At 58.7% G+C, this 41,077-nt stretch carries 33 protein-coding genes and 2 pseudogenes; 9 read left to right on the plus strand and 26 right to left on the minus strand.

Annotated features, from left to right (window positions below; all coding sequences use genetic code 11):
- Positions 1-139: 139 nt before the first annotated feature.
- From PMI30_RS26035 to PMI30_RS25985, 11 genes are all read right to left on the minus strand, one after another.
- Positions 140-3,187 carry an autotransporter serine protease gene (locus PMI30_RS26035; RefSeq protein WP_008006032.1) on the minus strand — a complete coding sequence of 1,016 codons (3,048 nt, stop codon included), beginning with the start codon at positions 3,185-3,187 and terminating at the stop codon, positions 140-142.
- A gap of 183 nt (positions 3,188-3,370) precedes the next feature.
- Entirely contained in the window at positions 3,371-6,328 is a 2,958-nt protein-coding gene (gene eprS, locus PMI30_RS26030; RefSeq protein ID WP_032834819.1) for an autotransporter serine peptidase EprS, read from the minus strand.
- Between the two features lie 235 nt (positions 6,329-6,563).
- Positions 6,564-7,934 carry a TolC family outer membrane protein gene (locus PMI30_RS26025; protein ID WP_008006034.1) on the minus strand — a complete coding sequence of 457 codons (1,371 nt, stop codon included), beginning with the start codon at positions 7,932-7,934 and terminating at the stop codon, positions 6,564-6,566.
- 2 nt (positions 7,935-7,936) lie between these two features.
- The gene (locus PMI30_RS26020) at positions 7,937-9,286 is read right to left on the minus strand and encodes an HlyD family type I secretion periplasmic adaptor subunit (protein WP_008006035.1); all 1,350 of its coding nucleotides are present in this window, start codon (positions 9,284-9,286) and stop codon (positions 7,937-7,939) included.
- On the minus strand, positions 9,283-11,058 hold the full coding sequence (locus PMI30_RS26015; protein ID WP_008006036.1) for a type I secretion system permease/ATPase: 1,776 nt from the start codon (positions 11,056-11,058) through the stop codon (positions 9,283-9,285). The genes PMI30_RS26020 and PMI30_RS26015 overlap by 4 nt, the downstream gene beginning before the upstream one ends.
- 207 nt (positions 11,059-11,265) lie before the next feature.
- Positions 11,266-11,691 (minus strand): AprI/Inh family metalloprotease inhibitor, encoded by a 426-nt coding sequence (locus PMI30_RS26010; RefSeq protein ID WP_032834815.1) that lies wholly within the window; start codon positions 11,689-11,691, stop codon positions 11,266-11,268.
- A 96-nt stretch (positions 11,692-11,787) separates the two neighbouring features.
- Positions 11,788-13,245 carry a serralysin family metalloprotease gene (locus PMI30_RS26005; protein ID WP_008006038.1) on the minus strand — a complete coding sequence of 486 codons (1,458 nt, stop codon included), beginning with the start codon at positions 13,243-13,245 and terminating at the stop codon, positions 11,788-11,790.
- A gap of 401 nt (positions 13,246-13,646) precedes the next feature.
- Entirely contained in the window at positions 13,647-14,732 is a 1,086-nt protein-coding gene (locus PMI30_RS26000; protein ID WP_008006039.1) for a polyamine ABC transporter substrate-binding protein, read from the minus strand.
- Positions 14,733-14,776: 44 nt separating this feature from the next.
- A complete protein-coding gene (locus tag PMI30_RS25995; protein ID WP_008006040.1) occupies positions 14,777-15,118 on the minus strand; it encodes a cupin domain-containing protein in 342 nt (113 codons plus the stop codon).
- A 31-nt stretch (positions 15,119-15,149) separates the two neighbouring features.
- The gene (locus tag PMI30_RS25990; protein ID WP_008006042.1) at positions 15,150-16,556 is read right to left on the minus strand and encodes an NAD(P)/FAD-dependent oxidoreductase; all 1,407 of its coding nucleotides are present in this window, start codon (positions 16,554-16,556) and stop codon (positions 15,150-15,152) included.
- Between the two features lie 51 nt (positions 16,557-16,607).
- Positions 16,608-17,423: an AraC family transcriptional regulator gene (locus PMI30_RS25985; protein ID WP_008006044.1), complete on the minus strand. Its 816-nt coding sequence runs from the start codon at positions 17,421-17,423 to the stop codon at positions 16,608-16,610.
- Positions 17,424-17,701: 278 nt separating this feature from the next.
- On the opposite strand from PMI30_RS25985, the gene PMI30_RS25980 reads away from it, so the two are divergent.
- Complete coding sequence (locus tag PMI30_RS25980) at positions 17,702-17,977, plus strand: DUF1652 domain-containing protein (RefSeq protein WP_008006046.1); 276 nt, start codon at positions 17,702-17,704, stop codon at positions 17,975-17,977.
- 242 nt (positions 17,978-18,219) lie between these two features.
- On the opposite strand, the gene PMI30_RS25975 is transcribed toward PMI30_RS25980, so the two are convergent.
- From PMI30_RS25975 to PMI30_RS25965, 3 genes are all read right to left on the minus strand, one after another.
- Positions 18,220-19,401 carry a cystathionine gamma-synthase gene (locus tag PMI30_RS25975; protein WP_008006048.1) on the minus strand — a complete coding sequence of 394 codons (1,182 nt, stop codon included), beginning with the start codon at positions 19,399-19,401 and terminating at the stop codon, positions 18,220-18,222.
- Entirely contained in the window at positions 19,398-20,774 is a 1,377-nt protein-coding gene (locus PMI30_RS25970; protein WP_008006050.1) for a pyridoxal-phosphate dependent enzyme, read from the minus strand. Before PMI30_RS25970 ends, PMI30_RS25975 begins: the two co-directional genes overlap by 4 nt.
- Before the next feature lie 302 nt (positions 20,775-21,076).
- Positions 21,077-23,551 carry a UvrD-helicase domain-containing protein gene (locus PMI30_RS25965; protein WP_008006052.1) on the minus strand — a complete coding sequence of 825 codons (2,475 nt, stop codon included), beginning with the start codon at positions 23,549-23,551 and terminating at the stop codon, positions 21,077-21,079.
- 279 nt (positions 23,552-23,830) lie between these two features.
- Between PMI30_RS25965 and PMI30_RS25960 the strand changes: the two genes are divergently transcribed.
- The gene (locus tag PMI30_RS25960) at positions 23,831-24,526 is read left to right on the plus strand and encodes a pirin family protein (RefSeq protein WP_008006054.1); all 696 of its coding nucleotides are present in this window, start codon (positions 23,831-23,833) and stop codon (positions 24,524-24,526) included.
- Positions 24,527-24,713: 187 nt separating this feature from the next.
- Here PMI30_RS25960 and pgm read toward each other — a convergent pair whose 3' ends face one another.
- The 4 genes from pgm to PMI30_RS25940 all read right to left on the minus strand — a co-directional run bounded on the left by pgm (position 24,714) and on the right by PMI30_RS25940 (position 31,017).
- Positions 24,714-26,360, minus strand: a complete 1,647-nt coding sequence (gene pgm / locus PMI30_RS25955) for a phosphoglucomutase (alpha-D-glucose-1,6-bisphosphate-dependent) (RefSeq protein WP_008006056.1) — start codon at positions 26,358-26,360, stop codon at positions 24,714-24,716.
- 110 nt (positions 26,361-26,470) lie between these two features.
- Positions 26,471-27,871: an aminotransferase-like domain-containing protein gene (locus PMI30_RS25950; protein WP_008006057.1), complete on the minus strand. Its 1,401-nt coding sequence runs from the start codon at positions 27,869-27,871 to the stop codon at positions 26,471-26,473.
- Between the two features lie 67 nt (positions 27,872-27,938).
- On the minus strand, positions 27,939-29,429 hold the full coding sequence (locus PMI30_RS25945; protein ID WP_032834816.1) for a hypothetical protein: 1,491 nt from the start codon (positions 29,427-29,429) through the stop codon (positions 27,939-27,941).
- A 565-nt stretch (positions 29,430-29,994) separates the two neighbouring features.
- The gene (locus PMI30_RS25940; RefSeq protein WP_008006061.1) at positions 29,995-31,017 is read right to left on the minus strand and encodes a zinc-dependent alcohol dehydrogenase family protein; all 1,023 of its coding nucleotides are present in this window, start codon (positions 31,015-31,017) and stop codon (positions 29,995-29,997) included.
- A 268-nt stretch (positions 31,018-31,285) separates the two neighbouring features.
- On the opposite strand from PMI30_RS25940, the gene PMI30_RS25935 reads away from it, so the two are divergent.
- Positions 31,286-32,200, plus strand: coding sequence for a LysR family transcriptional regulator (locus tag PMI30_RS25935; protein WP_007896187.1), 915 nt, complete (start codon positions 31,286-31,288; stop codon positions 32,198-32,200).
- A 40-nt stretch (positions 32,201-32,240) separates the two neighbouring features.
- Here PMI30_RS25935 and PMI30_RS31885 read toward each other — a convergent pair whose 3' ends face one another.
- The 6 genes from PMI30_RS31885 to PMI30_RS25915 all read right to left on the minus strand — a co-directional run bounded on the left by PMI30_RS31885 (position 32,241) and on the right by PMI30_RS25915 (position 35,347).
- Positions 32,241-32,369 carry a hypothetical protein gene (locus PMI30_RS31885; RefSeq protein ID WP_274517722.1) on the minus strand — a complete coding sequence of 43 codons (129 nt, stop codon included), beginning with the start codon at positions 32,367-32,369 and terminating at the stop codon, positions 32,241-32,243.
- Between the two features lie 31 nt (positions 32,370-32,400).
- On the minus strand, positions 32,401-32,586 hold the full coding sequence (locus tag PMI30_RS0129400; protein WP_238541969.1) for a hypothetical protein: 186 nt from the start codon (positions 32,584-32,586) through the stop codon (positions 32,401-32,403).
- A gap of 62 nt (positions 32,587-32,648) precedes the next feature.
- Complete coding sequence (locus PMI30_RS25930; protein WP_008006064.1) at positions 32,649-33,545, minus strand: alpha/beta hydrolase; 897 nt, start codon at positions 33,543-33,545, stop codon at positions 32,649-32,651.
- A gap of 383 nt (positions 33,546-33,928) precedes the next feature.
- A complete protein-coding gene (locus PMI30_RS25925) occupies positions 33,929-34,342 on the minus strand; it encodes a tautomerase family protein (RefSeq protein ID WP_008006066.1) in 414 nt (137 codons plus the stop codon).
- A gap of 87 nt (positions 34,343-34,429) precedes the next feature.
- Entirely contained in the window at positions 34,430-34,897 is a 468-nt protein-coding gene (locus PMI30_RS25920; RefSeq protein ID WP_008006069.1) for a nuclear transport factor 2 family protein, read from the minus strand.
- A 54-nt stretch (positions 34,898-34,951) separates the two neighbouring features.
- A complete protein-coding gene (locus PMI30_RS25915; protein WP_008006072.1) occupies positions 34,952-35,347 on the minus strand; it encodes a nuclear transport factor 2 family protein in 396 nt (131 codons plus the stop codon).
- A gap of 306 nt (positions 35,348-35,653) precedes the next feature.
- Between PMI30_RS25915 and PMI30_RS25910 the strand changes: the two genes are divergently transcribed.
- Both PMI30_RS25910 and PMI30_RS31215 read left to right on the plus strand, forming a co-directional pair.
- On the plus strand, positions 35,654-36,139 hold the full coding sequence (locus tag PMI30_RS25910) for a winged helix-turn-helix transcriptional regulator (RefSeq protein ID WP_008006074.1): 486 nt from the start codon (positions 35,654-35,656) through the stop codon (positions 36,137-36,139).
- A 183-nt stretch (positions 36,140-36,322) separates the two neighbouring features.
- A pseudogene (locus tag PMI30_RS31215) lies at positions 36,323-36,511 on the plus strand (IS5/IS1182 family transposase); the annotation flags it as partial.
- A gap of 466 nt (positions 36,512-36,977) precedes the next feature.
- Here the strand turns inward: PMI30_RS31215 and PMI30_RS25900 are convergent.
- Entirely contained in the window at positions 36,978-38,003 is a 1,026-nt protein-coding gene (locus PMI30_RS25900; RefSeq protein ID WP_008006076.1) for a GlxA family transcriptional regulator, read from the minus strand.
- A gap of 243 nt (positions 38,004-38,246) precedes the next feature.
- Here PMI30_RS25900 and PMI30_RS25895 point away from each other — a divergent pair, with 243 nt between their 5' ends.
- The 4 genes from PMI30_RS25895 to PMI30_RS25880 all read left to right on the plus strand — a co-directional run bounded on the left by PMI30_RS25895 (position 38,247) and on the right by PMI30_RS25880 (position 40,795).
- Positions 38,247-38,951 (plus strand): alpha/beta fold hydrolase, encoded by a 705-nt coding sequence (locus tag PMI30_RS25895; RefSeq protein WP_008006079.1) that lies wholly within the window; start codon positions 38,247-38,249, stop codon positions 38,949-38,951.
- Between the two features lie 58 nt (positions 38,952-39,009).
- A complete protein-coding gene (locus PMI30_RS25890; RefSeq protein WP_008006081.1) occupies positions 39,010-39,642 on the plus strand; it encodes an FMN-dependent NADH-azoreductase in 633 nt (210 codons plus the stop codon).
- A 24-nt stretch (positions 39,643-39,666) separates the two neighbouring features.
- Entirely contained in the window at positions 39,667-39,975 is a 309-nt protein-coding gene (locus tag PMI30_RS25885) for a YciI family protein (protein ID WP_008006083.1), read from the plus strand.
- A gap of 187 nt (positions 39,976-40,162) precedes the next feature.
- Positions 40,163-40,795 (plus strand): LysE family translocator, encoded by a 633-nt coding sequence (locus tag PMI30_RS25880; protein ID WP_008006085.1) that lies wholly within the window; start codon positions 40,163-40,165, stop codon positions 40,793-40,795.
- 62 nt (positions 40,796-40,857) lie between these two features.
- Here the strand turns inward: PMI30_RS25880 and PMI30_RS31590 are convergent.
- Positions 40,858-41,077, minus strand: a pseudogene (locus tag PMI30_RS31590) (LysR substrate-binding domain-containing protein); the annotation flags it as partial.

A 41,077-nucleotide genomic window follows, 5' to 3' on the forward strand; every position in this document is an offset into this window, starting at 1 on the left:
GTGGCCGGCAGTGGCTGGCCGGTGGGCGTGTACGCGTAGAGCGTCAGCGCGATCGCGTCGGAGTACAACGCCTTGCCGGCCTCACTGCCGGCATTTTTGTAATCAAACAGTCCCATCTTCTTGCTTCCTTAGCGTCAAGTCAGAACTGCCAGTCCAGGGTCAGGCCCACACCGTGGTCTTTTTCCCGGGAGCCGAGCAGCCCGTTGTAATCCAGGTTCAAACGGGTATCGCGGCCCAGCGCCAATCCGGCACGGGCACCGACCACCGCGGCATCGCGGTCCATGGACACGCTTTGCACGTTGAACGCGGTGTTGCCGTTGACGAAGGCCAAGTGGTCTTCGGAACGGGTGTTGCTCAGGTTGTGTTGCCAGCCGAGCGTGCCGGACAGTTCCAGCTGTTGCTGGTCGGACAACGCAATGGCTTTGCTCGCCCGCAGGCCAAGGGTCGAAAGCACCACGTCGCGGTTGTTTTCACCGCCCTTGAGTGCGGCGGCGTCACCTTTTTCGCTGAAGCTTTCAGTGTTCAAGTGCACGTAAGCCAAGTTAACGAATGGCTCCAGAGCGATCGGTTGCAGGTCCAGGCGATACGCCGCTTCGGTGAACAGTTGCGCGGAGGTCGCATCGCGTTTGGATTTCTGCTTGCCGCTGACGCCGTTAAATTGCAGGTCACGTTTGACGTCGATGCGATGCCAGCTGTAAGCGCCACCGACGCTCAGGCGCAGCGCGTCGATTTCATGGCCCAGGTACGCACCCAAGTGGTAGCTGTCGACCGAGGCCGACGAATGTGTGCCATCGCCCATGCTCAATGAACTGTCGCTATAACCGGTGACGAAACCCAGTCGCGTATCTTCAGTGATCAAGCCATCGACACCGGCCAGCAGCCCGCCGATGGAGCTGTTGGAACTGGCGTTGTCATGCCCGCCATCGCTCTTGCCCCAGGCGCCGAGCACTTTGAGCCAGGCGTTGCTGCGGTCATCGGTCGGTGCCCCGGCGTCGAACAGATCGTGTTCGCGCAGACGCTCGCCGACTGCATCACGCAGGTAACGGCTGTCGTTGATCAGCAGTGTGCCGATTGCCGGATGAATCTCGCCGGACAGTTGCTGGAACGCTTGTTGCGCCACGGCGGCGGTCGGCGACAGCAGCAGGGTTTCGTAGAGTGGATTGCCTGCGCCCAATTGCTCGGCGGCAGCGGCCACGGCGCGTTGGTTTGGAGTCCGCCCGGCGCTGGTGAAGGATGTCGCGTTGCGCTCCACAGCCAGTTGAATGCCGCCAGCCGAGTAGTCAAGGGTGCCGCCGAGGAACAGGTAGTCCGGCACCACCGCACCGAAGCGCCCTTCGATTCCGCCGGCTGCTTGCAGGATGTTGTACTGATTGCCGAGCAGGGTTTTCGCTTCACCGGTGGTCAGCAATGTCGGGCTGTTTTCCAGCGACAGGCTGACCGTTGCGCCCTCGATGATCGCCTTGCCGCTGGCGATGATCTGGTCGCTGCTGGTGGGCGACAATTCTACGGCGTAGGTCGAGCCAGGCTCGAAAGTCACGTCGCCCGCCACCTGCAAGGTGCCGATGGAGTTGCCAGGGGCCACGGTACCGCCGCTTTTCGCGATCAGCGCCGCGATGCTGCCGTTACCGCCGAGGATGCCGCTGTCATTGACGGTGACGGCCGACAGCAGCGAACCGTTGATGGCCAATCGGCCCTGATTGACCAGGGTCGGGCCGGCGTAGGTATTGGCGCCGGTCAGCACCAGTGTGCCGATGCCCTGCTTGGTCAAGCCGCCATGGCCGGAAATGTCGTTGCGCCAGACGTCGAGTCCGCAATGCACGTCATTGCACACGCGCTCGGTGGGTTTGCCAGCGTCGATGATCGCGCCGATACCCGGCAAGTCCGCGACAAACTGGCTGGAGCCGTAGGCGCCTTCGATGCGGAATTCCTCGGGAATGTCCTGCTCGGTGACGAACATGGCCGGGCCATCGATGCCTTTGCGCAGGTTGATCATGCCCCAGCCATATAGCGAGTCGACGCCGGGTGCGCCGAGGTCGGTAGCGGTGGTGCGCAGTACGCTGGCGACTTGCGCGCCGGTCATGTACGGGAAGCGTTCCATCAATACCGCCACCGCGCCTGCCACGTGCGGCGCCGCCATGGAGGTGCCATTGTAATTGGCGTAGCCGGTGGTCAGGTCACCGGCATTGGTGCCGCTGATGATCGAACTGTAGATGCGGCTACCCGGTGCCGACACGCAGAAGCTCGCGGTGTAGCCGCAACGCGACGAGAAGGTGCTGATGTTGTAAGGGTCGGGGCTGCTGGTGTCCGGGTTCCTCTGCAACGCGGCGACGGTCATCCAGTTCGGCGCGATCTCCGGGACGAAGTAACCGAGACCGGCGATGGCGTCCGGGTTGTTGAGGTTGTAGTCGTTGCCGGCGGCGAAGATCGTCACGATGCCGCTGCGGGCCGCCGCGATGGCGCCGTCGTAGGCTCCGCCGGGTTTGGTCCCGAGCAAGGTCTGGATCTCGTTGAACTGCAGTTGCGCGTCCTGCACGGTGAAGTGCGGATACGCCGGGTCCCGGCCACCGAGGTCGAAGCGGTCAGTGATGCCGATGCCCCAGCTGTTGTTGATGATCCGCGCGCCGCTGGCGATCAGGGCATCCCAACCGGCCTTGTACACCGCGCCGTCGTTGCCGCGAATGATCCCGTCTTCCGGGCCCGGGTCGCCGTTGTCGGCGCTGATGATCTGCGCACCAAAGGCGACGCCGTGCATCGGCCCTCCATCGCGACTGCCCGCGGCGATCCCGCCAACGTGAGTGCCGTGGGCACCGAGTTTGCCGTTGGAGCCCACCGAGGGCGAACCGTCATACAGAAAGGCATCCCCGGCTTTGACCGGAATGTACGGGTCGGTGTATTCGCGGATGCCACTGGTGACCAGCGTGATCACCTTGTTGGCCCCGGAAAACTCCGGGTGCAAGGCGTAAACCGGTTGGTCGAAGATCCCCAGCTTCACGCCTTTGCCGGTGTAACCAGCGGCATAGGCCTCCTGAGCGTTGATCGCCCCCAGACCCCAATCGGCATTGAACTCCGTGCTGCGCCAGCTATCGGGATCGCCTGTCCTGCCGTTTTCCACGTAGGGCGCCGCGTGTGCGGTGCCCAGGGTGGCCAATGCGCAGAGCAAGGCAAGGTTGTTGTACTTGTTATTCATCGAGCTACCGTCCTTAGTTGTGTTGCCAAAATCCTTGTGGCCAGGGGCCTGCCTCAATTCCTGTAGGAGCGAGGCTTGCCCGCGAAAGGGCCGTGACATTCAGCATTGACGTTGACTGACACACCGCCTTCGCGGGCAAGCCTCGCTCCTACAGGGGGGGCGGTGTTCCAGCCCTTTACCGCGTTAAAACTGCCAATTGAGACTCAGCCCGACTCCATGGCTCTTCTCGCGGCTGGCCAGTTGGCCGGTGTAATCGAGGTTCAACCGAACATCCCGGCTCAAGGCCAGGCTGGCATGGGCGCCCACCAGCGCCGCATCGCGAACCAGTGGCGAGCTTTGCACCACGAACGGCGTGCCACCGCTGGCGAACGCCAGGTGTTCCTCGGAATCGGGGTTGCTCAGGTTGTGCTGCCAACCGAGGCTGCCGCTCAGGTCCAGCTGTTGTTGGCCGGACAGCGTCAGCGTTTTCAGCGCGCGTACGCCCAGGGTACTGAGCACCGCTTCACGCCGATCGCCGCGGCTTTTGAGCGCCGCTGCGTCACCTTTTTCGGTTAAGCCCTCAGTGTCGAGGTGCACGTAAGCCAGGCTGGCGAATGGCTCCAAGGCCAGTGCTTGCAGGTTCAAGCGATAAGCCGCTTCGCCGAACACCTGGGTGGTTCCGGCGTCGACTTTGGCTTTCTGTTTGGCGCTGACGTCGCCGTATTGCAGGTCACGTTTGACGTCGCCCCGATGCCAGCTGTAGGCACCGCCGGCACTCAGGCGCCAGGCGCCCATTTCGTGGCCGGCATAGGCGCCCAGGTGATAGCTATCGACTTGGGCTGAGGAATGAGCTCCGGAGCCCATGCTGACCGAGCTGTCGCTATAACCGGCGACCAGGCCGACACGGGTTTCGTCATCCACTGCGCCATCGACACCGGCCAACAAACCGCCAATCGACGTGGTGTAGCCGGCGGTGTCGTGGCTGTCATCGGTCTTGCCCCAGGCGCCCAGTGCTTTGATCCAGCCGTTGCTTCGGGAACCGTTGGCTTCGTTGAGACGCTCACCAACCGCATCGCGCAGATAACGGCTGTCACTGATCAACACCGAGCCCAGCGCCGGGTAGATTTCCCCCGACAACTGCTGGAAGGCTTGTTGCGCTGAACTGGCGGTCGGCGACAGCAGCAGGCTTTCGTAGACTGCGTTACCCGCGCCAAGCCCTTCCACAGCGGCCGCGACATTACGCTGATTCGGCGTTTGCCCGACGCTGGCGAAGGTCGTGGCGTTACGCTCAACGCTCAGTTGAATGCCGGTCGCGGCGTAATCGAGGCTGCCGCCGATGAACACGTAGTTGGGCAGCACCTCGCCGAACTGGCCTTGAATGCCGCCCGCCGCTTGCAGGATGTTGTACTGATGGCCCAGCAGGCTTTGTACTTGTTGGGTGCTGAGCAAGGTCGGGCTGTTTTCCAGGGACAGGCTCACGGTCGCGCCGCTGATCGTGGCCGTACCGCCGGCAATAATCTGATCGCTGCTGGTGGGTGACAGTTCGACGGCATAAGTCGAACCCGGTGCAAACGTCACATCGCCGCTGACTTGCAACGTACCGATGGAATTACCGGGCGCCACGGTGCCGCCAGCATTGGCGCTCAACGCAGCGATCCGTCCGTTACCGCCGAGGGTGCCGCTGTCATTGACGGTCACCGCCGACGTCAGCGAGCCGTTCACCGCCAGTAAGCCGCCGTTGACCGTGGTCGGGCCGCGATACGTGTTGTCGCCCGTGAGCATCAACCGTCCGGCACCGGACTTGATCAGGCTGCCTTCATAGACTCGGTTGGCGGCGGCGGAATCACGAGCCATGCCCACCGCATAATCGGTTTGATCCTGCTGACTGGCGCCGGCCGCAATGCCGTTCTCCCAGCCCTTGTCCTTCAACGTCTGTTGCCAGGCGCTGCGTTCGGCGGTGTCTTCGGACTGACGCTGAATCAACGCCTTGTCGGTAATGCCGTTGCTCCAGACATCGCTTTGCCCTGCCCCCAGATTGGCGTCAAACGCCCCAAGCAATTGCCCCGGCCCGTGCATCGCCCGTTCGAGGTTGGCCACGCCCCAACCGATGCGCGTACTCGGCGCGTCGGTGATCGAGCCGTCGAGCTGGGTCGCGGTGGTCAGCAATACCTCCAGCGCCTGCTGATTGTTCATGTACGGATAGCGTTCCATCACCAGCGCCAGTGCCCCGGTGGCATGCGGCGCGGCCATGGAGGTGCCGGACTTGATCGCGTAACCACCGCCGGGAATGGTGCTGTCGATCTTCGCGCCCGGGGTGGTGATGCACCAGTACTTGGCGATCCCGCACTGGTTGTATTTCTGCTGATTGCTTTGATCCAGCCCCGACACTGCCAGCCAGTGGCCTTCCAGGTCCGGCTGAAAATACGGCAAGGCTGAACGCACGCTGGCATTCGGGTAACCACTGTTGCCGGCGCTGAACACGTTGATCACGCCGCGCCGCGAAACGTCGGCGGCGGCATCGAGCCAGGTGCCTTTGTTCCAGTGCTGGGCGTAGGCAGCGTGCAGGTCCTCGAGGGTTCGATAGTTGACGTCCGGTGGCTGGCTGCCCCAGCTGTTGTTGATCGCGCGGACACCGGCATCCGCCAGGGCGTTATAGACCGCGGTGAAGTAGCGCGGGTCGGGGGTGGGGCCGAACAGGAAACTGTCATTCTTGTTGGTATTGCCGACGTAGATTTGCGCGTTGTACGCCACGCCGTGCATGCCGTTGCCATCCCGGGAAGCGCCCATGGTGCCGGTGACGTGGGTACCGTGGGAGTCGTTGTTGGTGTTGAGCGTGCCGTCGACATTGAACGCTGAGCCGTCGACATAGCTGCCGCTGGCCGTCACCGCGTGATAACGGTCTGCGGCAAATTCGGGATGGCTGGAATCGAAGCCGGAATCCAGTGCGCCGATTTTCACGCCTTTGCCGGTGATGCCGGCGGCATAAGCTTGATCGGCCTGCATGCGCGCCAGTCCCCAATCGCGCTGGAACTCTGCCGAGCGCCAACTGGCGGGGTCGCCGAGGGTACCGGTTTCCAGATAAAGCGCCTGGGCCGAGCCTGGCGCTGATGAAATCACGAGCAATAGCGTGCCGACCGTCATCGGCTTGATCTGTACGTCCATGTGCATGACATCTCGCTTTCTTGGCGTTTTTTGAGTTGTAGTTTCCCGGTTCAGGGAGATATCGCGTTGCTAACTCAAGTCCTGTGTCCCCAGTGCTCTGTGGCGAGGGGGCTTGCCCCCGTTCGGCTGCGAAGCAGTCGCAAGTCCGGCAAATGCGACATGTCTGTTGAATCACCGATTCCGGTTTTGGGACGGCTTCGCCGTCCAACGGGGGCAAGCCCCCTCGCCACAGGGGTTACTGGGTCTTTGTTGCTCGGCCCTGGCCGAAGGCCTCATCCACCTTGGCCAGGTCCTGCTCGCTCAAGGTGCCGGCGTAGTAGTGCAATTTGGTCCAGGCCATCAAATAGTCGTAGCGCGCCTGGGCCAGATCCCGGCGGGTGGTAAACAGTTGCTGTTCGGCATTCAGCGCATCGAGGTTGACCCGTTCGCCGCCCAAAATGCTTTGTCTGGTCGAGATCACCAGCGCTTCCGCCGACGTCAACGCCTTCTGATAAGCCCGCAATTTATTGACCCCCGACAGACAGGCGCTGAACTGCCGGCGCAGCTGGATCAAGGTTTCCCGGGTCTTGCCATCCAGTTCGTATTCGGCCTGTTCCATGGTGCGGCTGGCCTGCCGGGTCGAGGCCGAGACGCCGCCGCCGGCATACAGCGGCACGTTGACTTCGATGCCGATGGTGTTGGTGTCGTAGCGCTGGTTGTAGGTGTTGCCGCTTTCCGATTCGTTCTGGCGCACCGAGGCATAGGCGCTGACTTTTGGCAGATGACCGGCGCGGTTGCGTTCGACTTCGTAGCGCGCCACTTCCACCGCCTGGCGCTGGGAGGCCAGGTTCGGGTTGTTGGCCACCGCCATCTCGTGCCAGGTGTCGTAATTGGCCGGTTGCAGGGTGAAGGTCTGGAAGTTCTGATCCAGCGGCGTCAGGTCGGCAATGTCGATGGCTGGCACGCCAATCAGTGCGCCCAGTTCGCGCAGGGCCGCATCCTGTTCGTCACGCGCCTCGATTTCCTCGGCGGTCGCCAGTTCATAACGTGACTCGGCTTCGAGGATATCGGTGCGCGTGCCTTCGCCTTGGCGGAACATCTGTTCGTTCTGCTGAAACTGCTGCTCGAAGGCTTTTTTCTTCGCTCGTGCGATGTCGATCTGGTCCTGAGCGAACAGCGCCTTGGTGTAATTCTCCAGCACGCGAACCAGCAGCTCCTGGCTCTTGCCACGAAAGTTTTCGTCAGCGAACAGCGATTGCGCCACGCCTTTGCGATACGCCGCATAAGCCTCGTAGTCGAGCAGCGGCTGTTGCAGGGTCAAGGTCGAGCCGTAACTGCTGTAGTTGCGGTCTTCACTCTGGCTGTTACCGCGATCATTCAGATTGGTGACCTTGGAGGAGTTACGCCCCTTGTTGTAGTTGTAACCGAGCCTCGGCAACAGGCCGGCGCGGCCGATGGCGCGGTTTTCAAGGCCGGCATCGCGTTCCTTGATGGCGCCGAGGAACACCGGATCATTGCGTAACGCTTGCTCATAAATGTCGAAGGGCCCCATGGCCATCGCACTGTTGCACGTCAGCAACGCCAGGGTCGCTGCGAGCAGGGAAAGCTTATTCATACAGCCGAACATCCTTATTCCTCGGTCAACGCGGAGCCTGCCCGGTCGAGCAGCGGTTTGAACAAATAGTTGAGGAGTGAACGTTCACCGGTACGCACGAACATTTCTGCCGGCATGCCCGGCTTGATCACCAGACCGTTGAGTTTTTCCATGGCCTGATCACTGACGCTGCTGCGCAGCACGTAGTACGGCACACCGGTTTTTTCGTCGACCATCTGGTCGGCGGAGATCAGGCTGACTTCGCCGGGAACTCGCGGGGTACGACTCTGGTTGAACGCGGTGAACAGAATGTCCACCGGCAAGTGCGTGCCGACTTTGTCGATCAGGTTGATCGGCAGGTGCCCTTCCACTTCCAGGCGGGTACCTTGCGGGACAATCTCCAGCAAGGTGTCGCCCTGACGTACCACGGCACCTTCGGTATGAACCCCAAGGTTGACGGCGATGCCGTCGGCGGTGGCGATGATTTCGCTGTGTTGCAAATCGAAGCCGGCAGAGGTCAATTGCTCTTCCAGGGTCACGCTTTTGAGTTGCGCGTCGGCCAGTTGGCTGCGGACTTCCTTCTGGTATTCCTCGCTGTGCTGTTGCAGTTTCAGCCGGGATTCAAGGATGCCCTGCTCCACCCGACCGCTTTCGCCGGTATTTTCTGCCAGCTGTTGCTGCACTTGCGACAACTGACGCTGGTAATCCATCAAGCGGTTGCGTGGGATGTAGCCGTTGTCCGCCAAGGGCTGAAGATTGCTCAACTGTTGTTGCAGGGAACTGGCCTGGGCCGTCAGGTCGGTGCGTGCGCGGCGCATGCCGGCCAGTTGCGCGCTGGCGCCTTCGATGTTGGCGCGCAGGGCCGCTTGCTCACGGGAAAAGGCTTCGCGACGGCTGCTGAACAATTGCCGTTGGCCTTCAAGAACCAGGGCCAGACGCGGGTCAGGATCGTTGCTCAGTTCGGCGGGGAAATTCACCTGCTTGAGGTTATCCCGCTCACTCTGCCAGCGCGCCAGGCTGGCCCACGCCATGCGGTATTGCGCTTGCAGCGATTGCACGTCGGCCGCGACCTGGGTCTGGTCGAGGCGGAACAGTGGCTGGCCCTGCTTCACCACCTGCCCTTCGCGCACCAGAATCTGGCTGACCACGCCGCTGCTCATCGATTGCACGGCTTTGCGCTTGCCCGAGACCACCACGGTCCCCTGCACCGGAATGCCTTGATCGAGCGGCGCGAGGCTCGCCCAGGTGAAGAAACTGCCGGCGCCGACAATCGCCAGAATCCAGCCCATGCGGGCGAAGAAACGCGCATCGCGCTCAGGGCGTTCCGCGATGTAGTCGTGTTCCATCGTCGCTTCGCTGTCGTTGTTCATGCGTGTGCTGCTCATACACCCGAATTCCTTGTCGTGGGCTGATACTGCCGGCTCATGCTGAGCCCGCCCGGTGCCTGCGCGGCTTTTTCACGTTGCTGCTCCTGAGCGCCGGACAGCGCCTTGAGCACCTCCTGGCTTGGACCAAAGGCCTGCAAACGACCTTCGTTGAGCACCAGCAACTTGTCGGCCTGGGCCAGGGCCGAAGAGCGATGGGTGACCAGAATCACGCTGGTGCCCCGGGCCTTCATGTGCGCGATGGCGCCGGCCAATGCCGCTTCGCCAACGGTGTCGAGGTTGGAGTTCGGCTCATCCAGCACCACCAGGCTTGGGTTGCCATACAGCGCGCGAGCCAAGGCCACGCGTTGTTTCTGGCCACCGGACAAACCGCTGCCGTCTTCGCCAAGCACGGTGTCGTAGCCCTGCGGCATGCGCAGGATCAGTTCATGAACGCCGGCCTGTTGCGCGGCTTCGACGACTTTTTGCGGATCCGCCTCACGGAATCGAGCGATGTTTTCCGCGATGCTGCCGCTGAACAGTTCGATGTCCTGGGGCAGATAGCCGATGTAAGGGCCGAGGTCGTCGCGGTTCCAGCGATGAATGTCCGCGCCATCGAGCCGCACCGTGCCGCCCAGCGTCGGCCAGACGCCGACCAGCACTCGGGCCAGGGTCGATTTACCCGAGCCGGAAGCGCCGAGTACGCCCAGCACTTCCCCGGCGCCCAGGTTGAAATTGACCATGTGCAAAGTCGCTGCCCGTTGCCCCGGCGGGCCGGCGCTGACTTGCTCGAAGGTGATCTGGCCTTTCGGCGCCGGCAGCGCCATGGCTTCATCACTCGGCGGGAAAGCTTGCAGCAAAGCGTCGAGACGGCGGTAAGCGAGTTTGGCGCCGCTCCACTGTTTCCACACAGCGATCAACTGATCGATGGGGCTCAATACCCGGCCCATCAGGATGGAACCTGCGATCATCATCCCGGCGGTCATGTCACCCTGAATCACCAGCAAGGCGCCCAGCCCAAGCACCAGGGATTGCAGGCACAGGCGCAGGGTTTTGCTCAAGGAGCTGATGACCGCGCCGGTGTCACTGGCCTGATTCTGCAAGCCGAGAAAACGCGAGTGCACCTCAAACCAGCGTTTGCGCAAGGCACCGAGCATGCCCATGGCCTGAATGGTTTCGGCGTTATGCAGGTGACTGGTGGCCAGTTGGCTGGATTTCTGGGAAAACCCCGCGGCTTCACCCAAGGGCTTTTTGGTCATCGCCTCGTTGAGGCAGGCCAGCCCGATCAACAGTACCGCGCCTGCGGTGGCCAATACGCCGAGCCATACGTTGAACAGAAAAATCACAAACAAATAGACCGGAAACCACGGTGCATCGAAGAAGGCAAACAGCGCCGGGCCGGTGACGAATTGGCGAATATGGGTCAGGTCACCCAGGGATTGCCCCGCGTTGCCCTCGCCCTTGAACAGGTTTCGCTCGAAAGCGGCTTGATACACCCGCAGGTTGAAACGGCGCTCCAGTTGGCTGCCGATACGGATAACGATAAAGCTGCGCACGATCTCCAGCAGACCGATGAAGGCAAAGAAACCGACCACCATCAACGACAACATCGCCAGGGTGGTTTCGTTTTGCGAAGACAGTACCCGGTCATAGACCTGAAGCATATAAATCGACGGGACCAACATCAGCACATTAATCAGTGCGGTAAAACACCCGACGCTGATCAGAATGCTCTTATAGTCGCCCAGTGCCTTGAATAACGGTGCAGTGGCCGGGCTCTTCGCCATCTTCATTGGTTTTTCCTGAGATATTAATCCTCGCCTTACTTGGCGAGGTTCCAATTAACTGTCCGCACATGGGTCGAGACGTTCTTTTGCCGATATCGCTTACACATTAATAACAACTCTTTGTTTTCTTCAAAGAGCTCCGGTTATTGATCTGCTGCTTATAACGGCAATAACGAGCTTTATATTCAGCGCCTGGTGCCGGCCCGGCACTTTTCACTTAGGCGCTGCGCGCTCAAGCGTAATGCTCAGACCTGACTTCAAGGTGCTTTTATAAACCCCCTCAAGCTGTCGGCTGAAAAACACAATTCTTGAGCCTTCTTTACCGGTCACGGCAATGCCATCCGGTTCCGGGAACCAGCCTATCGCGGACTCGTTCAGCCAGGCGCCGAGGCAGTCGGCCCCCTCACCCAGGGTCTGGTTCAATTTGAGCTCGATCGTGCAAACATTCGATGGTTTGTCTTGCAATGCAAGGGACTCGGGTGAGTCTTGCGCGGTGATCAAGGTGGCCTGCCATTTCCCGGCGAGTTCTGACGGGTCGGCTAATTTAAGACTGCGTGCCATGGCTACATCTCCAAGAAACATCATCAGCGTCGCCAACAGCCACGCGGTTGCTCTGCAGGTAAAAGCGTTGTGGATCATAGGGCGTTTTACTCATGGTCGTAGCCTTGTTCATAGCACCTACCGTTCAAGGGGCAGAGAGCGGCGCGTCAAGCGCCGCCCTCCTTTTTCCTTGAATCAGGCCACGATGTCCGAGAACGCCGCCTGGCCAACGGTGCTGACCAGGAAGTCAGCCACGCCGTGCCCGGAGAAGTCCACCGACAACAGGCTATTGCCGCCCGAAGTGGTCAACACCGCATCGCCTGCCGCACCGGTGAACGAGTTCACGAAATGCAGGCCCGCGCCTTTGGTGATGCCGGTCAGGTCGATCTTGTCCAGGCCACTGACAAAATCGAGGATCTGGTCGACCGCACCCGGCTTGGAGTCGCTGCTGGCCGCGAACACAAAGGTGTCCGAGCCCGAACCGCCCCACAGTTTGTCCGCACCGCCCGCGCCGAAGAGGATGTCGTTGCCGGCACCGCCCTTCAACTCGTTGGCCACGCTGTTACCGATCAGCAGGTCGCTGCCCGAACCGCCAATCGCGTTCTCGACGGTGACTCCCTTGGCGATGGACACGTTGCCCACCATGCCGCCAACGTCGGAGAACGAGGCTTCATTGAGATTGATTTTCTGGTTTTGAGTAAATCCGGAGAAATCCAGGGTGTCCTTGCCGCCCGCATCCCAGACCGAGAACACGACCTTGTCCGACGACGAAGACGCGCTCAGGAAGTCGCGGCCGGCGTTGGAGTTGAAGCCGTAGGTGGTATCACCGGTACGGGTGGTGGTGTTGGCACCGTAGAGTTTCTGAATGGCGGCGATATCATCCATCAGCGGGCCGGAGGAGTAGGCTTCCACACCGCCCTTGCTGAAGTTCTGGTCGGTATTGCTTTCACTCCAGTAGCTCATGACGCTGTAACCGCGGGTGTCTTGCCCGTAAGTCGCGTCATTGTAGGTCGGCGCGCCTTCACCAGCGTTGTAGTCGCCAGGGTGAGCCAGGCCCAGAGAGTGACCGATTTCGTGGGTCAGGGTCTGACGGCCGTAGTTGTTCAGGTCCGGCGTCTTGTTGACGTTATAGCCACTGCCCGTCAGATACCACGAAGTACCGTCATAACCTGCACCGGTGCCTGGCAAGTAGGCGAATGCTGCTGCGCCATCCTGACCACCACTGTAGTTCCCGAAAGTCATGTGACCGTCACCGCCAGAGGCTTTTTCGGTGAAGGTGACATTGGCCACGTCGGCCCAGGATTGCATGGCGAGTGCGGCCTGTGCTTTCTGTTGCGCGCTGAACTGACTGAACCCGGTGATGCCGTGCTTGTTCATGGTGCTCGACGAGGCCGAGGTCAGGAACGTGTAGGTGAGTTCGATTTTGCCACTGCCGTCCTTATCCTGGTAGGCAGCGCCGTCACGCAGTAGCTGGGTCGCTGCCTGGTCGACGGAGTAGGAGGGTTTGCCATTGACCGTGAGATTGCCACCCCGATCATACTGATGGCTGAAACTATCGATCTGATTGTAGGCGGAACTGGGTGCAGCCAGCGCTTGCAATGGCGCAAAGGCCTGTTCGGCAAGATCAATAGCGTTGTCTTTTACTTTCGACATAAACACACTTCCTTGTTTAGCAATGGAACAGTTTTTGTCCGATACGACAATCTCTGGCGAGATCGTCCTATCACTCGCCCAATGAAGGCGTATAAAAACTGACACAATTCGAAATCAAACGTCTACATTTTTTTTGACGTCAAATTGAGTGATTCCGGCGAACTCCAGTAAACAGTGCGTGCGCTGTCGAAATATAGTTTGTAGTTGAAGGTTTTAACCGGATTGTCCGACAATTTGCTATTTAAATATTAAATATGGGTAAGTTGTTTTTCTGTAGATGAGTTCGCATTTTTTCGACTTATTAATATAAGTGCCAGTGTATTGCTATCAAGCAAATTAAACACACAGTTAGTTGTAGTAGTGGCCAGGGACAGAGCTCCGTGGCCACGCGAGAAATCGACTCAGCTACCCGTACGAATCTTGTTCCACACCCGCGTCCGCACCCGGTCAATGTTCAACGGCATCGCTTCCAGCGCAAACAATTTCCCCATCATCTCCGGGCTCGGATAAACCTTGGTGTCGCTCTTGATGGCCGGGTCAATCAGGTTGTCGGCCTGTTCGTTGCCGTTGGCGTAGTGCACGTAGTTGCTGATGCCGGCCATGACGTCGGGACGCAGCAGGTAGTTCATAAAGGCGTAACCGGCTTTCTCGTCGGGAGCGTCGGCGGGCATGGCGACCATGTCGAACCAGATGGCGGCGCCTTCCCTGGGAATGGAATAGCCGATGTCGACACCATTCCTGGCTTCCTTGGCGCGGTTTTCCGCTTGGATAATGTCGCCAGAGAAGCCAACGGCCACGCAGATGTCACCGTTGGCCAGGTCGCTGGTGTATTTGGACGAGTGGAAATAGCTGACATAGGGCCGGACTTTCATCAGCAGCGCTTCTGCCTTTTTATAGTCCTCGGGGTTCTTGCTGTGGTGTGGCAACCCAAGGTAATTCAACGCCGCCGGCAACAGTTCGGGGCCGTTGTCGAGAATGGCCACGCCGCATTTTTGCAGCTTTGCCATGTTCTCGGGCTTGAAGATCAGGTCCCAGGAGTCCACCGGCGCGTTGTCACCCAACACGGCCTTGACCTTGGCAAGGTTGTAGCCGATGCCGGTGCTGCCCCACAAATACGGGAAGCCATGCTCGTTGCCCGGGTCGTTGGCCTGCAACGTCTTGAGCAGCACCGGGTTGAGGTTTTTCCAGTTGGGCAACTGACTCTTGTCGAGTTTTTTCAGGGCCCCGCCCTCAATCTGTCGGGCCATGAAGTGGTTGGACGGAAACACCACGTCATACCCGGATGTGCCGGTCATCAACTTGCCATCAAGGGTTTCGTTGCTGTCGAAGACGTCGTAACTGAAGGCGATACCGGTTTCTTTTTGAAAGTTTTTGGTGGTGTCCGGGGCGATGTAGTCCGACCAGTTGTAGATTTTCACGGTCTCGGCGGCCTGGCTGAAGGTCGCGACGAGCGCAAGTGGAGCAAGCGTCAGTGTCTTTCGGATCATGAGTCGATTCCTGTATGGATTGTTGTTGGCAGGCAATCAGAGGATCAAAAAATCAAAACGTAGGTCTTGCGCACGGTTTCCTGGATGTCCCAGATGCCGAGGCTGTTGGCTGGCAACATCAGTGCATCGCCGGCTTCTATGTAGAGGGTTTCACCGTCGTCCGGGGTGAAGGTGCAGCGGCCCTGAATGAAGTGACAGAATTCCTGGGCAACGATCTGCCGGCGCCAGCGGCCGGGCGTGCATTCCCAGACGCCGGTTTCGACACCGTCGTCGCGTTCGACGCTGGTGGTCGAGGCCACCGCCATGGGCGCGCCCAGTGGCACGGCGACAGGGTTCGACTCTTCCAGCTTCAGGGTTGCGGTGTTCTTGAAGTGAGTGATTGGCATGGGAGTACCTGTCGATTGAGAAAAATGCCGTTCAGTGCATGAAGCCTTCCATGAAACCCGCGACCCGACTGGCCAGTTTGCGTCGCCAGGGCGCAGTGGCCGGGTTGGCCAGGGTCTGGTCTTCGTGGACGAAGCTGCGGATGATCGCGTTGTAGCCCAACCAGCGGCAGGGCTCGGGTTCCCAGGCTTTGAGCGCGTCGAGACCACCCTGAGGAATGACCCACGGCTGGCGGACCAACTCAGTGTCGCGCTGAAGAATCAGGTCGGCCAGCGTCCGCCCGCCGAGGTTGCTGGCACCGACGCCCTCCCCGCCATAACCGCCGGACAAGGCGATGCCGCTGGCTTGATCGCAGAGCATGTGCGGCTTGAAGCGCCGGGACATGCCCAGGTTGCCGCCCCACGCATGGGTAATTCGGACGTTCTTGAGTTGCGGAAAAAGTTCGCTGAACAGGTAGCGCCGCAACTCTATTTCGCTGATGGTCAGGTCGAAGTCATGGCGCAACTTGCCAGCAAATTGATAGCCGCCACGGGCACCGAACACCAAGCGGTTATCCGCTGTACGCTGGCCATAGGTGACTTGCCGGCTGCTTTCACTAAAGGCCTGGCCGTGGCTGAGGCCGATCTCGTCCCAGGTCTCGGCGGACAGCTGTTCGGTCGCCACCAGCAAACTCTGGACCGGCAACTGATAACGGTCCAGCGGTGGCAATGTAGCCGCATAACCCTCTACCGCCGGCACGATCCAGCGGCTGCGAACCTGAGCCTTGGCCGTACGCAAACTGCCCGACTGCCATTGAGTGACCGGGCTGTTCTCATAAATGTTGACCCCCATGCGCTCCACCGCCCGTGCCAGGCCTCGGACCAACTTTGCCGGGTGAAGGGTCGCGACGTGCGGTGCATAGATACCGCCATAAGGTTTGGCAATTCTGATCTGTTGCGCCAATTGCTCAGGACTGAGCCAGCGGTAGTCGCTTTCGGTCAGCCCCTGGCGGTAGAGCGTGTCCAGATAATGGCGCAGGCTGGCTTCCTGCTCCGGATAGCGCGCAGCACAGTAAAGCACCCCGCCTTTGCGATAATCGCAGTCGATACCTTCTCGTTCCAGGACGATCTCAACTTCATCAGGGATGCCGTGTAGCAGGTCGAAAGAGGCGTGCCGTTGTTCGGCCGGTAAATCGGCGAGCAAACGATCTTCGCCCAGCAGGTTGCCCATCAGCCAACCGCCGTTACGGCCCGAAGCACCAAAACCGGCGGTTTGGGCTTCGACGATGGCAATGCCCAGTTCCGGTGCCAGGCGCTTGAGGTAGTAAGCGGTCCAGAGCCCGGTGTAACCGGCGCCAATGATGGCCACGTCGACGTCCAGATCCTGTTCCAGCGCCGGGCGCGCCAGCAATGGCTCGTCGAGTTGATCCATCCATAAACTGATCGTGCGCCACGCCTGCATGCAAGACTCCACCACTGAAAACTTCGATGGCGTCGATCCTAGTGCTCGGGCTCAGGGATTGTCTTGCGCGCGTGCACGCAAAGAAATTTGTTTGGCGTAAGCCTTGGGCGACAGACCGGTGTGTCGACGAAAACAGCTGTAAAACGCCGACAACGAATTGAAACCAGCCGCGAACGCCAGTTCGTCGATGCGCAGTGGCGGCGTGGCGGCGTCCAGTGCCGCAAGCAAATGCTGCAACCGCGCCTGATTGACGTAACGGTAGAAGCTTTGGCCGAGCACCTGATTCAGCAGATAGGAAATCTGATTGCGGCTGTACCCGCACTCCTTCGCCACCCGTTGCAGGTCAAGTTCAGGATCCAGGTACGGTTGCTGGCGCTGGAAATACTGTTGCAAATCCTCGGCCATGAAACTCAGCTGCCGCGGTGACAGCCCGAGCCGGCTGACCGCCGGGCGCAGGTTGCGGGCGGCTTTGCTGGACGCTTGTTCGTGCACAAGCGTGGCGTATTCATTGACCCGCCAGATCAGCCCCTCACGTACGGTAATCGCCTCGCTGGTCCGAAACGACACCAGTCCCTCGCCGCCGCGAAGGGTGATGCGGTATTGAATAAACGCCGTGTTGCCGTCCAGGCGAATACGGTCCGAATGCTCCAGGGCCTCATCCGGATCGCGCGGCATGCTGTCGCGCACATACTCGCGCAACTCATCCAGCCCCATCACGCGGTTCTGGAAAAAGTCGTTGTACTGAATGTCCGGGTGATAAAGCGCCATGACGCCGTCCAGATCCCGGTGTTTCCAGCGCAGGTGGTAACGCATGACCGTCTCGCCCGTGGCCTGGGTTTGCAACGGACCATCATCATCGGCGTGCATAAGGGACTCGACGAGAAAAAACCGAGCTTGCCGAAGTTCTCGCCGGGCTTCAATGACCCCGTGGAATGCCCCGGCAATATTGGCCTTTCGCCACAAAATCGGTGTCTCGTGATCTGCGTCAAAAAAAAATGAACCAATCGCTAAACGGACTGAAAAATTCCACATGACTTTCACATCCGGGTGCTACTTTTAAAGACAGTCAACCGGTTGAGCCATTGAAGGTTCTTCCCTCCTGACATGAGCTAAAGGAAGCGCTCGATGATTAAGGTGGGCAACACATGAATAAAGGTTCCTTCAGCAAAGTCACTTTTCCAAATGCCTGCCAGCTGATGCGCTGGCATTTTCATCCCATGGGTTTCGAAGCGACCATGGATGCGCCGGGCAGTATGGTTGCCCGGCTGTTCGACCGCGCCAGTGGTGAAACCATGATCGCCATTGCCGGCATTCCTTGCGCAACGGTCATGAATGCGGCGGATGTAGAACGAATCATCGAAGCTGTGGAAGATGAGCTGGAGGCGTTCATTCCGCCGGAGGCTCTCAAGAGTTATGCCTGATGGTCGGCACTCCACAGAACCTGTGGGAGCGGGCTGTGGCTAGAGAGCTTGCCTGTGGCGAGGGGGCTTGCCCCCGTTCGGCTGCGAAGCAGTCGCAAAATCGGTTGATGCGTTTAACCTGGAGAGTCGTGGTGTTTTTTTGGGGCCGCTGCGCGTCCCAACGGGGGCAAGCCCCCTCGCCACACAAGCCCCCTCGCCACAGGCAAGTCCCCTCGCCAAGCCCGCTCCCACATTGATTGCGTTTAACTGATCAGCAACAGCGCCTGAGCCAGATCGGCGCGCAGGTCTTCGACATCCTCGACCCCCACTGACAAACGCACCAGCGCATCGCCGATACCGAGTTGTGCCCGGGTTTCGGCGGGGATGCTGGCATGGGTCATGATCGCCGGGTGCTCGATCAGGCTTTCCACCCCGCCCAGGCTCTCGGCCAAGGCAAAGATCCGCACACTCTCGAGAAAGCGTTTAGCGCCAGCCAGGTCGCTGTTCAGGTCGAGGGAAATCATGCCGCCGAATCCTCGCATCTGCCGCCGCGCCAGTTCGTGCTGCGGATGCGATGGCAAGCCCGGATAGTAAACGCGCGCCACCTGCGGTTGACGCTCCAGCCATTGCGCCAACTCCAGCGCGTTACTGCAGTGGCGCTCCATGCGCAGCGCCAGGGTCTTCACCCCGCGCAACGTGAGAAACGCGTCGAACGGCCCGGCGATAGCCCCCACCGCGTTCTGCAGGAAACCCAGGCGCTCGGTCAGTTCAGCGTTCTGCCCGACCACCGCGATGCCGCCGATCACGTCGGAGTGACCGTTCAGGTACTTGGTCGTCGAGTGCAGCACGATATCGAAACCCAACTCCAGCGGGCGCTGTATCCATGGGCTGGCAAACGTGTTGTCGGCCACACAAATAATCCCTCGCTCGCGACAGGTGCGCGCGACGGCGGCGAGGTCAGTCAGGCTCAACAAAGGATTGCTCGGCGTCTCGACCCAGACCATCCGCGTGTCGTCCTGCAGCGCTGCTTCGAAGGCTGCCAGGTCAGTCAGATCGACGAAGCTGAAACGATGCCCGGCACTGCGTTGACGCACCTTGTCGAACAGCCGGAATGTACCGCCGTACAGGTCATTGCCGGAGACGATATGGGCGCCAGCATCGAGCAGTTCGAGCACATTGGCGATCGCCGCCAGCCCGGAAGCGAAGGCGAAGGCCCGAGTACCGCCCTCGAGGTCCGCCACGCAACGCTCCAGGGCGAAGCGTGTCGGGTTGTGCGAACGCCCGTAGTCGAAGCCCTTATGCACCCCCGGGCTCTGTTGCAGATAGGTGGAGTTGGCGTAAATCGGCGGCATCAGCGCCCCGGTGGAAGGGTCCGGCGTTTGTCCGGCATGGATCACACGGGTGGCAAATCCTCGTGGCGCGGCGGTTTCATCGTGCTGACTCATGCGAGGGATCTCCGCAAGTGATTGAGCATGTCGACGCGAGTAATCAGGCCGTGGAAGCCCGAAGTGTCGGCGATGATCGCCACCAACCCGCGATCGAGCACCGCCTCCAGCTCAGCAAGACTGGCGCCGGGAGGCAGGGTTTCGAGCTTGTCGGTCATCGCGCTGGTCACGGTCATGCGAAAGTGCGTAGCGTCTTCGTGCACGCCAAACAGAATGTCGGACTCGTCGATCACCCCGACCAGTCGCTGCCCATCCACCAGCACCGGCAGTTGCGATACATCCGCCAGGCGCATGCGCTGAAACGCCGTGAGCAAGGTGTCGTCCGGCCCCACGCTGACCACCCGGCCATCCTCGAAGCGCCGCGCGATCAGGTCACGCAAGTCACCATAGCGCTTGCGCGCAAGCAGCCCTTGATCGTTCATCCATTGGTCGTTATAGACCTTCGACAAGTAACGGGTGCCGGTGTCGCAGACGAAACTGACCACCCGCTTCGGCTCGGTTTGTTCGCGGCAGTAACGCAGCGCCGCCGCCAGTAACGTGCCGGTCGAAGAACCGCCAAGAATCCCTTCGGCGCGCAGCAATTGGCGGGCATGATCGAAGCTTTCCTCATCGCTGATCGAATAGGCCTTGCGCACGCTGGACAGGTTGGCAATCGATGGAATGAAGTCTTCGCCGATACCCTCCACCGCCCAGGAGCCAGGCGTACCGAGGGTGCCGCTGCGACTGTATTCGGCCATTACCGAGCCGACCGGATCGGCCAGCACCATTTCCAGTTTCGGTTGTACGCGCTGAAAGAAACGGGTCAGCCCGGTCAGTGTGCCGGCAGAACCGACGCCGACGACGATGGCATCCACATCATGCTGGGTCTGCGCCCAGATCTCCGGCGCGGTGCTGCACTCGTGGGCCAGCGGGTTGGCCGGGTTGTTGAACTGATCGGCGAAGAATGCGTCGGGAATGTCCTGCGCCAACCGCGCAGCGACGTCCTGGTAATAATCGGGATGGCCCTTGCCGACGTCGGAGCGGGTGATGTGCACTTCGGCGCCCATCGCCTTGAGGTGCAGCACCTTCTCGGTGGACATCTTGTCCGGCACCACCAATACCACCCGGTAACCCTTGGCCCGGCCGACCAAAGCCAGGCCAAGCCCCGTGTTGCCGGCAGTGGCCTCGACGATGGTGCCGCCGGGGCGCAGGCGACCATCGCGCTCGGCGGTGTCGATCATCGCCAGGCCGATGCGGTCCTTGATCGAACCGCCGGGGTTCTGCGATTCGAGTTTGAGAAACAGTGTGCACGGGCCGGTATCAAAGCGGCTGATACGCACTAGCGGCGTATTGCCGATCAGTTCGAGCACGGCGGGACGGGAGTCATTCGGCATGTCGTCACCTCGCTGCATGTATCCGCACTGGACAGCGACCTGCGGCGAATCATTGCGCGCCAGTCGCAAGCAAAGCCTCGCCTTGGACCATAGGCCGGGATCGCGCCCCTCGCAACTTTTCGCGGCCAGTCGGTACCTCTTCAGCCATGCCTACCTTTGTGGCGAGCGAGCTTGCTCGCGCTGGGTCGCGTAGCGGCCCCAAAAATCTGAGAACCATTGCCGATTATTTATGAGTGCCGCGCACTCAAGCGGGAGCAAGCTCCTTTTCGCCACAGGTTTTCTGCTCAAGACTCTCTTGAAAGTCAGGCCGGCACTTTCCCCTGACGATGATCAGCAAAGAACACCTTGCCCTTGCCAATCCGGTCGGACGCCTTGGGCATATTCGCAGCCGAGGTATCCTGACCATCGACATACCAGTAGCAATGGCTCACTGCCCGGGTGATGCCCACGTAGGCCAGTCGCAAGATCTCGTCTTTCTGTGCGCTGTCGTAAGGCTCGCTGTCGCCAGCCTTGCCGAGTCCGGCCATGCGATAGACCTGGTTCTTGTAGGGTGAACTGGTCAGGTGCTGGCAATCGCCCAACAGAAAAACCGCATCGGCCTGTAGGCCCTTAGCGCTGTGATAGGTCAGTTGTTTGAGCCGTCGAGCCTCGTACGGCAAACTAGAATCCACATTAACTACAGACTGAATATGCTCTTCTATCAATGACTTATCGCTGCTTTTTCGATAAAGCATCAAGATTGAATCGCCTTTTCTGTAGTGCTCGATCAGGCGCTGGGCCATGCCCTGGTCGTCCCGGTCGAGAACATTCACCGGCAGCAGCGCCTTGGGCTCACCGCTGGCCTTGGCCTTCTTGCCGGCAATCGCTGGTGCCGCGCGGACAATATGCTCCGCCGCGTCGATGATGTGCTGATGGCTGCGGTAATTGTCGCTGAGCATCACTTTGGTCGTGCTCGGCGACGGGAATTCCTTGTTGAACTCCATGAAGTAAGTCGGCGAACTGCCGCGCCAGCCATAGATGGACTGCCAGTCATCGCCGACACAGAGCAATGACGAACGCTGCGCGCCGCGCCCCACATGCATGGCCGGTCCGCGACTGCGGATCTCCGTCAGGCTGGCGCGAATCCACGAAACGATCTGCGGTGATACATCCTGAAACTCGTCAATCATCAAGTGCGACATTGGCCTGAGCAGCTCATCGCTCAGCAGCTTGAGATTCTCCGGAGAATGCTCGCTGAACAAGGCGAACATCCGGTTGTAGGTCATCACCGGTGGCGATTGATCCAGCAGATGATCTTCCAGCGCTCGCCAGAACAGGCTCAACGCCTCGAAGAAAAACCGGTCCGGGTCATCCTTGGCGAAACTCATCTGGCCCACGGCATTCGGTACATCCAGGCCGAGGTTCTCGATAAACCCGGCCGCCGCGACAAAACAGTCCAGCAACGGCGCGGAACCGAGTTCGCCCTTGACCTTGTAATCGAAGCCCGGCCCGGCGCTGGCGTCTCCGGCAAGCGATGCCAAAACACGCTTTGAAGACTCATAACTATCCAGCCATATCAAAGGCTTACGACAGAAAGCTTGAAACAGGGTGCGCTTTACAGCCCACTCTGCGCGCACTGAAAGCTTGGCATTCGGACGGCTGACCTGGGGATTTTCCCGGGGATCGAAACCCAACACCACCCAGGCATCCAGCGTCGGAATGTAGCCGTGGCAATGAAAGGTCGAGCCGTTGATGTCGAAGGTCTGACGATTCGGCTCGATGCCCTTGATCGGCCAGGCACCGGCGCGAAACCACAAGTCTTCGATTGTGTCGCACAGTTCTTCATCGCGCTTGGCGGCGAGTTCAGTCACCGCCATGCGTTTCTGCACGTCTGGGTGATCACGCTCCAGCTCCTTGAGCTGCAAGGCATGACGAGACAAAGGCTTGATCAACTCGCGGAAACGCTCATCGCGGGTGTGCAGGCTGTGATAGCAGGCGTTGAGTTGCTGGCGCTGGGCATCGTTGATGCGCAGGTCGAAGGGGTTGCTGTCGACCTCCTCATCGCCGCCTTGCACGCGGTGACTGAGGTTCTCGAAGGCTTGCAGCCGCTCGAAACCTGGCAGACTGCGGACCATCGGCAGGATGCGCGAATGGAACGTGCGCACCAGATCGCGCGCTTCTTTAAGGCTGATTCCCCGGCCCCACACTGCAAACAGTTCGATCAGTTTGTTGATGAAGTCCTTGCGCGATTCGCGGGTAAAGGTCACCACGGTCATTGAGCTGAGTTCAAACCCCAGGTAATGGCTGAGCAGCAGAATGCGCAGCACCAGAGTGGTCGATTTGCCTGCGCCCGCCCCGGCGATCACCGAGGTCGACGGTGTGTCGCTGAAAATCATCTTCCACTGGGCAGCGCTCGGCTGGGCATGCGCGGGCAACAGCCGCGCGACGTCGGCCTTCATGCGCTTCTTCAGCTCAGCACTCAACGGCAGGCGCCAATCGTCGAACAGATTGTCATCGACGTTGGGCGGTCGATGCTCCGTCGAGCGCGAGTCGCGGATCAACAGAACCTGCCGACCTTCCTCCAACCCCTCGAGTTTGCCTTCCTTATAGCCGTAATCCACACCGGCGCTGTGACCGCTGCGAAAACCGTCGGCTTGGCCGTGCAGCCAGGAAGCACGGTGTTGCGCGCGCAGACGGGTAAGGCCGTGGCCAAAGAACCGGGCGGCCAGGCGCTTGAACAAAGGCATCTCGGCCAAGGGGCGAAGTTCGGGAGGAAGATCGGGGGTGTGTTGCGGCACGCGGACGGACTCCAGGGTGTGAGGCTGTTGAGGGCTATGGTGTCTGCATTTGCCGTTGAGTTCTAGTGAAATGCTTACAGGTCATTGGCTTATGCGATGAATTGAAGGCTGGATGAGAATGTTTCGAGGTTATTTTATATCGGCTAATTCGATTGTATTTAGGCATTTTTTACGCTTTTTATCGATGATTGCCTGATAGATGATGCACGCCATCAACCACCGGTTCTCGTTTGTGGCTCAGGCGTTCTGCCCCATGACGAACCTTTTCAGGAGACGATCATGCTTGAACTCAGATCTTTCAACTCGCTGGGTGGCGCGCACCATGGCTGGTTGGATGCCCATCACCACTTTTCGTTCGCCGAGTACCACGACCCCAAACGCATGAACTGGGGCAACCTGCGGGTGTGGAACGATGATGTAATTGCCCCCGGCACCGGGTTCCCGCAACACCCGCACCGGGACATGGAAATCATCACCTACGTTCGTGAAGGCGCGATTACCCACCAGGACAACCTCGGCAACAAAGGCCGCACCGAAGCGGGCGACGTTCAGGTCATGAGCGCCGGCACCGGGATCGCTCACAGTGAGTACAACCTGGAAGCGACCGAGACCCGGATCTTTCAGATCTGGATCATCCCCAACGAAGCCGGTTCGGCCCCGTCGTGGGGTGCCAAGCCATTCCCCAAAGGCGAGCGCGAAGGTTTCGTGACCCTGGCCAGCGGCAAGGCCGGCGACGATCAAAGCCTGCACATTCGCGCCGATGCGCGTCTGGTGGCGGCGAACCTGAAGGCCGGTGAGTCCGCGGAGTATCACCTGGACAGCGGCCGTCGTGCTTATCTGGTTCCAGCTACTGGGGTCATTGAAGTCAATGGGTTACGTGCACAAGCTCGAGACGGTGTTGCGATTGTCGATGAGCAGGTGTTGCGCGTGACCGCGATTGAGGACAGTGAGATTGTGTTGGTGGATGTGGCTTGATGGGGTAAATGCGTGTCTAGTCCTGAAATAGGTTTACACCTGTTTCAGAACTAGACAATGCCCATTGTGGCGAGGGGGCTTGCCCCCGTTCGAGTGCGTAGCACTCGCAAAATCTACGGTAACTTCGAAATTCGGGGGCCGCTTCGCAACCCAACGGGGGCAAGCCCCCTCGCCACAGGGCCTTCAATCACTTCGCGGAAATTGCGCCATCCACGAGTGTCTGGGCTTCCGCCACCAGTTGCTTGAGGTGATCGTCGCTGACAAAGCTTTCCGCGTAGATCTTGTAGATATCCTCAGTGCCCGACGGCCGCGCCGCGAACCAACCGTTCTCGGTCATGACTTTCAGACCGCCAATGGCCTGGTCGTTGCCCGGTGCATGGCTGAGGATGCTCTGGATCGCTTCGCCCGCCAGTTGAGTCGAGGTGACCTGGTCTGGCGACAATTTGCTCAGCAGCGCTTTCTGCTCGGGGTTTGCCTTGGCATCGACCCGTACCGAGAAAGGTTCACCCAGTTCATCAGTCAATGCGCGATAGGCCTGGCTAGGGTCACGCCCGGTACGGGCAGTCATTTCAGCGGCCAGCAGGGCCGGAATCAAGCCGTCCTTGTCGGTGCACCAGACACTGCCGTCCTTGCGCAGGAACGACGCGCCAGCACTTTCTTCACCGCCAAAACCGAGGGAACCGTCGAACAGGCCGTCGGCAAACCATTTGAAGCCGACCGGCACTTCATACAGACGTCGGCCCAGACGCTTGGCAACGCGATCGATCAGACCACTGCTGACCACGGTTTTGCCCACGGCTGCATCGGCGCGCCACTGTGGACGGTTCTGGAACAGGTAATCGATCGACACCGCGAGGTAGTTGTTAGGTGCCAGCAAACCACCGGATGGGGTCACGATGCCATGGCGGTCGTGATCCGGGTCACAGGCAAAGGCCACGTCGAAACGCTCCTTCAGACCGATCAGGCCTTGCATGGCGTGGCTGGACGATGGGTCCATGCGGATCTGCCCGTCCCAATCGACGGTCATGAAACGGAACGTCGCATCAACCTGTTTATTCACCACCTCCAGGTCCAGGCGATAGTGCTCGGCAATCGCCGACCAGTAGCGCACCCCTGCTCCGCCCAGCGGATCGACGCCCAGACGCAGCTTCGCATCGCGGATGGCGTCGAAGTCGATCACATTGATCAGGTCGGCGACATAGGTATTGAGGTAATCGTGACGATGGGTGGTGCTGGCCTTCAGGGCCTGCTCGTAGCTGATGCGTTTGACGCCAGCGAGCTTGGCCGCCAGCAACTCGTTGGCCTTGGCTTCGATCCACTTGGTGATGTGGGTATCGGCCGGGCCGCCGTTGGTAGGGTTGTATTTGTAGCCACCGCTTTGTGGCGGGTTGTGGGACGGGGTGATGACGATGCCGTCCGCCAGGCCCGAGGTGCGCCCACGGTTGTAGCAAAGAATCGCGTGGGAAATGGCCGGCGTCGGCGTGTACTCGTCGCCTTCGGCGATCATCACCGTCACACCGTTCGCCGCCAGGACTTCCAGGGCACTGGCACCGGCCGGCGTGGACAGCGCATGGGTGTCGATCCCGACGAACAGTGGGCCGTCGATGCCCTGGGCTTCGCGGTACAGGCAGATTGCCTGGCTGATGGCCAGAACGTGCCATTCGTTGAAACTCAGATCGAACGAGCTACCTCGGTGTCCGGACGTGCCGAAGGCGACGCGCTGGGTAGAAATGGCTGCATCGGGCTGGCCGGTGTAATAGGCCGTTACCAGTCGCGGGATGTCGACCAACAGTTCTGCCGGTGCCGGTTTGCCCGCAAAAGGACTGAGTGTCATGCAAAACCTCTGAGAGAGAGTGGTTCGGGAATAGAACGCAGTTTACTGACAGTTTGCTCCTGGCGCGACGTTATCAATTGTCAGGTACCGAGGAGGGTTTGCGCCTCGACTCAGTCGATCGACTCCAGGCGCAAGGCATCCCCCAAAAGTCCCAGTGCGTCGACGAGGTCGTGGTGACCACCGAAGGTGTGACTCAGGCGCAAATGCTGCCCGTGCAGGCCCTGCAAGCTGAACAGTTCTCCCGGAGCAATCACCACATGCTGCTTGAGCAAACGCTCGAACACTCGATGCACATTGACCTGGCGCAACGAGCGAATCCAGATCGTCGCCCCGCCCCGGGGTTCAACGAAGTGCAGCGCGTCGGGCAGGCGATCTTCAAGCAACTGTGTCATCTGCACCATGCGTTCCTTGAGCAGTCGACGCAACACCAGCAGGTGCTGGTCGATGCGTCCGTTGCTGTACAGCCGCGCAATTGCTTTCTGACGAATCAACGACAAACGGAAAGCGCGTAGCAGAAAGTGCCGCTGCAATCTGGCACGCAATTGTCGCGACAGCAGATAGCCGAAGGGCGCCTCCGACCCGATGAATTTCTCGAATGTGGAAAACACGATCAGCCGATCCGGGTCCAGCAGATCGCGAAATCGCAGGCCGTTCGGCTCGAACTCAAGCTCGCCGTAACAATCGTTTTCCAGTACCCAACTGCCATGTCGTTTCAGCAGTTGTGCGGCGGATTGCCTGTTGCTGTCAGGCGCCACACTGCCTCGTGGCATGTTCAGCCCCGATGAAAGCATCACCAGCCGCACTTGCTCGGCCTCAAGCAGTTCCTTCAACTGCTCCAGATCCAGGCCGCCATCGGCTTGCAACGGCAGCTCGATCACCCGCACGTCCGCATCCTGGAGCAGACGCAGAATACCCCAGTCGCACGGTGATTCGACCACCACCACAGCGTCTTTGAGGCCAAGAGCGGCGATCAATATTTCCAGGACTCCCCGCAGGTCGGCGCCGATATAGACATCATCGGCATGCCAGCAACGTGTCGGCGAAGTGGTGTAGCGCGCCGCCAGGGCGGTGCGCAGCTCCAGCTCGCCGCAGGGTTGCGAAGACGGTTGTGGCTGGCGCGGATACTGGCGCAGCAGTTCTCTCTCCAGCAGCAGCAACGGGCTATCCAGGGGTTGTAATAACGCCGGTTCATCGGTGCTCAGCACCAGCATGCCGGGACGTCTGGCGTTGACATAGACCGTTTCGAGCAGGTCCTTGCCGCTACCGGGTATGCCGATTGAGGACACGGGTACGGCGTAGTAGCCGGACTTGGCCACCGAATAGACGCGCCCTTCCTTCTCCAACAACGAGTAGGCGTACTGAATGGTCGAGATCGATACACTCAGGCGGTGCGCCAACTGTCGCAATGAAGGCAGGCGTACTTGCACGTGACTGCCCGGCTCATTGATCAGGTTTGTCAGGTAACGGTACACCGCCTGGTACGCAAAATCGGTATCTCGTGGTCCTTTCATGGGCAATGGCCGAACAGGCTACGAACGTCGTGACGCATCCTTGCCGGATCCGTCAAACCTGGCACTTTCACCGCCCCGTCGACCATTCGCCGGCGACGCTCGTTTCACTGTCAGGCTGCATGACTTCAGCCTGCATACCCGCGTCGCCGCTTTCCGTGCCGCCCCCCCTGCCCTCATCCCGAACCACCGGGGCCATGCGGTAAAGCGTGCCGATCAGACTCACCGACAACCCGCTGACATCGACCATCCACTGTAGAACCTGCTCGGGTGCCGGACCGCCCTGCATTGCCCGGTGCAAGTCTGGCAATGCCACGAGCATGCCGGGATGGCACTGTCGAAGAAAATGCTCAAGGGCCGCGCCGTTATCGACAAAAGGGGCGAACAGCAGACACACCAGTTGAGCCTCGCTCAAACCGAGGTTCTTTTGTGCTTCAGCCGCCGCCAATGCGCGCTGGTCGCTCATTGTCACCGGGTTGCCGAAGGTCTCCATTGCCTGTTCGCAAAAGCGCTCTGGAACGTGTTTACGACGCATCATCACCAGCGCCCGCTGCAGGTACTCGCTGACGCCCGTCTCGTAGGTGCGACCGTGTACAAAGCACGCTTGCAAGCCACGAAGGTGCGCGGATATCGACAAGCTGACGTAGTCGTTATCACTGAGCTGAGCCGACAACTCGTCAGGTTGGAACCCGAGAAAATCGGTGAGCAATGGCCAGCGCTCTTCCAGATTGCTGACCAGCATGTCGTGAATATCGATAAAGGTCGTGCGGCGACACGCTTCAAAACGATCGGCGGGACGCCACGCCGCCAGGGCAGACGCAGGATAAAACTCGCGGTAGCAATCGCTGCCCAATTCATCGAGCCGCGCGAACAGGCCCTCGTAGCCCGTTTCATGATGGTCTGGTGCATTGAGCCCGGCCTTGGCCGCCGCACGGTTCAACCCCTCGATAAACTGCTTCTGCCGACGGGGCGTATCGCTACTGACCAGTGCATCGACACCTTGGTCCCAGCGGGCGATTTGTCCGCAAAACTCGCCGGTCGCCAAGTACCCGTCATCCCACAGATCAAGCGGCCCGTTCCAGGCTCGACGGTGCCCGACCATCAGCAGGTTGAGCCGATTCGACTCGCGACCGGCTTCGGAGATCGACGCCAGATGGTTGAACGGCAGGACTTCACGATTATCGACCATCAGCACTTCGACCCGGGGATCGTCGTAGAGAAACAACGCACTGTAGCTGCGATGGATGTTTTCCATGGCCGTCGAGGCCGCACCGTTCAAGCGCAAGGTCGCCACTCGCAGCTGAAACGTCGCCGGCGCCCGGCCGGCGATACTCAGTTGCGCGGCGCGCAGTAGCGCCAGCGTGTAGCAGCTGTCGCGGGACCCTGACTGCATCGCCAGCACCTTGTAATCGCCAATACGCTCCATGCCTCCTGCGGACATCACCAGGCGCTGAATCATCAATTGCAATGCCGTGCGCTCGGCGCGAGAGAAAAAACCCAGCAAACGCTGCAGCATTTGCTGATAAACATAGTTCATTGCCTGATCATGGGTAGCGGTCATCATTATTTACCTGTAACTCATAAGTTCAATGCCACGCAAACAACGAGGTGTATTGCGCAACAGGTATCTGTCATGAATGGAGTGCCGGAACTGTTATTCAAATGCTAGCACTTAAGCATTGTGTAATTATTTGAAATGATTGGATGTCACGGGTACCCCAAGGAGATCAAGGTCGCCGCAACGCCCGGCAGAATGGGCGCCCTGTGCTCCCGCGCGCTTTCCTAGGAAATTTCCGACAGCGTCCCACAGACACTTAGTACAAGAAATAAAGAAAGAAGTTGCCAATGAATGTAAGACAACTGAGCGACGCTGCATTATTTGTTGAGCATATATTGCAGGCGCGCATTGAGGAGTTTCAGCCTGATAGTCGGCCATGACTCTTTCCTTGAGATGAAATTAATCATTCAATTATCAGGGCTTATATAATGATTAGAAGATACAGATTGAGAGCAAAAACCAGTTCAGTTGCTGAACCGGCCCACCGACAGAACGATGGAACGTCTCATTTTGGAGTGACTATCAGCAGAAGAGTCCGTGTTCTCACGGACTCTTGCAGAGGAAAGGCTTACGCAGGCTCGACCTGAAGGGCGACCCGTTCGCGGCATGGGCATTCGTCCATATAGCGGTGGGCTTCGACAAACTCGGAAAACGGGAACACCCGGGTCTTGAGTGGCAGCAGCACACGATCCGCGGTCAACTGGTTGATATCGCGCAGGGCACGTTGCAGTGCGGCCTGATCCTGGATGATGCCCAGCTCCGGCTTGCCGGTGAAGTTACCAATGCAGTGGACGAAGAACTGAATGTTCTTCTGGAATGCCGCACAGGCGGGGAATGGCGTCTGATTACCCCCCTGCAGGCCATAGAGCACCAGGCTGCCGCGAGGTGCGAGCACATCGCCGAGCAGCGACATCTGCGGCCCGCCAAGGCCATCGAACACCACATCGACGCCGCGGTTATCGGTGATCTTGTTGATCTGCATCAGCAGATCCTGTTCTTCGGTGACGATAACTTTCTCGGCGCCCAGGGACAGCAGGTACTCACGCTCATCCGCGGTTTTGGTCGCAGCAATCACTCGCACACCGAGGGCTTTGCCCAGTTGTACAAACGATGGCCCAGCGCAGTGGCTGGCGTCGGTCACCAGCGCAAATTGCCCGGGTTTGACTCGCGCCAGGTCGGCGTAGGCAAAATAAGCGATCAATAGCGGCGTGTAGTGCACGCTGGCTTCGATCGGGCTGAGCACGTCCGGGTAACGGGTCAATGCCGAGCGCGGCAGAACGATCTGTTCGCCGTAAACAGGGTAGTCGTTGGGGCTCTCGGCCGGGAAGCTGGCGACCTTGTCACCAACGGCCAAATCATCGACGCCTTCGCCGACCATAGTGACCACACCAGCCATTTCATGACCCAGGCCAGAAGGCAGACGAGCATGGGACGAGGCCAGGTTCTGGCGCCAGAGAATGTCGTACCAGCTGATGCCTATCGCTTCGACGCGCACCTGCACTTCGCCCGGCGCAGGCAGAGCGGCCGCATGCTCTTCGCATTTGAGCACCTCGGCTGGACCAAACTTGTGAAAACGGATCGTGCGGGACATCGCAAACCTCGTCAAAGTAACCTCTAATGCCCTGAACTCTATCTGGGCTTTCTACCCAAGACCATCAGTGGCTATTAATAGTCGACATGCCTGTCATTGATTCCGCAGCGACGGCGACATCATCAAATGCCGTAAAAACCGAAGCAGCCTTTCAGAAAAAACTGAATTACCCTGTGCAGAGTACCAGTCTTTCCCCGTAAGATTCATGCCGGCCATTGTTCCCATATGGCCGCTCACGTCAAGTTTGCTGACTCTGCCAGGACTCCAGATGAATCGTAATGACCTGCGTCGTGTCGACCTGAACCTGTTGATCGTTTTCGAAACACTGATGCACGAACGCAGCGTGACCCGCGCTGCGGAGAAATTGTTCCTCGGCCAGCCGGCCATCAGTGCGGCACTCTCGCGCCTGCGCGGGCTGTTCGATGACCCGTTGTTCGTGCGTACCGGCCGCAGCATGGAGCCTTCCGCCCGGGCGGTGGAAATCTTCGCCCTGCTCTCGCCAGCCCTGGATTCGATTTCCACCGCAGTCAGTCGTGCGGCGGAATTCGATCCGGCGACCAGCACTGCGGTGTTCCGCATCGGCCTGTCGGATGATGTTGAATTCGCGCTACTGCCGATGCTGCTCAAGCGTTTGCGCGCGGAATCGCCGGGGATTGTGCTGGTGGTGCGTCGGGCCAACTACATTCTGATGCCGAGCCTGCTGGCTTCGGGCGAGATTTCCATCGGCGTCAGCTACACCGCCGACCTGCCGGCCAACGCCAAGCGCAAAGTGCTGCGCCGTAGCATGCCGAAACTGTTGCGCGCCGATACGGTGCCGGGGCCGTTGAGCCTGGATGATTTCTGCGCCCGCCCCCATGCCTTGGTTTCGTTCGCGGGCGACCTGAGCGGCTTTATAGATGAAGAGCTGGAGAAGCTGGGGCGCAAACGGCATGTGGTGCTGGCGGTGCCGCAGTTTAATGGGCTCAGTACACTCATCAGTGGCACTGATATTGTCGCGACAGTGCCTGATTACACAGCTGAAGCGTTGACCGCGGCTGGTGGCGTTCGTGCGGAGGATCCGCCGTTGCCGGTGCGTAGTTTTGAATTGCACATGGCGTGGCGTGGGTCGCAGGATAATGACCCGGGTGAGCGCTGGTTGCGGTCGCGGATTCAGATGTTTTTCGGCGATCCTGAGAGTCTTTGATTCAAGCGGTCACACACTTAAACGCTGGATGACCGGGCACTCACAACGGCCCGCAAAGGAGCTGCAGGCACTGCTGCTGAGCCAGATGGGTGGCGACCAGCAAGGTACGCCAACCCTCAAGGCCATATGACAACACCTGCCACAGCCACAGGTAGCTGAGTTGGAACACCACCCAGGTCAATCCTGGCTATCCACGGCGGTCAAGCATGGCGATTATCCGTACCGTCCATGATACGACGGGCTTTGGCGACCGTGTCTGCGGCCAGGCGTCCTTGCTCCACCAGTGCCTGCGGAGCCGTCAGGCAGATCGCCTGGCTGTCCACCTCGGAGTAACGCCGCAGGGCGCGCCGGGTGTCTGAACAGCCGAAGCCATCCGTGCCCAGCACCTTGAACGGCGCACTCACATAGGGAGAGATGAGTTGGGCTCCTGCGTTGTCGCAAGTTGTGGTTACGCGAGGTGTTCCTTGAACCAGTCCAGCGCGGCAGCACTGGATTGATCGAATCTGGTGATGTACGGATCGAAGTGGCCGCCGGGGATCGTCACGAGGCGCTTCGGCTCAAGGGCGCGTTCGTAGGCGGCCAGCTCAAGATCGGTCAGCGTGATCGCGTCCTGCAGCGCGACGATCATCAGCAGCGGCGTGGGGGACACGCGCGCAATCCACGTGCCCGGTTCGTACATGCGCGCAGCGCGCGTCGAGCGCACCGTGACGCTGTTCTCCCAGGCGCCGTCGGGTACGGGCTGCAGATAGAACTCGATGGCTTCCTTGGTGCGGTACGAAGCAGGGACGGCCGGATCGGCGCTGACGATTGCCTGTCTACGCGGCGGCTCGCCGCGTGCTTGCGCGCGCTCGTCCGCCGTGAAGGCATCCTCGATGGCGGCGACAGCATCGGGCGGAATGCGGCGCAGTCCTTGCTCGAAGCCGCTGATCGTCGGCACCTGCGCGACGACCGCACGCAAGCGGCGTTCGGTTGCGCCAAGCACGAGTGCGTGACCGCCGGAATAGCTCGTGCCCCATAAGCCGATGCGCTTCGCGTCGACGGCGTCCTGGTCTTCGAGGAAGCTGATCGCGCGCCGCCAATCAGCGATCTGACACCATGGGTCGATATCCTGGCGCGGCGTGCCTTCGCTGGCGCCGAAGTTGCGGTGATCGTGCAGGAGGACGACAAAGCCGTTGGAGGCAAATTTCTCAGCGAATGGCTCCAGGCCGTGCTCCTTCACGCCGGCATAACCATGCGCCATCGTGATGGCAGGATAGGGGGCGGTGCCGCCGGTGGGAATATAGAGCCAGCCGCGCAGCGTGACACCGCCCTCGGCTTCGAACGCGATATCGGTACGTCGAAACATGGAAGTTCTCCTTGTAGAAAGAGGTCAGGCGGCGCCGTAAACCCTATGCGCAGCGGCAGTTCATGCCTTCCACCCTTTTGCCTCGGTCACTCGATGCGAGGTCAATTGCCTGGTCGCTCAAGCGTGAAGAGTTGCTCCGCGCCGATTTCGAAATAGTCGGCCGGCCCACATCCGCGCAGGATCGGGCACCTACAGTGCCTCCGGCCCGGTGCGCGTGCGCAACACCATGGTCGAAGTGATGGCTGTATTCATCCCAATACCCGTCCAGAACATGGTGTCGGATCGGAGCCACATGAGCCCCACTCCTGAGAAACGAACGAGACATTCGTTTCGAGTCAATTCTGCTGCGCCGTTTCTAAAGAACGGGGCGGCTTTCGTATTTCTTACTTGTTTACCCAAGGCATGGAGAGGTCAATGTCAGAGACCAGCTTGCCACCGCCGAAGCTCATGTTCTCCAAGGGAACGGCATACATGATCAGGCTGATATCGTCCTGGCTAACGCCCGCCTTTTCTACCGCGTAACGGGTGACCAACTCCGCGAGCTTGCGTTTCTGCTCCACTGTCCTGCTCGTGCCTATCGTCACCGTTACGACCATGCGCTTGTCAGATCTCTTCATGTCAGGAAAAGTCGGATGGATGAAAAGCTCATCGTCCTTGTGCTCACTGATGATGACGAAACGGTCATCCTTGGGCGTATCCATGGCTTCATGAAGAGCGAGATTCAAGGCATCCGCCAGCGCGCGTTTCTCTTCGCTAGAGAATTTTTGGGCCGGAATGTGGGCGTGGAATATTGGCATGAGTGTTTCCTCGGTGGTGTTGTTCAGGTCAAATGAGGCGATGAAGTGCGTTTCGATGTATGCGCTGCCTCAGCGGCCTCGGCAACCCTAGCTTTCATATCCCGGAGGAACCGAGAAAATCTCCGCCTCTGGTGGCGGCATGTCAGCAGTGCCGTTTGGGTAGAGTGCCTGTGCCGCCGCCACCGTATTGAGAGACTCGCGAAGCAACTTGATTTTGCCGCCCTCGACAACGAGGTATCCCGTGAACAAGTGATGGATGAGACGTCCGGTCGACGCCGCGCGCGCTTCCGCCAGATATTCGGCGTACACCTGATCCTTCGTGTCGATCAGCACCGTGGTATTTTCGGGTTTGAAGCTGAAGCCGGGATAAAGGTTGCCGCCGACAAAATCATAGAGCTTCGCGATGGCTTCGCGCCCCTGATGGCGGGTCGGAATACCGAGCGAATGGAGGAATGGGAGCTCCAGCACGCCGTCCTCGGCGAACAGCTCAGCACATTTCTTGCCGTCGGGGACAACGGCAAGAAGGTCTAACAGCAATGTTTTTGCATCAGTCATGGTCATTTTCCTCAGGAAAAATTGGCGGCCGCCGCCAGGGGCGGCGCAGTAGGATCAGTTCGGAAAGCTATCGCCAAACATCGGGAGCCCACTTTTCGAACCGTCGCGCGTGGCCTCGTCTTGGATAACATCCCAGTGTTCGGCGAGCTGGCCGTTTTCGATGCGAACTATGTCGACCACGATCCAGTTTGTCGGGGCGCCGAATCCTGAGAAGCGGCCATGAAGTACGACATAATCGCCCGAGGCCACGGCCAGCCCATTTTCGTAGCGAAACTCGGCGGGCGCTGCCTTGACGAGATCAAACAGGCCTTCGCGACCGGGCTCGATATAGGCACTGTGCTGGATATAGTCGGGCGACCAGAAGCGTTCGGCCGCGGCATAGTCGCGCTTGTTGAACAGCGTATCAAACGCTTCCAGCACGAAATTCCTGTTTCTCTCTTCGGTGCTCATTGGTTTGTCCTCTCTTCGTTATCTGTTGGGTTGAGGGGAGAGTAGGCGGATTAAATTTCGCCATCTCCCACGGCTGTGTGGTGGGGTATGTTGGTCCGTACAACTGTAATGATCTTCAGCGAAACGCCAGCTCATCGTGCCATGTCGCTGTTATCGTCATTTCGGCCATACGCAGCACCGAATTGCCGCTGTCACCCGTGTTGAAAAGCCCAGATGTTCGATTCTCTTGGCGCTTGCAAAGTGCAAGTGGTTGAATAATATTTGCTAGACTTGCATAATGCAAGTAGAAATTTAAGGGGAATAGCAGTGCAACAGACAAGACGATCGGGCTGCCCGATCAACCTGACGCTTGAGCAGATCGGCGACCGCTGGAGCCTGATCGTTATCCGCGATGTTATGTTTGAGAACAGACGCAGTTATGGCGCGCTGCTGGAGCAAAACCAGGAAGGCATCGCCACGAACATCCTCGCAAGTCGGCTTAAGCACTTGACCGCGTCTGGCCTGCTGACACGATGTCCGGATCCGAAACATCAGCAGAAAGGAATTTACAGCCTCACGGAAGCGGCAATACAGCTTGTACCTCTGCTCGCACATATAGCTGCCTGGGGCGTTCGGCATACGCATCCGAGCAAGGAAGCGTCTTTGCGCGCGGAGGTGCTGGAAAAGGGCGGCCCTTCACTTTGGAGTGCCTTGATGGATGAGCTACGTTATCTGCATCTCGGTGCACCTCGTCCGGTGCGCTCAGTATTGGGCGAGCTCCGGGTCGACGACGAGCAAGCAATCGCTACTTAGTACCAATCTTTGGCGTCATGACATCCACCATGTGGTGCAAAGTGTTGGCGCTGATGCGATTTTGACCCAGGTTACTGATTTAAGCTGCCCCATGTGCAGCCTCTGAAATCCCACTCAAGGTCATCGCTTGCCGAGTATTCGAATGGGTCAATGACTTCCGGCGGCTTGGGTCAAAATCGCTTCAGCGCCAACATCGAGAGCACCAAGGCGATGATTGATCGGGTTGAAGCGCAGTTCGACATCAAGCCGCAACGCCTCATCGGCGATACCGCGTACGGTACAGCGCCGATGTTGGCCTGGATGGTGGAGGAAAAGGACATCGAACCCAACGTGCCGATGCGGGACAAAACCGAGGCCAAACAATCCAACCTAATATGGAGATCCACTGAGAGCCATCCGAATCCAACTGGATCTCTGTCAGAAAATCGCCAGTCGCGATCGCTCGCACACCCGGTTCAAGTGGGGGCAACATTGGGGGCATATTTGAAATTTATCTGCCTGAAAATGTTGTTCTAGAGCGTAGTCAAAATGTTCTTCGGTGACCCTGAGAGTCTCTAGGCGTTGTAGGGCAGGCTGTGCGGCGTGATCATTTCCGCCTATTGATAGACTAAGGAGATCCATCCACTTCCAGTGGATTGACACACTTGGGGGCATATCTGAGGGATGGTTTGGATGGTTTGAAAAGGATGCCCCCAGCCCGAGCCGCAAAAATCCCTCTCGAAATCAATCTGGCCCAAGCCAAAGAGTGGCCTCCTTCCACGCTCCAACCGCCACAAGCTTTTATATTGAGGTGCGTATTACATAAATTAAAGAAAAGGCCGCCTCTCTCTTCCACTACTCAGCTCTCAACTTCGATATCGACCAAAGCGCGCCCTTTCGACCAACGTTTATAATCTGCGGGAGTCATCCCCGTCAGTTGTATGAACGAACGACGAAATGACGTGTCCTCGTTATAGCCACAATTAAGGGCTACCTGTTTAATGCTGGCCCCTGGTATCTGTAGCAGTACACAGGCAGTCTCTATTCTCACGCGTGTTATTAGTTCTTTAGGCGATTCATTTGTGAGGTTCTTGAAGCGTCTATGTAAAGTGCGCTCGCTGACATTCAAAGCCTTAGCCAGCCCTGCAGCGGTCAGACCAGGATTTCCGTGTCGAATGATTTGTTCCGTTTCCAGCAGCAGTGGATCGGCATTGTTAATGAATCCTCGGGGCGCATATACGGACTGGGGCAATGGCAAACTATCGGTCACAGAAATATCAGCCGTTAATTTCGCTACATCTGCTCCTGCCAGGATCCTGATCACATAAAGCGCCAAGTCAATCCACGACAAAGGCCCTCCGGTAGTCACAATGCGATCCTCGGACTCTACTGCGGAACCCCATGCAACCAGCGCCTTGGGAAATCGCAGTTTGAAAACATGATGGAGCCACCACGTTGTAGTACAGCGCCGACTGTTCAACAGGCCTGCCTCGCCCAGCACAAACGTGCCTGCACAAGCCGCACCAACCAGTGCTCCCTGCCGATGATTTGCTTTAATCCACTGCGCAGCTAGCGTGAGGGATTCAGAGCCGGGTGGCAGTCGATCAGCCCCCAGAGCCATCCCGGTAACAAGTACAGCGTCGCAAGGTCCCACATTTTCAAATGTTGCATCAACGGGGATCACCCGCCCTTGCGGGTCTCGCACTGCGTTGCCATCGGCACTGACTATGATCGTCTCAAACTCGCCGCAGACGTGGGCCTTTAAGGCAGATGGCAGCCCCGCCGGTGGAGACCTCAACGCCTGATTGGTCATCCAAAACAGATCAGCGAGCCCGGTAATTGCAGACATCAAGCTGCCTTCTAAAGCAACGATGGCAATGCGCATGGTAATTCCCTGTTTAAAGATCAAGATGGCGAGTTTTGCATGAAATATGGCCGATCCGAGACCTCACGGTTTTAGCAGAGTCTCCCTAGACTTGCAGCACAAACTGTAGAGACGGCCTGCATGAAAATGCTATTTCACATAAATTTTCACTCCGCAAAAGAACGTTTGTGGGCCTTTCTAAGGTGGTCAGGTCGACTCACCTTCACATTGGGAGCGTTCTTGCTGGTGTCTGGAGGCCCTGCCATGGCTGCAACAACCGCACACGCCGTGCCTAATATCGTGCTGGTACATGGTGCGTTCGCAGATGGCTCCAGTTGGTCGGCAGTGATGGAGCGATTGACTGCAATGGGCTATCACGTCACCGCAGTTCAGAATCCATTGACTTCATTGAGTGATGACGTAATCGCCACGGAGCGCGTTCTGCGCAGGCAAAAAGGCGATGTACTGCTGGTGGGACACTCATGGGCTGGAGCGGTGATAACACAGGCTGGCAACGCCAGTAATGTAAAAGGCCTAGTCTATCTATCCGCGCTCGTGCCCGACAGTGGAGAGTCCGCGGCGGATCTCTTGGAGCGGTTGAGGGCCCCAATGACGGGCCTCAGCCCAGATGCGGATGGGCTGCTTTGGCTGGATGATCCAGCGCAATTTCATCAGGTGATGGGCGCAGACCTGGCGATGTCAAACGCACAGTTTCTGTCATCAGTACAGCAGCCCATTGCCGCCGTCTGTTTCGCCGCAAAGGTCAAGCATGCGGCATGGCACGACAAGCCAAGTTGGTACTTACAAACAACCGATGACCAAGCACTTCCATACCCGGTGCAGCAAACCATTGCGCGCCAGATTGGCGCCAGGACCTTGTCTATTCGATCCAGCCACCTGTCATTGATTTCTCAGCCCGATGCTGTAGCCAAATTCATCGACCGTGCTGCCAGCGAATCGAAAAGATGAGCCTGTGCCTAAAAACAACGTTGATAACAACGATTTTCCACCACCGAGGGAATCAAGAATGAAAGTACTCCATATTGACTCCAGCATCATGGGCAAAGATTCCATTACTCGGGATCTTACCGCATCCATCGTTACGCACATTCAAGCCAGTCATCCTGATGCCCAAGTGCAACGCCGCGACCTCGCCTATAAAGAAGTGAGACACCTGAGTGGCTCAATTGCCGCAGGGTTTCGGCAAACGGGGAACAGTGATTTTTCGGCGGATATTTTATTGGAGCATCAACTCTCGGAAACGCTGGTGACCGAATTTCTCGCGAGCGAAGTGCTCGTAATCGGTGCGCCGATGTACAACTTCAGCGTTTCGACTCAGTTGAAGGCTTGGTTAGACAGAGTCGCGCAGGTGGGGCGCACGTTCAAATACACCGAACGCGGTCCTGTTGGCTTATGCGGCGGGAAGCGTGTCATCGTGGCATCGGCGCGTGGAGGTTTTTACGCTGAAGGCCCTTTTCAGAACATGGACTTTCAGGAAAGTTACCTAAAAGCGTTTTTTGGCTTTCTGGGAATTGACGATATCGAATTCGTTCGTGCCGAAGGCGCATCTAAAGGCGAGCAGATTCGCGATAAAGGCGTAACGCTAGCCAAAAACACCATTACCTCGGCCGTGACACGCTTGTCAGCAGCTAATTACTAACAATTCCAGCCAGGAGATTAACTTATGCTTTACGCCATAAAGTTGACATACACCAGTTCTGCCGAACAGATTCAAGAGCATCTGGATGCGCACAAGGGCTGGCTGATGAAATATATCGGATCGGTAAATGTGCTTTTCGCCGGCCCTCTCACGGATAAGAGTGGTGGATTCATTCTTGCTCATGCCCATCAGTTATCAGACATTCAGAAAATAATGGACGAGGACCCTTTTGTTGCTCACAGGCTAGTAAGCCTCGACATAATTGAGTCCGATCCGGCAATTCGCTCGACGGATTTCGCAGCACGCTGGGCCGAGAATGCGCAGTCCGTATAAATGACCTGTGACTTTGTGAGCAACAGGCTGTCTTAGATGCTGCCGGGGTCTCCAAATACCAATTTTTTTGACTCTTCACTGCAAACTTTGGCTTACCTGCACAACAGCGACGCGATGAGCAACCCGATTCTATACGCTATGTAGAAGAGCTCCTCATCACTCACCTCTGATTGATCTGGAGCTCCACATGGATATTTCTTTCGCTACCTTGGTTCTATTTGCTACGTCAGTGGCCATTCTAATGATCACGCCCGGGGCGGACATGATCTACATCCTATCTAATTCGATCAGTAATGGTGCCCGCGGGGGTATTGCTGCGATTCTTGGCGTAGCGAGTGGCGCGTTTTGTTATGTTCTTCTGGCGATAGCGGGTGTGGCTGCCTTGATCGCCGCGTCTCCACTGTTGTATGGCCTGTTGGTAATAGCAGGAGCGGCATACCTCTCCTGGCTGGGTGTGAGCATGCTCCGCTCCCGTCAATCGGTGACACAGGTCCAAGGCGGAATCAGGGCAAGTTTCTGGCCCGTCTACCGACGCGGGTTGATGACCAACTTGCTCAACCCCAAGGCGATGATGTTCACAATTTCATTCATGCCGCAATTCATTCCGCAGCACGCAAGTAATAAAGCACTTTCGATGCTTTATCTCGGTGTCGTCCTGGTAGTGGTCATGATTTTAGTAGAACTGCCCCTTGCGCTCTGTGGACGGCAGATTGGCCTTAAGTTAGGTAATAATCCAAGTATTGGTGTCTGGATTAACAGAGTCGCGGGAGTGTTGCTGCTGGCTATTGGTTTTTTTCTTGTATTCTCTAAAGTCTTTTAAACCGTCTTGCCTAGGGTAGTTGCTGGACAAATAACAGTAGGCCCGTTTGGAAAGCCATAGCTCTAGAACATAAAGCTATGCCCTAACTCCCCTTCCATCCAACCTAGGAATCGCCGGACTCTGGGAAAACTCGAGTGCGCCTTGGGGAAAACTAAATGGTGGGCGGCGACTGCAGAGCTCAACGCTTCGGGTGCGACTTCAACCAGCGAACCGTTGGCGAGGTATTTTTGCGCCAGCAGCGTGCTCTCGAGGGCGAAGCCCAAGCCGTGGCTCCCGGCTTCC

The sequence above is a fragment of the Pseudomonas sp. GM50 genome, assembly GCF_000282375.1.
GTDB lineage: Bacteria > Pseudomonadota > Gammaproteobacteria > Pseudomonadales > Pseudomonadaceae > Aquipseudomonas.

Bases quoted from the DNA above. Each gene is read 5' to 3' on its own strand.
- PMI30_RS26035 (WP_008006032.1), bottom strand. From the start codon at position 3,187: ATGAATAACAAGTACAACAACCTTGCCTTGCTCTGCGCATTGGCCACC.
- eprS (WP_032834819.1), bottom strand. From the start codon at position 6,328: ATGGACGTACAGATCAAGCCGATGACGGTCGGCACGCTATTGCTCGTG.
- PMI30_RS26025 (WP_008006034.1), bottom strand. From the start codon at position 7,934: ATGTTCGGCTGTATGAATAAGCTTTCCCTGCTCGCAGCGACCCTGGCG.
- PMI30_RS26020 (WP_008006035.1), bottom strand. From the start codon at position 9,286: ATGAGCAGCACACGCATGAACAACGACAGCGAAGCGACGATGGAACAC.
- PMI30_RS26015 (WP_008006036.1), bottom strand. From the start codon at position 11,058: ATGAAGATGGCGAAGAGCCCGGCCACTGCACCGTTATTCAAGGCACTG.
- PMI30_RS26010 (WP_032834815.1), bottom strand. From the start codon at position 11,691: ATGATCCACAACGCTTTTACCTGCAGAGCAACCGCGTGGCTGTTGGCG.
- PMI30_RS26005 (WP_008006038.1), bottom strand. From the start codon at position 13,245: ATGTCGAAAGTAAAAGACAACGCTATTGATCTTGCCGAACAGGCCTTT.
- PMI30_RS26000 (WP_008006039.1), bottom strand. From the start codon at position 14,732: ATGATCCGAAAGACACTGACGCTTGCTCCACTTGCGCTCGTCGCGACC.
- PMI30_RS25995 (WP_008006040.1), bottom strand. From the start codon at position 15,118: ATGCCAATCACTCACTTCAAGAACACCGCAACCCTGAAGCTGGAAGAG.
- PMI30_RS25990 (WP_008006042.1), bottom strand. From the start codon at position 16,556: ATGCAGGCGTGGCGCACGATCAGTTTATGGATGGATCAACTCGACGAG.
- PMI30_RS25985 (WP_008006044.1), bottom strand. From the start codon at position 17,423: ATGCACGCCGATGATGATGGTCCGTTGCAAACCCAGGCCACGGGCGAG.
- PMI30_RS25980 (WP_008006046.1), top strand. From the start codon at position 17,702: ATGAATAAAGGTTCCTTCAGCAAAGTCACTTTTCCAAATGCCTGCCAG.
- PMI30_RS25975 (WP_008006048.1), bottom strand. From the start codon at position 19,401: ATGAGTCAGCACGATGAAACCGCCGCGCCACGAGGATTTGCCACCCGT.
- PMI30_RS25970 (WP_008006050.1), bottom strand. From the start codon at position 20,774: ATGCCGAATGACTCCCGTCCCGCCGTGCTCGAACTGATCGGCAATACG.
- PMI30_RS25960 (WP_008006054.1), top strand. From the start codon at position 23,831: ATGCTTGAACTCAGATCTTTCAACTCGCTGGGTGGCGCGCACCATGGC.
- pgm (WP_008006056.1), bottom strand. From the start codon at position 26,360: ATGACACTCAGTCCTTTTGCGGGCAAACCGGCACCGGCAGAACTGTTG.
- PMI30_RS25950 (WP_008006057.1), bottom strand. From the start codon at position 27,871: ATGAAAGGACCACGAGATACCGATTTTGCGTACCAGGCGGTGTACCGT.
- PMI30_RS25945 (WP_032834816.1), bottom strand. From the start codon at position 29,429: ATGACCGCTACCCATGATCAGGCAATGAACTATGTTTATCAGCAAATG.
- PMI30_RS25940 (WP_008006061.1), bottom strand. From the start codon at position 31,017: ATGTCCCGCACGATCCGTTTTCACAAGTTTGGTCCAGCCGAGGTGCTC.
- PMI30_RS25935 (WP_007896187.1), top strand. From the start codon at position 31,286: ATGAATCGTAATGACCTGCGTCGTGTCGACCTGAACCTGTTGATCGTT.
- PMI30_RS25930 (WP_008006064.1), bottom strand. From the start codon at position 33,545: ATGTTTCGACGTACCGATATCGCGTTCGAAGCCGAGGGCGGTGTCACG.
- PMI30_RS25925 (WP_008006066.1), bottom strand. From the start codon at position 34,342: ATGCCAATATTCCACGCCCACATTCCGGCCCAAAAATTCTCTAGCGAA.
- PMI30_RS25920 (WP_008006069.1), bottom strand. From the start codon at position 34,897: ATGACTGATGCAAAAACATTGCTGTTAGACCTTCTTGCCGTTGTCCCC.
- PMI30_RS25915 (WP_008006072.1), bottom strand. From the start codon at position 35,347: ATGAGCACCGAAGAGAGAAACAGGAATTTCGTGCTGGAAGCGTTTGAT.
- PMI30_RS25900 (WP_008006076.1), bottom strand. From the start codon at position 38,003: ATGCGCATTGCCATCGTTGCTTTAGAAGGCAGCTTGATGTCTGCAATT.
- PMI30_RS25895 (WP_008006079.1), top strand. From the start codon at position 38,247: ATGGCTGCAACAACCGCACACGCCGTGCCTAATATCGTGCTGGTACAT.
- PMI30_RS25890 (WP_008006081.1), top strand. From the start codon at position 39,010: ATGAAAGTACTCCATATTGACTCCAGCATCATGGGCAAAGATTCCATT.
- PMI30_RS25885 (WP_008006083.1), top strand. From the start codon at position 39,667: ATGCTTTACGCCATAAAGTTGACATACACCAGTTCTGCCGAACAGATT.
- PMI30_RS25880 (WP_008006085.1), top strand. From the start codon at position 40,163: ATGGATATTTCTTTCGCTACCTTGGTTCTATTTGCTACGTCAGTGGCC.